At 72.8% G+C, this 57266-nt stretch carries 51 protein-coding genes and 1 riboswitch (1 of these 52 running past the window's edge); of the genes, 37 read left to right on the top strand and 14 right to left on the bottom strand.

The annotated features are described in order from the left end of the window. Positions 1-552, top strand: the 3' portion of a protein-coding gene (locus V6V16_RS08095; protein ID WP_334561036.1) for an SDR family NAD(P)-dependent oxidoreductase. Its footprint begins 276 nt before the window's first position; 552 of the gene's 828 nt are visible here — the last part of the coding sequence; the start codon falls outside the window, past its left edge; its stop codon occupies positions 550-552. Positions 553-574: 22 nt separating this feature from the next. Then, entirely contained in the window at positions 575-1666 is a 1092-nt protein-coding gene (locus tag V6V16_RS08090) for a PLP-dependent cysteine synthase family protein (RefSeq protein WP_334561035.1), read from the top strand. A 77-nt stretch (positions 1667-1743) separates the two neighbouring features. Here the strand turns inward: V6V16_RS08090 and V6V16_RS08085 are convergent, their stop codons facing one another. From V6V16_RS08085 to V6V16_RS08070, 4 genes are all read right to left on the bottom strand, one after another. Continuing rightward, positions 1744-2364 carry a putative glycolipid-binding domain-containing protein gene (locus V6V16_RS08085; protein ID WP_334561139.1) on the bottom strand — a complete coding sequence of 207 codons (621 nt, stop codon included), beginning with the start codon at positions 2362-2364 and terminating at the stop codon, positions 1744-1746. 108 nt (positions 2365-2472) lie between these two features. Next, entirely contained in the window at positions 2473-4194 is a 1722-nt protein-coding gene (locus V6V16_RS08080; RefSeq protein ID WP_442934047.1) for a DEAD/DEAH box helicase, read from the bottom strand. 198 nt (positions 4195-4392) lie between these two features. Continuing rightward, positions 4393-5829, bottom strand: coding sequence for a hypothetical protein (locus V6V16_RS08075; RefSeq protein ID WP_334561034.1), 1437 nt, complete (start codon positions 5827-5829; stop codon positions 4393-4395). Positions 5830-5983: 154 nt separating this feature from the next. Continuing rightward, complete coding sequence (locus V6V16_RS08070; protein ID WP_334561032.1) at positions 5984-7546, bottom strand: C40 family peptidase; 1563 nt, start codon at positions 7544-7546, stop codon at positions 5984-5986. A gap of 240 nt (positions 7547-7786) precedes the next feature. Here V6V16_RS08070 and mqnE point away from each other — a divergent pair, with 240 nt between their 5' ends. The 3 genes from mqnE to V6V16_RS08055 are packed head-to-tail and all read left to right on the top strand — an operon-like array spanning position 7787 to position 9721. Continuing rightward, positions 7787-8956, top strand: a complete 1170-nt coding sequence (mqnE, locus tag V6V16_RS08065) for an aminofutalosine synthase MqnE (RefSeq protein ID WP_334561030.1) — start codon at positions 7787-7789, stop codon at positions 8954-8956. Between the two features lie 23 nt (positions 8957-8979). Next, positions 8980-9402: a hypothetical protein gene (locus tag V6V16_RS08060; protein WP_334561029.1), complete on the top strand. Its 423-nt coding sequence runs from the start codon at positions 8980-8982 to the stop codon at positions 9400-9402. Between the two features lie 43 nt (positions 9403-9445). Beyond that, the gene (locus tag V6V16_RS08055; protein WP_334561028.1) at positions 9446-9721 is read left to right on the top strand and encodes a DUF4229 domain-containing protein; all 276 of its coding nucleotides are present in this window, start codon (positions 9446-9448) and stop codon (positions 9719-9721) included. Positions 9722-9814: 93 nt separating this feature from the next. Here the strand turns inward: V6V16_RS08055 and V6V16_RS08050 are convergent, their stop codons facing one another. Continuing rightward, entirely contained in the window at positions 9815-11173 is a 1359-nt protein-coding gene (locus V6V16_RS08050; RefSeq protein ID WP_334561027.1) for a C39 family peptidase, read from the bottom strand. Between the two features lie 210 nt (positions 11174-11383). Here V6V16_RS08050 and V6V16_RS08045 point away from each other — a divergent pair, with 210 nt between their 5' ends. The 4 genes from V6V16_RS08045 to V6V16_RS08030 all read left to right on the top strand — a co-directional run bounded on the left by V6V16_RS08045 (position 11384) and on the right by V6V16_RS08030 (position 16536). Further along, positions 11384-13261, top strand: a complete 1878-nt coding sequence (locus tag V6V16_RS08045) for a M14 family metallopeptidase (RefSeq protein WP_334561026.1) — start codon at positions 11384-11386, stop codon at positions 13259-13261. A gap of 164 nt (positions 13262-13425) precedes the next feature. Then, positions 13426-13510: riboswitch (cobalamin riboswitch) on the top strand. A 110-nt stretch (positions 13511-13620) separates the two neighbouring features. Further along, positions 13621-14559, top strand: a complete 939-nt coding sequence (locus tag V6V16_RS08040; protein WP_334561024.1) for an ABC transporter substrate-binding protein — start codon at positions 13621-13623, stop codon at positions 14557-14559. A 13-nt stretch (positions 14560-14572) separates the two neighbouring features. Further along, complete coding sequence (locus V6V16_RS08035; RefSeq protein WP_334561022.1) at positions 14573-15676, top strand: FecCD family ABC transporter permease; 1104 nt, start codon at positions 14573-14575, stop codon at positions 15674-15676. Then, the gene (locus tag V6V16_RS08030; RefSeq protein ID WP_334561020.1) at positions 15673-16536 is read left to right on the top strand and encodes an ABC transporter ATP-binding protein; all 864 of its coding nucleotides are present in this window, start codon (positions 15673-15675) and stop codon (positions 16534-16536) included. The genes V6V16_RS08035 and V6V16_RS08030 overlap by 4 nt, the downstream gene beginning before the upstream one ends. Positions 16537-16714: 178 nt before the next feature. Here V6V16_RS08030 and V6V16_RS08025 read toward each other — a convergent pair whose 3' ends face one another. The 4 genes from V6V16_RS08025 to V6V16_RS08010 form a co-directional block, all read right to left on the bottom strand. Beyond that, complete coding sequence (locus V6V16_RS08025) at positions 16715-17476, bottom strand: VOC family protein (protein ID WP_334561019.1); 762 nt, start codon at positions 17474-17476, stop codon at positions 16715-16717. 94 nt (positions 17477-17570) lie between these two features. Then, a complete protein-coding gene (locus V6V16_RS08020; RefSeq protein WP_334561017.1) occupies positions 17571-18308 on the bottom strand; it encodes an ABC transporter permease in 738 nt (245 codons plus the stop codon). 15 nt (positions 18309-18323) lie between these two features. Next, the gene (locus tag V6V16_RS08015) at positions 18324-19253 is read right to left on the bottom strand and encodes an ABC transporter ATP-binding protein (protein WP_334561015.1); all 930 of its coding nucleotides are present in this window, start codon (positions 19251-19253) and stop codon (positions 18324-18326) included. Positions 19254-19311: 58 nt separating this feature from the next. Continuing rightward, on the bottom strand, positions 19312-21504 hold the full coding sequence (locus V6V16_RS08010) for a HelD family protein (protein WP_334561013.1): 2193 nt from the start codon (positions 21502-21504) through the stop codon (positions 19312-19314). A 252-nt stretch (positions 21505-21756) separates the two neighbouring features. Here V6V16_RS08010 and V6V16_RS08005 point away from each other — a divergent pair, with 252 nt between their 5' ends. Further along, positions 21757-22608, top strand: coding sequence for a menaquinone biosynthetic enzyme MqnA/MqnD family protein (locus tag V6V16_RS08005; protein WP_334561011.1), 852 nt, complete (start codon positions 21757-21759; stop codon positions 22606-22608). Positions 22609-22640: 32 nt separating this feature from the next. On the opposite strand, the gene V6V16_RS08000 is transcribed toward V6V16_RS08005, so the two are convergent. Beyond that, positions 22641-23582 (bottom strand): hypothetical protein, encoded by a 942-nt coding sequence (locus tag V6V16_RS08000; protein ID WP_334561009.1) that lies wholly within the window; start codon positions 23580-23582, stop codon positions 22641-22643. Next, positions 23582-24535 (bottom strand): hypothetical protein, encoded by a 954-nt coding sequence (locus V6V16_RS07995; protein WP_334561007.1) that lies wholly within the window; start codon positions 24533-24535, stop codon positions 23582-23584. Before V6V16_RS07995 ends, V6V16_RS08000 begins: the two co-directional genes overlap by 1 nt. Positions 24536-24890: 355 nt before the next feature. Here V6V16_RS07995 and paaA point away from each other — a divergent pair, with 355 nt between their 5' ends. From paaA to paaE, 5 genes are all read left to right on the top strand, one after another. Beyond that, positions 24891-25958, top strand: coding sequence for a 1,2-phenylacetyl-CoA epoxidase subunit PaaA (paaA, locus tag V6V16_RS07990; protein WP_334561005.1), 1068 nt, complete (start codon positions 24891-24893; stop codon positions 25956-25958). Then, complete coding sequence (gene paaB / locus V6V16_RS07985) at positions 25955-26242, top strand: 1,2-phenylacetyl-CoA epoxidase subunit PaaB (RefSeq protein WP_334561003.1); 288 nt, start codon at positions 25955-25957, stop codon at positions 26240-26242. The genes paaA and paaB overlap by 4 nt, the downstream gene beginning before the upstream one ends. Further along, positions 26239-26964 carry a 1,2-phenylacetyl-CoA epoxidase subunit PaaC gene (paaC, locus tag V6V16_RS07980; RefSeq protein ID WP_334561001.1) on the top strand — a complete coding sequence of 242 codons (726 nt, stop codon included), beginning with the start codon at positions 26239-26241 and terminating at the stop codon, positions 26962-26964. Before paaB ends, paaC begins: the two co-directional genes overlap by 4 nt. Before the next feature lie 66 nt (positions 26965-27030). Beyond that, positions 27031-27504 (top strand): 1,2-phenylacetyl-CoA epoxidase subunit PaaD, encoded by a 474-nt coding sequence (gene paaD / locus V6V16_RS07975; protein WP_334560999.1) that lies wholly within the window; start codon positions 27031-27033, stop codon positions 27502-27504. Then, entirely contained in the window at positions 27501-28610 is a 1110-nt protein-coding gene (paaE, locus tag V6V16_RS07970; protein WP_334560996.1) for a 1,2-phenylacetyl-CoA epoxidase subunit PaaE, read from the top strand. Before paaD ends, paaE begins: the two co-directional genes overlap by 4 nt. A 72-nt stretch (positions 28611-28682) precedes the next feature. Here the strand turns inward: paaE and V6V16_RS07965 are convergent, their stop codons facing one another. Both V6V16_RS07965 and V6V16_RS07960 read right to left on the bottom strand, forming a co-directional pair. Then, a complete protein-coding gene (locus V6V16_RS07965; protein ID WP_334560994.1) occupies positions 28683-29447 on the bottom strand; it encodes a peptidoglycan recognition protein family protein in 765 nt (254 codons plus the stop codon). Beyond that, positions 29447-29605, bottom strand: a complete 159-nt coding sequence (locus V6V16_RS07960; RefSeq protein ID WP_334560992.1) for a hypothetical protein — start codon at positions 29603-29605, stop codon at positions 29447-29449. The genes V6V16_RS07965 and V6V16_RS07960 overlap by 1 nt, the downstream gene beginning before the upstream one ends. A 129-nt stretch (positions 29606-29734) precedes the next feature. On the opposite strand from V6V16_RS07960, the gene mqnC reads away from it, so the two are divergent. From mqnC to V6V16_RS07850, 22 genes are all read left to right on the top strand, one after another. Next, positions 29735-30925: a cyclic dehypoxanthinyl futalosine synthase gene (gene mqnC / locus V6V16_RS07955; RefSeq protein ID WP_334560990.1), complete on the top strand. Its 1191-nt coding sequence runs from the start codon at positions 29735-29737 to the stop codon at positions 30923-30925. Between the two features lie 354 nt (positions 30926-31279). Continuing rightward, on the top strand, positions 31280-32449 hold the full coding sequence (locus V6V16_RS07950; protein ID WP_334560989.1) for an LPXTG cell wall anchor domain-containing protein: 1170 nt from the start codon (positions 31280-31282) through the stop codon (positions 32447-32449). A 261-nt stretch (positions 32450-32710) separates the two neighbouring features. Continuing rightward, positions 32711-33949: a cell wall anchor protein gene (locus V6V16_RS07945; RefSeq protein WP_334560987.1), complete on the top strand. Its 1239-nt coding sequence runs from the start codon at positions 32711-32713 to the stop codon at positions 33947-33949. 114 nt (positions 33950-34063) lie between these two features. Further along, positions 34064-34771: a demethylmenaquinone methyltransferase gene (locus V6V16_RS07940; protein WP_334560984.1), complete on the top strand. Its 708-nt coding sequence runs from the start codon at positions 34064-34066 to the stop codon at positions 34769-34771. A gap of 82 nt (positions 34772-34853) precedes the next feature. Then, positions 34854-35084, top strand: coding sequence for a hypothetical protein (locus V6V16_RS07935; RefSeq protein ID WP_334560982.1), 231 nt, complete (start codon positions 34854-34856; stop codon positions 35082-35084). Between the two features lie 137 nt (positions 35085-35221). Further along, on the top strand, positions 35222-36499 hold the full coding sequence (locus tag V6V16_RS07930; RefSeq protein WP_334560980.1) for a geranylgeranyl reductase family protein: 1278 nt from the start codon (positions 35222-35224) through the stop codon (positions 36497-36499). A 109-nt stretch (positions 36500-36608) separates the two neighbouring features. Beyond that, positions 36609-36974: an NADH-quinone oxidoreductase subunit A gene (locus tag V6V16_RS07925; protein ID WP_091099323.1), complete on the top strand. Its 366-nt coding sequence runs from the start codon at positions 36609-36611 to the stop codon at positions 36972-36974. A gap of 14 nt (positions 36975-36988) precedes the next feature. Further along, entirely contained in the window at positions 36989-37669 is a 681-nt protein-coding gene (locus V6V16_RS07920; RefSeq protein WP_334560977.1) for a NuoB/complex I 20 kDa subunit family protein, read from the top strand. After that, positions 37666-38403: an NADH-quinone oxidoreductase subunit C gene (locus V6V16_RS07915; RefSeq protein WP_334560976.1), complete on the top strand. Its 738-nt coding sequence runs from the start codon at positions 37666-37668 to the stop codon at positions 38401-38403. Before V6V16_RS07920 ends, V6V16_RS07915 begins: the two co-directional genes overlap by 4 nt. Before the next feature lie 52 nt (positions 38404-38455). After that, positions 38456-39781 (top strand): NADH-quinone oxidoreductase subunit D, encoded by a 1326-nt coding sequence (locus V6V16_RS07910; RefSeq protein WP_334560974.1) that lies wholly within the window; start codon positions 38456-38458, stop codon positions 39779-39781. After that, complete coding sequence (nuoE, locus tag V6V16_RS07905; protein ID WP_334560972.1) at positions 39778-40941, top strand: NADH-quinone oxidoreductase subunit NuoE; 1164 nt, start codon at positions 39778-39780, stop codon at positions 40939-40941. Before V6V16_RS07910 ends, nuoE begins: the two co-directional genes overlap by 4 nt. After that, a complete protein-coding gene (gene nuoF, locus V6V16_RS07900) occupies positions 40938-42254 on the top strand; it encodes an NADH-quinone oxidoreductase subunit NuoF (protein ID WP_334560969.1) in 1317 nt (438 codons plus the stop codon). Before nuoE ends, nuoF begins: the two co-directional genes overlap by 4 nt. After that, complete coding sequence (locus V6V16_RS07895; RefSeq protein WP_334560967.1) at positions 42254-44737, top strand: NADH-quinone oxidoreductase subunit G; 2484 nt, start codon at positions 42254-42256, stop codon at positions 44735-44737. Before nuoF ends, V6V16_RS07895 begins: the two co-directional genes overlap by 1 nt. Then, positions 44734-46089 carry an NADH-quinone oxidoreductase subunit NuoH gene (gene nuoH / locus V6V16_RS07890; protein ID WP_334560966.1) on the top strand — a complete coding sequence of 452 codons (1356 nt, stop codon included), beginning with the start codon at positions 44734-44736 and terminating at the stop codon, positions 46087-46089. Before V6V16_RS07895 ends, nuoH begins: the two co-directional genes overlap by 4 nt. Position 46090: 1 nt before the next feature. Further along, positions 46091-46732 (top strand): NADH-quinone oxidoreductase subunit NuoI, encoded by a 642-nt coding sequence (nuoI, locus tag V6V16_RS07885; RefSeq protein WP_334560964.1) that lies wholly within the window; start codon positions 46091-46093, stop codon positions 46730-46732. Further along, entirely contained in the window at positions 46729-47499 is a 771-nt protein-coding gene (locus V6V16_RS07880; protein WP_334560963.1) for an NADH-quinone oxidoreductase subunit J, read from the top strand. Before nuoI ends, V6V16_RS07880 begins: the two co-directional genes overlap by 4 nt. Before the next feature lie 55 nt (positions 47500-47554). Then, complete coding sequence (nuoK, locus tag V6V16_RS07875; protein ID WP_089002424.1) at positions 47555-47854, top strand: NADH-quinone oxidoreductase subunit NuoK; 300 nt, start codon at positions 47555-47557, stop codon at positions 47852-47854. A gap of 11 nt (positions 47855-47865) precedes the next feature. Continuing rightward, complete coding sequence (gene nuoL / locus V6V16_RS07870) at positions 47866-49824, top strand: NADH-quinone oxidoreductase subunit L (RefSeq protein WP_334560959.1); 1959 nt, start codon at positions 47866-47868, stop codon at positions 49822-49824. 64 nt (positions 49825-49888) lie between these two features. Then, positions 49889-51424, top strand: coding sequence for an NADH-quinone oxidoreductase subunit M (locus V6V16_RS07865; RefSeq protein WP_334560957.1), 1536 nt, complete (start codon positions 49889-49891; stop codon positions 51422-51424). Then, positions 51421-52974 carry an NADH-quinone oxidoreductase subunit NuoN gene (nuoN, locus tag V6V16_RS07860; RefSeq protein ID WP_334560955.1) on the top strand — a complete coding sequence of 518 codons (1554 nt, stop codon included), beginning with the start codon at positions 51421-51423 and terminating at the stop codon, positions 52972-52974. Before V6V16_RS07865 ends, nuoN begins: the two co-directional genes overlap by 4 nt. 91 nt (positions 52975-53065) lie before the next feature. Then, complete coding sequence (locus V6V16_RS07855; protein ID WP_334560953.1) at positions 53066-54151, top strand: polyprenyl synthetase family protein; 1086 nt, start codon at positions 53066-53068, stop codon at positions 54149-54151. A gap of 314 nt (positions 54152-54465) precedes the next feature. Next, positions 54466-55248 (top strand): IclR family transcriptional regulator, encoded by a 783-nt coding sequence (locus V6V16_RS07850; RefSeq protein WP_334560951.1) that lies wholly within the window; start codon positions 54466-54468, stop codon positions 55246-55248. Positions 55249-55339: 91 nt separating this feature from the next. Here the strand turns inward: V6V16_RS07850 and V6V16_RS07845 are convergent. After that, positions 55340-57266: PhoX family protein (locus V6V16_RS07845; protein WP_334560949.1), on the bottom strand; the 1927-nt coding region annotated here is incomplete at its 5' end.

Genomic DNA, 57266 nt, shown 5'->3' with positions numbered 1-57266 from the left:
GCGTGGGAGCACGACGCGGCGACGCGCCGCCGGGTGGTCGAGATCAACGCCCTCGGCGCGATGAACGGCACCCTGGCGGCCCTGGCCGTGATGCGGGCGCAGGGGCGCGGGCACGTGGTCAACGTCGTGTCGCTGGCCGGCCTCGTCGCCGCGCCCGGCGAGACGGTCTACGCGGCCAGCAAGCACGCCCTGATCGCCTTCAGCATCGGCACCCTGGCCGACCTCCGGCTGGCCGGGCACCGGGGCGTACACGTGTCGTGCCTCTGCCCGGACGGGATCTGGACGCCGATGCTGCACGACCGGCTCGACGACCCGGGCGCGGCGGCGTCCTTCACCGGGACGCTGCTCAGCCCCGAGCGGGTGGCCCGGCGGGCGGCGCGGCTGGCCCGGCGGCCCCGCCCGGTGGTCAGCGTCCCCCGCTGGCGCGGCGCACAGGTCCGCCTCCTCGACGCGCTGCCCGGGGCCGCGGTACGGCTCGCCCCGCTGATCCTCGCGGCCGGCCGGGCCGGTCAGCGCCGCCAGCGCCGCCGGGCCGGGGCAGATCCGGACTGAACCGGCTTGCTAGGTTGCGAAGGTGACTCATCTGGACCGGTGCGACGAGGCCAGCCGGCGCTGGGTGACCGAGGCGATCGCCACCGTCGAGGCCGACGCCAACCGCTCCGCCGACACCCACCTACTGCCGTTCCCGCTGCCGCGGCAGTGGGGGATCAGCCTCTACCTCAAGGACGAGTCGGTGCACCCCACCGGCTCGCTCAAGCACCGGCTGGCCCGCTCGCTCTTCCTCTACGGGCTCTGCAACGGCTGGATCGGCCCGGAGACCACGGTCGTGGAGGCGTCGTCCGGGTCGACGGCGGTCTCCGAGGCATACTTCGCGCGGATGCTGGGGTTGCCGTTCATCGCGGTGATGCCGGCCTCCACCTCGCCAAAGAAGATCGCGCAGATCGAGTTCCAGGGTGCCCGCTGCCACCTGGTCGACGACCCGGCCAAGGTGGTCGTGGAGGCCCGCTGGCTGGCGGAGGACTCGGGCGGGCACTTCATGGACCAGTTCACGTACGCCGAGCGGGCCACCGACTGGCGCGGCAACAACAACATCGCCGAGTCGATCTACGCGCAGCTCTCCCTGGAGCGGCACCCGGTGCCGGCGTGGATCGTGGTGGGCGCCGGCACCGGCGGCACCAGCGCCACCATCGGCCGCTACGCCCGGTTCCAGCGGCTGCCCACCAAGCTGTGTGTGGTCGATCCGGAGAACTCCGCCTTCTATCCCGCCTGGCAGGCGGCCGACTGGTCGGTGCGCACCGGGCGCGGCTCCCGGATCGAGGGGATCGGCCGGCCGAGCGTGGAGGCGTCGTTCGTGCCCTCCGTCGTGGACCGGATGGTCCAGGTGCCCGACGCCGCCTCGCTGGCCGCCATGCGCGCCGGCTCGGCCGTGCTCGGGCGCCGGGTGGGCGGCTCGACCGGCACCAACCTGTGGGGCGCCTTCGGGCTGATCGCGGAGCTGCTCGCCGAGGGGCGCACCGGCTCGGTGGTCACCCTGATCTGCGACGCCGGCGACCGCTACGCCGACACCTACTACGCCGACGACTGGGTGGCCGCGCAGGGGCTCGACCTGGCCCCGCACCTGGCGACGATCGAGCGCTTCCTCGCCACCGGCGCCTGGCCCTCCTGAACCACCGGGGCCCGGCCCGCCCGAGCCACCGGGGCCCGGCCCCGCCCGAGCCACCGGCGCCTGGCGCACGGGGCCGCTCAGCGCGGGCCGACGCGTTCGGCCAGGCCCGGGTAGCGGGTCACGTAGCCCTCGCCGTCGAGGTCGATCTCGGCAGTGAAGGTGTCGCTGGCGAAGCGGACCCGGCCGGGGCCGAGCGGGGTGTAGACCTGCTCGGCGGGCACCACCACCAGGCCGGGCACCAGGATCCAGGCGACGTCGATCCGGCGCGGCATGTCGGCCGGCGCGCGCGTCAGCCCGAGCCGGCGCACCGGCAGGGCGTTGAAGAGTGCCGCGCCGCCGAGGTCGACGTCCAGCGCGCCGGCCAGCCGGTCGGGGTCGTCGGTGCCGGGCAGCCCGGCGGGCGGGTGGCCGGTGATCCGCAGCGCCGCGTCCAGGTCACCCTGCTCGGAGGTGGTCACCCGCCACCCGTCGCCGAGCCGTTCCAGGCGTACGCTCCGCAGCCAGCCGCTGCCCTCCGTCTCCACCTCGACCCGGGTGGCGACCCACTGCGGATCGGTGGCGAGGTGGTAGCGGCAGGTGTAGGGGATCGGGTCGACGGCCGTCATCGTGCCCCGCGCGGTCAGCCCCCGGCTGTCGTCGAGGAGCGCGTGCTCCGCGCCGGCGGTGTCCGTCCGGGTCCAGAAGAGCGACTTCGGCATGGTCGGCATGAGCCGGACGTTACGCGACCCGGCCGACACCGGCAGCGGATGCGCGAACGCCGCCGCGGGGCGTGGGCTCCGCGGCGGCGTTCGAGGATGACGCGATGATCAGTGGGTACGCGCCGGCGGTCGCCCGCCGAAACCACGGCGCTCGTCGCGCGGCCGGTCCTCGCGTCCCCGGCCCTCGGGCCGGAAGCCGCCCCGGTCGCCGAAGCGCCGCTCGCCGCGCTCGGCGTAGCCGCGTCCCTCGGTCGGCCGGTCGCCGTAGCGCCGCTCGCCCTGGGGCCGGTCGCCGTAGCCGCGTCCTTCGACGGGCCGGTCGCCCTGGCGCCGTTCGCCCTGCGGGCGGTCGCCGTAGCTCCGGTCGCCACGGTCCGCGAAGCCCCGGTCGCCGTAGCCACGGCCCTCCGCGGGCCGGTCGCCGTGACCGCGCCCCCCGGCGGGACGGTCGCCGTAGCGCCGCTCGCCCTGCGGGCGGTCGCCGAAGCGGCGCGGGCCGCCCGGCCGGTCGCCGTGCCGGCGCGGCTCCTCAAGCTCGACGCGGACCGGAACGCCGCTCGGCTCGCGGGCTCCGATCAGCTCGGCGAGCGCCGGGTCGCCGGCCCGCACCCGGGTCTCGGCCGGAGCCACGCCGGCCTTCTCCAGCATCGCGAGCGTGGTCCGCCGCTGCTTGGGCAGCACCAGCGTGGCCACCGCACCCGACTCGCCGGCCCGTGCGGTACGCCCCGCGCGGTGCAGGTAGTCCTTCGGGTCCTTCGGCGGGTCGACGTGCAGCACCAGCGAGACGCCGTCCACGTGGATGCCCCGGGCGGCCACGTCCGTGGCGACCAGGACGTTCATCCGGCCCTCGCGGAACTCGGCCAGCGTGCGGGTACGCATCCGCTGGGTCTTGCCGCCGTGCAGCCCACCGGCCCGCACGCCGACGGCGGCGAGCTGCTCGACCAGCCGGTCGACGCCGAGCTGGGTCCGGGCGAAGACCATCGTCCGCCCGTCGCGCGCGGCGATGGAAGCCGCCACGGGGAACTTGTCGTGCGGCGGGATCAGCAGCATGTGGTGGTCCATGGTGGAGACCGAGGCGGTGGACGGCGCGGTGGAGTGCGTCACCGGGTCGGACATGAACCGCTTGACCAGCGCGTCGACGTCACCGTCCAGGGTGGCCGAGAAGAGCAGCCGCTGGCTGCCGGCGGGCGTCTTCGCCAGCAGCTCGGTGACCTCGGGCAGGAAGCCCATGTCGGCCATCTGGTCGGCCTCGTCGAGGACCGTGATCTCGACGTCGTCGAGGCGGCAGACGCCCCGGGCGATCAGGTCGCCCAGCCGGCCCGGGGTGGCCACGATGATCTCCACCCCGCGCCGCAGGGCGTCGACCTGCCGGTCGTACGGCACGCCGCCGACGGCGGTCTTCAGGAACACCCCGACCGCCTTGCCGAGCGGCACCAGCGCGTCGTTGACCTGCATGGCGAGTTCCCGGGTCGGCACCAGCACCAGAGCCCGGGGGTGCAGCGGCCGGGCCCGGTTCCGCTCGGCCAGCAGGGCCAGCACGGGCAGGCCGAAGGCCAGGGTCTTGCCGGAGCCGGTCTGGCCCCGGCCGAGGACGTCCCGGCCGGCGAGCGCGTCCGGCATGGTGGCGCGCTGGATCTCGAACGGAGTGGTGATGCCCTGGCGGGCGAGCGTGCGCACCAGCGGCTGGGGCAGTCCCAGCGCGGCGAAGTCGACGGCCTCGGCGGGCGCCGGAGTCGGGTCCTGCCGGGTCACGTCCGGCGCGGCGGTGGTCTGCGCGTCGGCGCTGTCGAGGGCGGGCGGAAACGTGCCGGGTTCAGCGAAGGTGGTCAAGAAATGCCTTTCGAGCGGGGCGCATCTTCGCGATGGCCTGCCGCAGCTGAACGCCGCCGAATCGCCCGCAAGATCGCCCAAGGGCGCGCACCACGCGCGCCGGGTCAGTGATCTGTACCAGTGTACGGCGGCCGGGCGGACCCGCCACCGGACCGCGAAGGGGTAGTGGGCGGGCTCACCCTCCCCGCCGCCCGTGACTCACTTCGACAGGACGCCGCCCACCAGCCCGCCCACCGTGTCGTTGGCCAGCAGGACGACCAGCACGCCGATCGCCACCAGCAGGCCGAGCGAGGCGGCCAGCACGATCACCACCTTGGCGGTGCTGGAGCGTTGCTCGGTGGGCGTCTCCGTCCAGCCCTGGGCGAGGATGTGCCCGGTCAGCGAGCCGGAGTTCTCCACGGCGTTGGCCGGGAAGGCGACCGTGCTGAAGCCCGGCCCCTCGGTGCCGGCACCGTAGATCGTGCCCAGGTCGGGCCCTCCGTCGTAGCGGCCCTTCGGGGCGCCCTTGGCCTGGGCGGAAGGGGTGCCGGCGGAAGTCCCGCCGTGGACGCGACCGGCGAGCCGGTGCGCCTGCCGGGGCGCGGTGGACGGCTCGGCGCCGCCCGGCCGGCGGTCCCCCGGGCTGGTCGGCGGTGGCCAACCCGGCACCGCGGGCGCGGGCACCCCCGCCGCCGCGTCCGCCGGCGGCGCGGAGGCCGGCCGGGCGGACGCCGGGGGCGCGGAGAAGGACGGTGGGGCGAAGAGCGGCGCACTGGCCGGTGGCGTGGCGAAGGGCGGCGCGCTGGCCGGTGCTGCGCTGGCCGGCGTGGACGCCGGCCGGGCGGACGCCGGGGGCACGGAGAACGACGGCGTGATCGGGGCGGGAGCCGGGGCCGGCGCGGAACCCGTGAGGGGCGGCGGCGGGAACGGCGGTGCCGGCGGCGGGCCGGGCGGGGGCGGCGGGGCGGGCACCAGCGGGCCGGGAGGCGGCGCGGGCGGTCCCGGAGTGGGCGGCACCGGCCCCGGCGGCCTGGGCCCGGGGGGCACCGGAGCGGGTGGGTTCGGGCCGGGGACCGGCGGGTTCGGCCCCGGGAGGGGCGGCGCGGGAGCGGGCTCGGGCTGCGGGACCGGCGGCGCCGGGGCGGGCTCGGGCTCAGGGACCGGCGGGGTCGGCGGCTGCACCGGCTCCGGTGGCCGGGCGGGCTCCGGGGGCTCCGGGTTGACCGGTGCCGCCCGGTAGATCCGGGCCTCGCCCGTGCGGGAGCGGATCGCCCCGGCCTCGTCGGCCGAGACCCGCATCATCCCGGGCACGGCGGCACTGGCGCGCGCCCCAGCGCCGCGCTGCCCGGGGACCTGCCCGGAGGACGGGGTGGCCGATCCGGTCGCCCGGTAGGTGGTGCCGCCGCTCGGGGCGACCGGCGGCGCCTCGCCCTCGCCGGGGGCGGCGACGGTGGCCACGGTCACCCGGCCTCGGGCCGGCGCGGCGGCGGGCTGCCGGCGTACGTCGTCGGGCGACGGCCCGGACGAACCGGCGGAGCCGGCGCCCGACGGTGATCCGTCGCCGGGGACGGTCGGGGGACGCGGCGCCTCGGCGCGGTTCAGGTCGGGCGTGGGCCCGTGGTCGACCGGCTGTGCCGGAACCTCTTGCTCGGCCATGCTCGCCCTCCGCGCACGCTCGCGCCCGGGTCCGCGACGTCGGACCGGGCGTGCCTGTCTGTCACCGTGCCACATTCCGGCCCGGCGGCACAGCCGGAGTGCGTTCCGGACGGTGCCGGCTCGACGCGGCGGGCCGAACCGGCGGGTGCCCGGTTCAGCTGCCGGCGCTCGACGAGGGACTGCCGTCGGGGGACGTGCTGCCCGCCGGCGTGGTCGGCGCCACACCGCCGGAGGTGGCGCTCGGCGACGACGAGGCGGAGCGGCTCGCCGCCGGCGCCGACGGGGTCGGCCCGGACGGGGTCGGCGACGGCGACGGCGAGGTCGACGTGCTGGGGGAGGGCGTGGGCGAGGCGGAGCCGGTCGGCGACGGCGACGGCGTCGTCGACGGGGTCGCCGACGGCGGCGGCGAGGAGGGGCTCGCGCTGCCCGTCGGCTTCGGCGAGGCCGGCGGCTTGGTCTTCGTGGGTGACGGTGAGGGAGTGGCGTTCGGCGCGGGCACCGCGTTGACCACCCGGGTGGCGGCGTAGAGCCGGGACCAGCGCACGGTGGAGATCTTCACGACGTCACCGGTGGTCGGCGCGTGGATCATCTTGCCGCCGCCGACGTACATGCCCATGTGGTGGATCGTCGTCCAGCTGGTGCCGGAGGCGAAGAAGAGCAGGTCGCCGGGGAGCAGCGCGGTGCGGGACACGGTGCGCGAGCGGGTGGCGTAGTACTGGTCCCGGGAGACCCGGGGCAGCCCGTAGTAGCCCGCCGACCGGTAGGCGGCGTAGATCAGGCCGGAGCAGTCGAACCGGTTCGGCCCCTCGGCGGCCCACAGGTACGGATCGCCGAGCTGCGCCCGGGCGTACGCCAGGGCCTTCAGCGCGGTGGGGTGGGCCGCCAGGCCGTTGGCGGTCTCGTTGCCGGTGTAGCCGGCGCCGAGCCGCTGGTCGAGGGCCTCCTGCTGGCGCTCGATCTCGACGAGCTGCGCGGCGTTGTCCCGGCGCAGCTTGGCCAGCTTCCCCTCGGCGACGCGAAGGGCCTTCTCGCCGGCGGCGTACTCCGCCCTGACTCCGGTGAGCCGGGACTCGGCCGAGAGCAGCGCCTGGCCGGCCACCTGTTCGGCGGTGCGGGCCCGGGACAACCCGCCCTCGGCGGCGGTGGTGCCGCCCTCGGCCTTCTCGCCCCGGATGAGCCGGGACAGCCGGCTCAACTCGTGCAGGTCGCTGGCGAACTGGCCGGGCGGGAGGGCGGCGGCGGCCTTGAACGCGCCCGCGGCGGCGGCGTCTGCGCCCTCCTGCGCGCGGGCCAGCGCGTCCCGGGCGAGGCCGAGGTCGCGCTCGGCGGTCGCGCGCTGGGACTCGGCCTCGGTGCGCCTCTGCTGAAGCAGCAGCAGTTGGTCGCGGAGCTGCCCGACCTGGGCCTCGGCCGCGTAGATCTGGGTGGCGAGCGGGCCGTTGGCGACGTTGCCCGCCGGCAGCCCGGGCACCCCGGTACCGGCACCCGGCAGCCCGGGAAGCGGCGCGCCGCCGGGGAGTTGGAGCTGGCCGATGACGCTCGGGCGGAGACCGGTGTCGGGGACGCTCGTGGGCAGCGCGGGATCCGCCTGGACGGGATTGGCGAGGACCGCGGCGGCGACCGCTCCGAGCAGGGCGGACCAGAGCGCCGGGCGCAGCACCGGCGAGATCACCGGACTCCGTCGTCGCTGCCGTCGCCCGCGCCCGCTGTCGACCATTCCGCTCCCCGTCCGGCGTGTGCCGCCGCACCGGTGGGCGCGGCCGTGCGGACGCTACCAGCGTGTGGCGAACGTCCCACCCTGTCTTACCGCACCCACGCAGCGATGTCGATGTGCCGGGGGTAACGGGAGGCTGAGAATTCGGTGAGTACGCGCACGGCGGGCGGACCATGCTGCGGCGGCGTCGACGGGCCGACGTAGGCTCGATTCCTACCGCAGGTGGAAGGGACGTGGCTTTCGATGGACGCCGGACTCAAGCGTGAGCTCGAAGCGAAGGTGCACGCCGGCGAGCGGCTGACCCGTGAGGACGGCATCGCCCTCTACGACAGCGACGACCTCGCGTGGTTGGGGAGGCTGGCGCACCACCGGCGTACGGAGCTCAACGGCGACCGGGTGATGTTCAACGTCAACCGGCACCTCAACCTGACCAACGTCTGCTCGGCCTCGTGCGCGTACTGCTCGTTCCAGCGTAAGCCGGGCGAGAAGGACGCCTACACGATGCGCATCGACGAGGCGGTCCGCAAGGCCAAGGAGATGGAGGACGAGCAGCTCACCGAGCTGCACATCGTCAACGGCCTGCACCCGACCCTGCCCTGGCGCTACTACCCGAAGGTGCTGCGCGAGCTGAAGGCCGCGCTGCCGAACGTCAAGCTCAAGTGCTTCACCGCCACCGAGGTGCAGTGGTTCGAGAAGATCAGCGGGCTGAGCGCCGACGAGATCCTCGACGAGCTGATGGACGCCGGCCTGGAGTCGCTGACCGGCGGCGGCGCGGAGATCTTCGACTGGGAGGTCCGCCAGCACATCGTCGACCACGCCTGCCACTGGGAGGACTGGTCGCGGATCCACGCCCTGGCGCACAGCAAGGGCATGAAGACCCCGGCGACCATGCTCTACGGCCACATCGAGGAGCCCCGGCACCGGGTCGACCACGTGCTACGGCTGCGCGAGCTCCAGGACGAGACCGGCGGCTTCGCGGTCTTCATCCCGCTGCGCTACCAGCACGACTTCGTCGACTCGGCGGACGGCAAGATCCGTAACCGGATCCAGGCCCGCACGACGATGGCCTCGCCGGCCGAGTCGCTGAAGACCTTCGCCGTCTCCCGGCTGCTCTTCGACAACGTCCCGCACGTGAAGTGCTTCTGGGTGATGCACGGGCTGTCGGTCGCCCAGCTCTCGCTCAACTTCGGCGTCGACGACCTGGACGGCTCGGTCGTCGAATACAAGATCACCCACGACGCCGACTCGTACGGCACCCCGAACACGATGCACCGGGACGACCTGCTGCACCTGATCTGGGACGCCGGCTTCCGCCCCGTCGAGCGGAACACCCGCTACGAGGTGGTCCGCGAGTACGACGCCGCCCCGTCCCTGGCCGAGCGGCGCGCCGAGCCGCAGCAGGTCTGGGCCTGAGCCGCCACGTACCCTCGTAGGCCATGACCGAGCAGCGGAGTGGGTTTCCCCGGCGTGACGCCGAGGGGCGCATCCTCACCCTGGGCGACCTGCTCGGGGTGAGCCTGGCAGGCGTGGTCATCGGCCTGCTGGCGGTGGCGGTGTTCGACGCGGGGTTCGTGCTGATCGGCGACGGCGAGTTCGGCGGGGCCAACGGCTGGCTGGCGATCATCCTGCCGGCCTGGCTCTTCTGGGACGACTTCCGTGCCTGGGAGTTCGGCGCGGCCCGGGTGGTGGCGGCGCTGGCGGCCGCCGCGGTGGGGATGGTCGCCGGGCTGGTGGTGGCCGGGCTCGCCGCTGGGCTCCCGCCGCTGCTCTCCGGTGGGCTGGCGGCCGCGGCCTTCACCCTCGGCTTCGCGGTGGTCTGGTTCCACGGCGTCCACTGGCTGGCCCGTCGGACGGGCTGAAGCTGCCGCCGGGAGTCCGGCGGCGGAGAACGGAGTGCGGAACGTGAGCGCGGCGGTCAAGTACACGCTGGGCCGGATCGGGCTGTTCGTCGCCGTGCTGGCGGCCCTCTGGCTGGTCGATCTGAACATCTTCATCAAGCTGATGGTGGCGCTGGCCTTCTCGGCGGCCCTGTCGTTCTTCCTGCTCAAGCGCTGGCGGGACGAGATGGCCGAGGAGATGGCCACCGCCGCCGAGCGCCGGCGCGCCGAGAAGGAGCGCCTCCGCGCGGCCCTCGCGGGCGACGACCAGGGCCAGGAGACGCCCGAGCCCCCGAAGTGACGGTGCGGCCCCGGCCGGGAAGCCGTCGAGGGGCCCGGTCGCCGGGCTGAGCCGGGCGACGCGGACCCCTCGAACGGTCGGGTCGGTGTCAGGTCACCAGTTGGTGGAGCCGGCGACCTTCGGCCACGGCTTCGACGTGGGCTTGATCAGGTAGACGACGCCGCCGGAGCCGCCGGACACCCCGCCGCTGGCGTTGGTCCGCTTGGTCCGCAGCCAGATCTGCTCGAACTGCTCCCGCGGGTAGACGTTGCGCACCGCCTCGTTGCTCGACGAGGCCGGGTCGTTGACGATCACGTCGCCCTCGGCGGTGAAGCCGACCACGACGAAGAGGTGCCCCGAGGTGCCGTAGCCGGCCCCGTCCAGCTCGCTGGCGAGGAAGGACTGGCTGGTGACCACCGGGATCCCGGCGGCGATGAAGCGCTCCACCTCGTCCAGCGAGTGCAGCCGGGTGACGCGGGCCTCCAGGCCGGGGAAGCTGGCCGCGTACGCGGTGTTGAACGGCCAGTTGCCGGCGCCGTCGTACTGGTAGTCGTAGACCATCCGGGCGGCGTGGTTGACCGTCGGGTCGGGGTAGGTCGGATCGACCCAGGCGGTGTCCTCCTCGGACGCCTTGCGGCCCCAGTACTCGATCACCATCGTGGTGGAGGTGGGGGAGCACCAGGCCTGGCCGCCGCCGTCGTACTCGGGGTAGTGCCCGGCGTGGATGTTCTGCGAGTAGCGGGGGACGGCGAGTTCCCTGCCCCAGGCGATGCCGCCGGCGCTCGGCTCGACGGTGAACCGGTCGGGCACGTTGGAACTCATCGCGCCGACGGTGTGCACGACCGGCGCGGCGCTCTGGCCGGGGGCCTTGTAGAGGGTGAGCCGCAGCTGGTACGCCCGCAGCAGCACCCCGGCCGAGGCGTCGTCGATGCTGAAGGTGTCGGTCCAGATGGTCGACCAGGGGTCGCCCTGCCGGTTGACGCTGGTCCGCTTGATGTCGGCGTCGCCGGAGGCCCACCGACCCATCACGTACCACTTGGTCTGGTCGCCGGTGTTGTACGTGCCCTGCATCTCCACCTGGATCCAGGTGCCCGCGGGGGTGTTCGCGTTCCACGAGGCGATCAGCTCGGTGGCGTCGAACCCGATCTGGGTGACCGGGGACGTCCAGGTCCCGTACTCCCAGCTCCTGGTCACGCCGGTGTGCGGGTCGGTGTAGTCGGTGGTGCCGAGCGGCCGGGCCAGCGTCACACCCGGGCGCAGGCCGGGGACGGCCCGCGTGCCGGCGTGGGTCCCGCGCCGCCAGTCGGGGTAGCGGGACCAGTCCTGGAAGGTGATCTGTTCGTCGTGGGCCACCGGTCGTTTGGTCGACGGGGCCGCGACGGGTGCGGCGGCGACGGCGGGTGCCGCGGTGCCGAGAAGGGTGAGCGCCGTGGCGGCCGCGAGGGCGGCCGTGCGCAGGCGTGTTCTGGCCATGGGTCCTCCGCAGGGACGGACGATCGTTGCGGGTCAGTGTCCCGCCCGGAAGGAACTTTCGCCAGAGCCCGGCAGTTGGAAAATACTTGCCGATGTGACGATCAGGATGACATGCAAGTAAGCAGCGACGCATATTGATATGACCATGCGGTGGGTGGTGGAGTGTCCTCCACCGAGCGGGATCTCTCCCGCCCCCCGAGGAGGTTGTCCATGGCCTTCCGCAACACCGCCCTCCGTCGCCGCCTGGCGGTCGCCGTAGCAGCCGCGTTCGGCCTGCTCACGGTCGCCGCCGCGCCGGCCACCGCCCGGCCGGCCCCGGAGCACGCCGACACCGCGGCGGCGTCCTACCGGGTGCTCGGCCCGCGTACGGTCGCCGACCGCACCGCCGTCGCCGGCACCGGCGCCGCCATCGACTTCGTCGAGCACGGCGTGCTGAACGTCTCGGCCACCCCGACCGAGGCGGCGGCGATCACCCGGCTCGGGTTCCGGCTGGAGGCGGTGCCCGCGCCCTCGGGTGACGGGCACAACCATGCCGAGGGGGACGTCGGCACCGCCGCCTTCCCGCCGGCCGACTCCAACTACCACGACTACGCCGAGCTGACCGCCGTGGTGAACAAGGTGGTCGCCGACCACCCCTCGATCGCCCGGAAGATCAGCATCGGGTCCTCGTACGAGGGTCGCGACCTGATGGCGGTGAAGATCTCCGACAACGTCGGCACCGACGAGAACGAGCCGGAGATCCTGTTCAACTCCCAGCAGCACGCCCGCGAGCACCTGACCGTCGAGATGGCGATCTACCTGCTCAACCTCTTCACCGACAGCTACGGCGGCGACTCCCGGGTCACCAACATCGTGAACACCCGGGAGATCTGGATCGTGCCCACGGTCAACCCGGACGGCAGCGAGTACGACATCGCCACCGGTTCCTACCGTTCCTGGCGCAAGAACCGGCAGCCGAACAGCGGCTCGACGGCCGTCGGCACCGACCTGAACCGCAACTGGTCCTACCAGTGGGGCTGCTGCGGCGGCTCGTCCGGGACGACCTCGTCGGACACCTACCGGGGCCCGTCGGCCTTCTCCGCGCCGGAGACCCAGGCGCTGCGGAACTTCGTCAACAGCCGGGTGGTCGGCGGCACGCAGCAGATCAAGGCGAACATCGACTTCCACACGTACTCGGAGCTGGTGCTCTGGCCGTTCGGCTACACGTACAACAACACCGCGCCGGGGATGACGACGGACCAGTACAACACCTTCGCCACCCTCGGCCAGCAGATGGCGAACACCAACGGCTACACCCCGCAGCAGTCCAGCGACCTCTACATCACCGACGGCGACAGCATCGACTGGATGTGGGGCCAGCACGGCATCTGGGCGTACACCTTCGAGATGTACCCCGGCTCGGCCGGCGGCGGCGGCTTCTACCCGCCCGACGAGGTTATCCCCGCCCAGACCTCGCGCAACCGGGAGGCGGTCCTGCTGCTCAGCGAGTACGCCGACTGTCCGTACCGGGCGATCGGCAAGCAGGCCCAGTACTGCGGCGGTGGCGGCGGCACCACGGTCTGGTCGGACACCTTCGAGACGGCCACCGGCTGGACGACCAACCCGTCCGGCACCGACACGGCGACCTCCGGGACGTGGGAGCGGGGCGCCGCCCAGGCGACCAACTCCAGCGGCGCGAAGCAGCTCGCCCCGTACGCCGGCGCCAACGACCTGGTCACCGGCCGGCTGGCCGGCACGGCGGCCGGTGACTACGACGTCGACGGCGGCGTGACCAGCGCCCGGTCGCCGGCGGTGACCCTGCCGTCGAGCGGCACGCTGACCCTCAGCCTCGCCTGGTACCTGGCCCACGGCTCGAACGCCTCGTCGGCCGACTACCTGCGGGTGAGCGTGGTGCACAACGGCGGCACCACGGCACTGTTCACCCAGTCCGGGGCGGCCAGCAACCGCAACGGCGCGTGGGCGGTCTCCAACGCCAACCTCACCCCGTACGCCGGCCAGTCGGTGCGGATCCTGGTCGAGGCGGCGGACGCCTCGGGCGCGAGCCTGGTCGAGGCGGCTGTGGACAACGTCACCATCACCAGTTCCTGACCCGGTGGGGCCCCGTCCCGCCCCCGGCGGGGCCCCACCACCTCCCGCACACGTCGATCCAGGGCATATCGCCGCCGTTGACGATCAACGAGCGTCGATACGCCCTGGATCGACGAGGCACGTCCGGGGCGTGCGCTACCGTTCTTACGACCACGCGCAGCGAAGCCGGTGGGAAACCGGCGCTGTCCCGCAACTGTGATGCCCCCACCACGCCCGGCCGAGCGCCGGAGGCGGTGGGGGCGAGCCAGGCCGCCTGCGTCCGTGGTCGCGACACGCGCTCTCGAGGAAGGGCGCCTCGCGGACGGGCGCCCCGCTCCCTGTCGGCGAAGCACCACGCTCCTCGACCGACAGGAGGACCCATGCTCAGACGTACCCCCCGGCTCTTCGCGGCGACCCTCGCGGTGGCCGCGCTCGCCCTCGGCGCGTGCGCCGAGAAGACCTCCGACGAGACCCCCGCCGCCGGCGCCAGCTCGGCGGGCGCCGCCTACCCGGTCACGGTGGGCAAGCTGACCCTGGAGAAGCGCCCCGAGAAGATCGTGTCGCTCTCCGCGTCGGCCACCGAGATGCTCTTCGCGATCGGCGCCGGCAAGCAGGTCACCGCCGTCGACGACCAGTCGAACTTCCCGGCCGACGTGCCGAAGAGCGACCTCTCGGGCTTCACCCCGAACGCCGAGGCGATCGCCGGCAAGAGCCCCGACCTGGTGGTGCTCTCCGACGACCGCAACAAGATCGTCGAGCAGCTCACCACGCTCAAGATCCCGGTTTACCAGACCCCGGCGGCGACGACGCTCGACGACTCCTACCGGCAGATCACGGAGCTGGGTGCCCTCACCGGCCACCCCGGCGAGGCCGCCGACGTGACCAGGCGGATGAAGGACGACATCACCAAGCTGGTCGCCGACCTGCCGAAGCGCGCCGAGAAGCTGACCTACTACCACGAGCTGGGCCCGGAGCTCTACACGGCCACCAGCAAGACCTTCATCGGCTCGATCTACGCCATGGCCGGCCTGGAGAACATCGCCGACCCGGCCGACGCCGACGGCAAGAGCGGCGGCTATCCGCAGCTCTCCCAGGAGGTGATCGTCAAGGCCGACCCGGACTTCGTCTTCCTCGCCGACACCAAGTGCTGCAAGCAGAGCGCGGAGACCGTCAAGGCGCGGGCCGGCTGGGCGGGCGTCACGGCGGTCAGGAACAACCAGGTCGTCGCGCTCGACGACGACGTCGCCTCGCGCTGGGGACCCCGCGTCGTGGACCTGCTCCGGGCCGTCGTCGACGCGGTCGCCAAGGTGCCCGCGTGAGCGCCACCCGTCGATGACCGAGGCCCCCGGGACGGCACGACCCACCCGGCGGGCCGGCACGCTCCCCGCGTCCCGGCCCGCCGGGCTACGGCCCCGTTGGCTCGTCGCCGGCGTCGCCGCCGTGCTCGTCGCCCTGGTCGCCGGGGTGTCGCTCGGGCCGGTCAGCCTGCCGCCGGGCAGCGTCGCGGCCGAGCTGCTCAACCTCATCCCCGGGGTACGCCTGGACAGCGGGCTGACCGAGCGCGAGATCGCCATCGTCACCGAGCTGCGGCTGCCCCGGGTGGTCCTGGGCCTGCTGGTCGGCGGCCTGCTCGCCCTGGCCGGGGGCTGCTACCAGGGGGTGTTCCGCAACCCGCTCGCCGACCCGTACCTGCTCGGGGTGGCGGCCGGGGCCGGGCTCGCGGTCACGGCGGTGATCACCCTGGGCGCCGGGGCGGGCGGCGCGCTGACCGGGCTGCCGTTCACCATCCCGCTGGCCGCGTTCGTGGGCTCGCTCGGCGCGGTGGCGATGACGTACCTGCTCGGTGTCTCCGGCGGGCGCGGCCGCTCGACAGCCACGCTGATCCTGGCCGGGGTGGCCGTCTCCGCGTTCCTCTCGGCCGGCCAGACCTACCTGCTGCAACGCAACTCGGACAGCATCCAGCAGGTCTACTCCTGGCTGCTCGGGCGGCTCGCCACCGCCGGCTGGCACGACGTGCGGCTGGTGCTGCCCTACTTTTTCCTCACCGCCCTGGTGGTGCTGCTGCACCGGCGGGAGCTCGACGTGCTCTCCGTGGGCGACGACGAGGCCACGAGCCTCGGGCTGCACCCGCAGCGGTCCCGCTACCTGCTGATCGCCGCCGCCTCGCTCGGTACCGCCGCCGCCGTCTCCGCCTCCGGGCTGATCGGCTTCGTCGGCATCATCGTGCCGCACGCCGTCCGGCTGCTGGCCGGGTCGAGCTACCGGGTGATCCTGCCGCTGTCGCTGCTCTTCGGCGGTGCCTTCCTGGCCCTCACCGACGTGGTCGCCCGCACCGTCGCCGCCCCGTCCGAGATCCCGATCGGGGTGGTGACCGCGCTGCTCGGCGGCCCGTTCTTCGTGCTGGTCCTGCGTACCTCCCGCCGGGTGCTCGGATGAGCCCGGGACGGGCACCGGCCGACGGCACGGGGCGGGCGCCGGGTGCGGGCGTGGGACGGGCGGCGGCGGACGGCCGGACGGCTCCGCCCGCCGTCGAGGTGCGCGACCTGCACGTGCGCCTCGGCGGGACGCCGATCCTGGCCGGCGTCGACCTGACTGTCGCCGCGGGCGAATGGGTCACCGTGATCGGCCCCAACGGCGCCGGGAAGTCGACCCTGCTGCGCGCCGTCGGCGGCCTGCTGCCCGCGCCGGACGCCGTCTCCCTCTTCGGTACGCCGAGCGAGGCGCTGCGCCGCCGCGACCGGGCCCGGGTGGTCGCCACCGTGGCCCAGTCCCCGGTCGTGCCGGCCGGCATGACGGTGCTCGACTACGTGCTGCTCGGACGCACCCCCTACATCCCGCCCCTCGGCCGGGAGTCGGCCGCCGACCTGGCCGCCGCGTACGAGGTGCTCGACGGGCTGGACCTGGCCGGGTTCCACGACCGGGAGATGGCCACCCTCTCCGGCGGCGAGCGGCAGCGGGTCTTCCTGGCCCGGGCGCTGGCCCAGGGCGCGACGCTGCTGCTGCTCGACGAGCCGACCAGCGCCCTGGACATCGGCCACCAGCAGGACGTGCTGGAGCTGGTCGACCGGCTGCGCCGCGAGCACGGCCTGACCGTGCTCGCCACGATGCACGACCTCTCCATCGCCGGCGAGTACGCCGACCGCATGGTGCTGCTCGCCGACGGCCGGGTGGTCGCCGCCGGCACCCCGCGCGAGGTGCTCACCGAGCAGCTCCTCGCCACCTGGTACCGCGCCACCGTCCGCGTCGTGGACGGCGACCACGGCCCCCTCGTGGTCCCCATCCGCCCCCGCCGCTGACCCCGCCCTCGCTCCCCGCCCCCTCCCCCTCCCTCCCTCCCCTCCCCCTGCCCTCTCCCGTGCCCGCGATCTTGCAGTTTCCGCCCGGAAGAACCGGGACGGAACGGGCGGCCGGGGGGCGCGAACTGCAAGATCGCGGGCACGGAAGGGGGGGGAGGGGGAGGGGGAGGGGCGGTGGTTAGGGGCGGGTGAGGATGTTGAAGAGGGCGCCGTGGGGGTCGCGGAGGGCGGCGTAGCGGCCCGCCGGGGCGTCCTGCGGCGGGACCAGGATGGTGCCGCCCAGCTCGGCGGCGCGGGCGGCGGCGGCGTCGGCGTCGGCCACCGCGAAGTACACGGACCAGTACGCGGGCGTGTCCGCGGGGAAGCCGTCGCCCAGCGGCGGCACCATGCCGGCCACGATCCGGTCGCCGAGCCGCCAGCCGGTGTACGTGCCGGAGCCCGCCCGCTGGTCGTCCGGGTGCCAGCCGAAGACCAGCTCGTAGAAGACCTTCGCGCCCTCCGGATCCGGGGTGACCAGCTCGGTCCAGGTCAGCGCCCCCGGGGTGTCGAAGACCTCGGCCCCGGGCATCGCCATCGGCTGCCAGACGCTGAAGGCGGCCCCGGCGGGGTCGGCGAAGACCGCCATCCGTCCCTGGTCGAAGACCTCGAACGGCGGTACGACCACCTGCCCGCCGGCCCGCTCCACGCGGCCGGTCACCAGGTCCGCGTCATCGGTCGCCAGATACGTCGACCAGATCGGCACCTGGTCGGGAATGGCCGGCGGCCCCGCGCCCGCCACCGTCCGCCCGGCGAGCAGGAAGACCGTGTAGCCGCCCGCCGCGGGCTCCGGGTCGATGCGTCCCGTCCAGCCGAACAGCTCCGGATAGAACCGCCGCGCCTCGGCGAGACCGGGGGTGGCGAGGTCGACCCAGCAGGGCGTACCCGGCGGGACGATGCTCACGTCGGCCCCTCTCGGCTGGGGGCGGCCACGCCGGCACGCCCTGCCGAGATCGTGGCACCGACCCGGCGGGCCCCGGGGCCGATCGGGCGAAACGTCAGCTGAACCGTCGACCCTCGTCGCGCCGGTACGCCCACCCGGCCAGCGCCGCCAGCAGCACGACCCAGACCCCGAGCATGACCATCGACAGCGGGTTGACCGGGTAGTCGCCGACCGCCGCCCACATCAGCTCCACCGCGCCCCGGGTCGGCAGGAACGGCGCGACGGCCTCGACGAAGCCGGGCGCCTGGTCAGGTGCGGAGAGCAGGCCGCCCCCGAAGGCGAGCGGGAAGAAGACGACCTGCGCCACCACGATCGCCGCCCTGCTCGGCATCGAGTAGCCGATGGCCAGACCCAGCAACGTGAACGGCACCGAGATCACCGTGACGGTCGCCAGGGCCAGCAGGAACGCCGGTGCGCTGGTCCGCGCCTCGGTGAGCGTCGCCCCGATCACCACCACCGGGACCAGGGAGAGGTAGGTGAGTGCCAGCCCCGCCAACACCCGGCCGGCGAAGCGTGGCGCGGGGCCGGCCGGCAGGGTCCGGGTGTACGGGTTCCAGGGCTGGTCGCGGTCCTCGGCGACCCCGACCCCGTACTGGAAGACGTTAGCGCTCAGCACCGAGAAGGTGACCATCGCGGCGGTGGCGTAGGTCGCGGCGACCGGATCCTTGCCGGCGAACGGCACCACGAAGAAGAGCATCGCGACGGCCGGGAAGAAGGCGCTGCCGACGACGGCGATCGGGATGCGGACCGTCTCCAGGAGTTGGTAGCGGGCATGGACCAGGGCGAGGCGCATGGGAGATCCGTCCCCTCAGACGGTGGCCGGCGGGCCGGCCGGGGCGGTCGTCGGACGGGCGGTTCCGGCGCCCGGCGCCGCGTCGGTCGCGGTGATGGCGAGGAACGCCTCCTCCAGCGAGGTGGGGCGCACCTCCAGGTCGGCGAACGCCACCCCGGCGGTGACCAGGGCCCGCACCAGCTCGTCGGCGTCGGTGGTGAGCAGGTGGGTACGGCCGTCGACCCGCTCGCTGCGGACCACGCCGGGCAGCGCGGGCAGCTCGTCGGCGACCAGGCTGACCCGGCGGACGCCGACGATCCCCCGGACCGCGGCGACCGAGTCGTCGGCCAGCACCCGGCCGTGCCCGATGACCACCACCCGCCGGGCCAGCGCCTCGACCTCCTCCAGGTAGTGGCTGCTCAGCAGCACGGTGCCGCCGTCGTCGTGGAACGCCCGGATCGCCTCCCACAGCGTGTGCCGCGCCGCCACGTCCAGGCCGGTGGTCGGCTCGTCGAGCAGCACCAGCCGGGGCCGGCCGACGAAGGCGAGCGCCACCGCGAGTCGGCGGCGCTGCCCGCCGGAGAGGCCGCCGGTCTGCCGCCGGGCCAGCCCGTCCAGGCCGAAGCGGTCGAGCAGCTCGCCCCGGGGGACCGGGTCGGGGTGGTGGGCGGCGACGAAGTCCACCACCTCGCCGACCCGCAGCGTGCCGGGCAGGCCCGTCTCCTGCGGGGTGACCCCGATCCGCCGCCGGCTCGCCGGGTCGCGCGGGTCGCCGCCGAACAGTTCGACCCGGCCGGCGGTGGGCCGGCGCAGCCCGACGAGCAGGTTCAGCAGGGTGCTCTTGCCGGCCCCGTTCGGGCCGAGCAGGCCGACCAGTTCGCCGGCCCGCACCTCCAGGTCGATCTGGTCGAGGGCGAGCACATCGCCGTACCGGCGACTGACCGCCTCGGCGCGGGCGAGGATCACGGGACGCTCGTCAGGGAAACCACGGATACCTGTCTACCCTCCGGGGGCAAGCCGCCGGTCACCCGAGCGGGGCGGGCAGCGGCGCGGCGTGCAGCACGGCGAGGCGGGAGACCGCCCGGGTGAGCACCACGTAGAGCCGGTTCAGGCCACGCGGCTCGGCCGCCACGATCGCCGCCGGCTCGACGACGATGACGTGGTCGTACTCCAGGCCCTTGACCAGGGTCGCGGGCACCACCGTGACGCGCGCCGCAGCGGCCGGCTCGTCGACGGTCGCGGTCGCCACGCCGGCCGCCGCCAGCGCCGCCCGCAGGCCGCCGACCGCGTCGTCGGCGGCGATCACCGCCACCGAGCCGTCGAACCCCAGCGCCGCGTGCACCTCCGCCACCGTCGCGGCGGTCAGGTCGTCGACCGTACGCAGGTCGAGCGCGCCGTCGCGGCGCAGCGACTCGGCCGGGGGCACGTCGACGGCGAGCGCCGGCAGCAGCCGGTTGGCGAAGGCGACCACGGCGGCGGGCACCCGGAATCCGACCGTCAGCGGGACCACGACCGCGTCCGGCTTGCCGAGGTGGCGCAGGGACTCCCGCCAGTCCGCGGTGGCCCACGGGGCGGTGCCCTGGGCCAGGTCGCCGAGGAGGGTGACCGATCCGTGCTCGCTGCGCCGGGCGATCACCCGGCACTGCATCGGGGAGAGGTCCTGCGCCTCGTCGACGACCACATGCCCGAAGCCGCCCGGCCGCTCGATGAGCCCGGCCGCCTCGTCGATCAGCACCGCGTCGGCCGCCGTCCACTTCGTCGCCTTCGGCGTCCGCCCGAGCTTCGTCCCGGCCCCGGCCGGGCGGCGCGCCGGGCGCGGAGCCGCCGCGCCGGCCGTCGCCGGATCGGTCGCCGCCGCCGGGGCGGGTGCCGGGTCGGGGGCGGCGACCCCGCGCAGCAGCGCCTGCTCGGCGGGGGTCAGCAGCCCGTCGGCGGCGGTGGCCAGCAGGTCGGCGTCGGTGAGCAGCCGGTGCAGCAGCCCCTCCGGGGTGAGCGCCGGCCAGACCGCGTCGAGAAAGGCGGTGACCGGCGTGGCCCTGCCCATCCGGCGCAGCCAGGCGTCGCTCGGCGACTCGGCGCGCCGCGCCTCCGCCTGCCGTTGCAGCAGCGCGACCACCCGGGCTCGGACGCGCTCCCGCCCGGTGGCGTGCGGAAGCCGCTCCCGGCGGGTCTCCTCCAGTATCCGGTGCAGCGGGTCCAGTCCGATCCGCCACCGGAACGAGCCGTCCGAAACCATGATCGGCTCGGTCGGCTCACCGAGGTGCGCGTCGACCGCCCGGCGCAGCACCTCCGCCATCCGGGCGTCGTGCTTGACCGCCGCGACGGCCGGGTCGTCGACGGCCCGCACGGGCACCCGGCCGACCAGGTCCTCCACCGTGGCCTGCTCGACCTCCACCTCGCCGAGCGCCGGCAGCACCGCCGCGATGTACGACAGGAAGGCCCGGTTCGGCCCCACGATCAGCACACCCGAGCGGCGCAGCCGTTCCCGGTGCAGGTAGAGCAGGTAGGCGGCCCGGTGCAGGCCGACCGCCGTCTTGCCGGTGCCCGGCGCGCCCTGCACGCAGATCGAGTCGCCCAGGTCGGCCCGGACCAGTTCGTCCTGCTCCGGCTGGATGGTGGCGACGATGTCGCGCATCGGCCCGACGCGCGGGCGTTCGATCTCGGCGGTCAGGATCCGGCTGGTCGTGCCGAGTTCCTCGCCCCGGTCGAGGCGCTCGTCCTCGAAGCTGGTCAGCGCCCCGCCACTGAACCCGAAGCGGCGCCGCACCGCCACGCCCTGCGGGTCGCGGGCGCTGGCCCGGTAGAACGACCGGGAGACCGGGGCCCGCCAGTCCAGCACCAGCGGCTCGCCCCGGTCGTCGGTGACGTGCCGACGGCCGACGTGGTAGCGCCGCCCGGCGTGCTCCCCGTGCCACCCCCCGGGCCCGTCGCCCGATTCGTCGGAACCGGTGGCGGCGGACGCCTCGCCGGGCCCCGGGCCGAAGTCGAGACGGCCGAAGAAGAGCGGGGTGCTCGGGTCGTCGGCGAGTTCGGCGACCCGGCGGGCCAGGGTGCGCCCCAGCGTCTCGGCCGCGTACGCGTCGCCGGCCACCTGGTCGCCGGTGGAGAAGAGGGCCTCGGCGCGTGCCCGCATCCGGGCCAGGGCCGCCCGGGAGGAGGCGAGGTGCGCGCGTTCGGCGGCAAGGTCGGCGTCGAGGTCTAGGTCGAGTGCGCTCACGCTGAATCCCGTCGGGGTCTCTACCGATCGCTCGCGTGTCCGGCGGGCGGATGGCCGGCCCCCGGCGCGGGACGTCCGATGCGGTGCTCACCTCACCCTGGCCGTCAGCGACCTGACAGCCTACGCGCGGGCCGTGCCGCGCTCCACCGAATTTTCCGCCCCGCCGCCGCGACGGCGGTGGCGCATGCGGGGTTGGCCACTCCGGCCCCGGCTCGCTGAGCCCCGGGGCGGCGGCGGGGATACGGTCGGGGCATGGTTGAGCACGTCGCACGCCCACGGGTCGGGCACATCCAGTTCCTGAACTGCCTGCCGATCTACTGGGGGCTGATGCGCTCCGGCGCCCTGATCGACGTCGACCTGCACAAGGACTCCCCGGACCGGCTGAGCGCCGCGCTTGTCGCGGGCGACCTGGACATCGGTCCGATCTCCCACGTCGAGTACCTGCGGCACGCCGACGAGCTGCTGCTCCTGCCCGACCTGGCGGTGGGCAGCGACGGCCCGGTGCTGTCGGTCAACATCGTCTCCACCCGTCCGCTGGCCGAACTCGACCACGGCAAGGTGGCGCTGGGCTCGACCTCGCGGACCGGGGTGCTGCTGGCCCAGTTGCTGCTCGGCGAGCGGTACGGGGTGAACCCGGAGTACTTCCGCTGCCCGCCAGACCTGACGCAGATGCTGCTGGAGGCGGACGCCGGGGTGCTGATCGGCGACGTGGCGCTGCGCGCCCTCCACGAGGCGCCGAAGCGTGGCCTGGAGGTCACCGACCTCGGGCAGGCGTGGCGGGAGTGGACCGGGCTGCCGATGGTCTTCGCCGTCTGGGCGGTACGCCGCGAGTTCGCCGCCGCCCACCCGGGCCTGGTCAAAGAGGTGCACGAGGCGTTCCTGCGCTCCCGGGACCTCTGCCTGGCCGAGCTGGACCAGGTGGCCGAGGCCGCCGCGCGCTGGGAGACGTTCGACGCGGCGACCCTGGCGACGTACTTCCGGGCGCTGGACTTCTCCCTCGGCGAGCGCCAGGTGGCCGGCCTGCGTGAGTTCGCCGGCCGCGCCGCCGCCATCGGCGCGGCCCCGCAGCTCCCGGCCTCCGGTCCCGACTTCTTCGCGGGCTGATCCGACCGCCCGCCGTTGCGGGCGGGACGGGTTCAGGGGGTGGAGCGCAGGAGGGCTTCGGTGATCTTCTGGCAGTTCGTCATGCCGTACTCGTAGCCCTTGCCGATCGGGTAGCGGACCATCACGCCCATCGTCCAGGTGTCGCCGATGGCGAGGCAGTTGATGTGCATCTCCTGCTCGCGCGTACGGTCGATCCAGCCGTTCTTGATGGCAATGGTCTTGCGCTCCGCGGCCGGGAAGGCCTTGCGGATGCCGAAGTCGCCGCCGCCCCGGACCAGCCGCATCTCCTTGATCAGCCAGGTGGTCCACTTCGGCCCGGCGGCGCGACCGTCGGCGATGCAGGCCCCCATCCGGGCGGTGTCCCGGGGGGAGAGCTTCGTCCGGCTCCAGCCGCCGTCGGTGGCGACGCCGCTGTCGGTCAGCTCGCAGAGCGAGAGCAGCCGCTTGATCGAGGCGGACCGGCCGACGGTGTTGTAGAACTGCTCGGCCCGGGTGTTGTCGCTGTCCCGGATGATCTTCGTGGCGTCGGCGAGCTTGGCGGCACTCGGGGTCTGGCCGGCGTCGTCGGCGCGGCGCAGGTAGTCGGCGACGATCCACGCCTTGATCAGCGACGCGGTGGTGCTGGTCTCCTCCATGTTCTCCGAGCCGATGATCTCGCCGCTGCGGCGGTCGAGGACGCTCCAGGAGTACCAGCCGTCGATGTCCAGGTCGAGGTCCCTGGCCTCGAAGGGCAGCGGCTCGGGCGTCGGGCTCGGTTTCGGCGACGGCCGCGAGCTGCGGTCGCCCGGGCTGCCCGTGGCGCGCTCGGCCGAGCCGGCGGGGGCGCCCCACGTCGCGGCGGCGGTGGACTCGAACGGCGAGCCCGGCAGCAGCCGCAGCGAGACGAGCACCAGGCCGATGAGGACCAGCGCGATGGCGATCAGCCTGCCGGGGGAGGCGTCGGCGTGCCCGTCGTCCCGGCGTCGTCGCGCCATCAGAGCTTCCCGGCGGGCCGCTGCGGCACCTTGAGGGCGGCGCCGGGCTGCGGGGTCACGAGCTGCGTCGCGACGGAGGCGCAGATCTGCGCGCCGTAGTTCAGCCCGCTCTTCAGGGGGTAGCGGAGCATCACGGCGAGGCTCCACCTGTCGGTGACGGCGAGGCAGCTGACGTGCCAGTTGCCGTCGTAGTTGAGGGGCGTCCAGCCGTTCTTCATGCTGACCGGGCCCTGGTCGACGATCGACTGGGGAAGGCCGTCGATGATTCCCCAGCGGCCGCCGCCGGAGCGGGCCTTCTGGTCCTTGGCGGCGGTGCTGCCCCTGACCTTGCTCATCTCGTCCAGCAGGAGTTTCGTCCACCTGGGGCCGGCGGCCGTGCCGTCGGCGATGCAGTCGCCGAGTCGGGCGGCGTCGCGCGGGGACATCCGGGTGAAGCTCCACCAGCCCACGTAGCCCGGCACGTTGCCCGGCTTGGTGTCGGTGAGCTTGCAGGTGCCGACCATCCGCTTGATCGTCGCGGCGCGGCCCACCGCACCGTAGAGGGCGTTCGCGGCGTCGTCGTTGCTGTCCCGGATGGCGGCGGCGATCTGCTTCCTCCGCTCGGCCGGCAGCGGCCTGTCGCCGAGCTGGCGGAGGTAGTCCGCCGCGAACCAGGCTTTGATCATCGACTCGGTGGAGCTGGTCGAGGCCAGGTTCTTCGACCCGGAGATCTCGCCGCTCTCCCGGTCCATCAGGGCCCACGAGAAGAACTCGCCCTTGAAGTCGACCGTCACCGGGCCGGCGGCCAGGGTCGGCGGCGCCGGCGGGGTGGGCGCGGGCGCCGCGACGCTCCCGCCGCCGCTTCCGCCGCTCGCGGCGTCGCCGGCCAGGCGGGCGTACGCGGCGGGGACGAGCAGACCGGCACCGAGAAGGACCGCCACGACGGCGAGCACCAGGGTCACGCGGGAACGCATGAGTGGACGAGCTCCAGGTGTCAGGGCCGGGGGACCGGCTGTTGTCCGGACGGATCGGTGGACCGCCGAGGCCGGGGGAGGGACTCCGGATGCTCGGGCGATCGTCGGCAGCCGATCGGTGTGACGGGGGAAGTCTACGTGCGGATCGGCGGGGCGCCAGAACGTGACACCTGGCAACTTGCCATGAAGGCGGGATAACGAGCCGCTATGCGGCTGTTGAGAGGATTCATCTTCGCCTGGTGACCGAAGTCATAGTTTGGCCGTCACCGAACGTCGTCGGCGCATCCCGAAACTGTCTCCGGAAAACTGTTACACCCTCTGGTGTCCCGAGAGGCGAGCTGTAACACTTGACCCCATGTATGGCAACGACTTCTCCGCCGAGGACGCACCCGGCGGCGGCCTGCTCGGCGAGGTCGAGGCGGCCGAGGCGGCGCTGCGGGAGGCCGCCGCGCGGGGCCGCCGGAGCGCCGCCCCCGGCCCGGACGAGGACCTCGCGGCGTACTTCACCGAGGTCATCGACGCCGACCAGAAGATCGAGCCGCGCGACTGGATGCCCGAGGCGTACCGCAAGACGCTGATCCGGCAGATCGCGCAGCACGCGCACTCCGAGATCATCGGCATGCAGCCGGAGGGGAACTGGATCAGCCGCGCCCCGTCGCTGAAGCGCAAGGCGATCCTGCTGGCCAAGGTCCAGGACGAGGCGGGCCACGGCCTCTACCTCTACGCCGCCGCCGAGACCCTCGGGATCAGCCGCGACGAGTTGGTCGAGCTGCTGCTCAGCGGTCGGCAGAAGTACAGCTCGATCTTCAACTATCCCACCCTGACCTGGGCCGACGTGGGCGCGATCGGCTGGCTGGTCGACGGCGCGGCCATCGTCAACCAGGTCCCGCTCTGCCGCTGCTCCTACGGGCCGTACGCGCGGGCGATGATCCGGGTCTGCAAGGAGGAGTCGTTCCACCAGCGGCAGGGCTACGAGATCCTGCACACGCTGGCGCACGGCACACCGGGCCAGAAGGCGATGGCGCAGGACGCCGTCGACCGCTGGTGGTACCCGTCGCTGGCCATGTTCGGCCCGCCGGACACCGACTCGACCCACTCGGCGCAGTCCATGGCCTGGAAGATCAAGCGGTTCTCCAACGACGAGCTGCGCCAGCGCTTCGTGGACATGTGCGTGCAGCAGGCCGAGATCCTCGGCCTGAGCCTGCCGGACCCGGGCCTGCGCTGGAACGAGTCCCGGCAGTCGTACGACTTCACCCAGCCCGACTACGACGAGCTGATGCGGGTGATCAAGGGCGACGGGCCGTGCAACCGGCAGCGGGCGGAGCACCGCCGCCGCGCCCACACCGACGGCGCCTGGGTGCGCGAGGCCGCGGCGGCGTACGCCGCCAAGCGGGCGGAGAAGAAGGAGATGGTGGCCGCGTGAGTAGGGAATCCTCGCCGCTCTGGGAGGTCTTCGTGCGGGCCCGGCGCGGGCTGTCGCACACCCACGTGGGCAGCCTGCACGCCCCCGACGCCGAGCTGGCGCTGCGCAACGCCCGGGACCTCTACACCCGCCGCCAGGAGGGCGTCTCCATCTGGGTGGTGCCGGCGGGCGCGATCACCGCGTCGAGCCCCGACGAGAAGGACGCCTTCTTCGACCCGGCGGCCGACAAGGTCTACCGCCACCCCACCTTCTACGAGGTGCCGGACGGGGTGGCGCACCTGTGAACGGCCCCTTCGACTTCGCCCTCGCCCTCGGCGACGACGCGCTCGTCGCGGCCCAGCGGCTGGCCGAGTGGACCACCCGCGCGCCGGAGATGGAGGAGGACATCGCCCTGGCGAACATCGCCCTCGACCAGCTCGGCGCGGCCCGGCTCCTGCTGTCGTACGCGGGCGAGCTGGAGGGCGCCGGCCGGGACGAGGACGCGCTGGCGTTCCTCCGCGACGACCGGGAGTTCCGCAACTGTCTGCTGGTCGAGCTGCCCAACGGCGACTTCGCGGTCACCATGGCGAAGCTGCTCTTCCTCGCCGCGTACCAGCTTCCGCTCTACACCGCGCTGACCGGATGCGCCGACGAGCGGCTGGCCGCGATCGGCGCCAAGGCCCGCAAGGAGTCGGCCTACCACCTCGACCACGCCTCGCTGTGGGTCAAGCGGCTCGGCGACGGCACCGAGGAGTCGCACCGGCGGATGCAGGCGGCCGTCGAGCAGGTCTGGCCGTACGTCCACGAGCTGTTCGCGGCCGACCCGGGCGCGCCCGTCGACCCGGCCACCCTGCGGGCCGACTTCGACGCCACCGTCTCCGCCGTGCTCGACGAGGCCACGCTGACCCGGCCGGAGCCGGGTTGGGCGCCGGCCGGGGGGCGGGACGGCGTGCACACCGAGCACCTCTCCTACCTGCTCGCCGAGATGCAGGTGCTGCACCGCGCCCATCCCGGAGCGCGCTGGTGAACAGCGCGGTCGGGAACGGAGGGCGCGCGTGGTGAGCGGCGCGGTCGCGAACGGAGGGCGGCGCCCGTGACTCCGCGGGAGGCCGCCGCGGCGGTGGTGGACCCGGAGATCCGGGTCGTCACCATCGACGAGCTCGGCATCCTGCGGGCGGTCGACGAGGACCCGACCACCGGCCGGGTGGTCGTCACCATCACCCCCACCTACACCGGCTGCCCGGCGATGGACGTGATCCGCGCCGACATCCGCCGGGCGCTGGCCGTGGCCGGGCATCCGGACGCCGAGGTGCGCACCGTCTACAGCCCGGCGTGGAGCACCGACTGGATCTCCGACACGGGCCGGGCCAAGCTCGCCGACGCGGGCATCGCCCCGCCGTCGCCCGTCCGCGCCGCCGGCGCGGTGGCGCTGACCCTCGCGGTCCGTTGCCCGCGCTGCGGCTCGCCCGAGACCGAGCAGGTCAGCCGCTTCGGTTCGACCGCGTGCAAGGCGCTCTGGCGCTGCCGTTCCTGCCGTGAACCCTTCGACCACCTGAAGGCGCTGTGACTGTCACCATCACCCGCCCGGTCCGTCGCCGGCCGGTCTTCCACCCGCTCCCCGTCGCCGCCGTCGACCGGCTCACCGACGACGCCGTGGCGGTCACCTTCGCCGTGCCGGCCGAGCTGCGGGAGACGTTCGCGTTCGCCGCGGGCCAGCACCTCACCGTCCGCCGCCCCGGGGCCGCCGGTGAGGACGTGCGGCGGTCGTACTCCATCTGCTCCACCCCGGACGACCTGGCCCGACACGGCCGACTGCGGATCGGCGTGCGGGAGATCCCCGGCGGCGCCTTCTCCGCGTACGCCTGCGGCGCGCTGCGCGGCGGCGACACGGTCGAGGTGCTGCCGCCGCTCGGGCACTTCACCACGGCCTTCGCCCCGGACCGGGTCCGCCACTACGGCGCGGTGGTCGCCGGCTCGGGCATCACGCCGGTGCTCGCGCTGGTCGCCACGGCGCTCGCCGTCGAGCCGGCCAGCACGTTCACCCTGGTGTACGGCAACCGCACGGCGAACACGGTGATGTTCGCCGAGGAGTTGGCCGACCTGAAGGACCGCTGGCCGACCCGGCTGCACCTGGTGCACGTGCTCTCCCGGGAACGGGGCGAGTCGCCGCTGCTCTCCGGCCGGATCGACGCCGACCGGCTGGGCCGGCTGCTGGAGACCGTGGTTCCCGGCGACACCGTCGACGAGTGGTTCCTCTGCGGCCCGTACGCGATGGTGGTGGACGCCCGGGAGGTGCTCACCGCGCGGGGCGTGCCGGCGTCGGCGGTGCACACGGAGCTGTTCCACGTCGCCGAGGCCCCGGCCCCGCCGCGACGCCCGGCCGACGGACCGGGGGGCGGCGCGGAGGTGACGATCCTGCTGGACGGCCGGTCGTCGAGTTTCACGATGGGGCGCGAGGAACGGGTCCTGGACGCGGCGCTCAAGGTCCGCGGCGAGCTGCCCTACGCCTGCAAGGGCGGGGTCTGCTCGACCTGCAAGGCCAAGGTGGTCGACGGCGCGGTCACGATGGCCCGCAACTACGCGCTGGAGCCGGACGAGGTGGCCGCCGGCTACGTCCTGACCTGCCAGTCCAGCCCGACCACCGACCGGCTCACGGTCGACTACGACGCCTGAGCCCGACCGTTCGGCGCGGCGGGGCCGGCGGTGCGGGGTGCTCCCTGCTCCGCCGCCCCGTGCCGCCAACGGTCAGCTCGGGGCCTTGACCTGGCCGTCGTAGGCGATGCTGCGCCACAGGTCGAACTGGCGGTCGTTGCCGACCAGGGGCTGGCCGACCAGCGCGACCGCGGCGTGCACCTCCTCGTTGTCACGGAGCTGCCGGAAGTAGCCGGGGCCGACCAGGGCGATGCCCCGGTTGGTGGACTGGATCAGCTTCATGTCGTTCTCCATGAGGTCGAGGGGCGGGTTGCCGACGAGCTGGCGCGCCACGTCGGCGCGCATCGAGTCGAGGTCGATGAAGGACGGGTCGATCTTGCCGCTGGTACTCGTCTCGCGGTGTCCACGGGCGTGGCTGGCGTCCCGGCCGAGCCGCCGCAGCACGGCGGCGGTGGCGAGCACCGAGGCGGAGTACTGGGCGCCGGTCATGGACTGGCCGACCCCGTTGTAGTCGATCTCCCAACCGATCATCAGGGTGTTGCCGTCGCCGGCCGGGATGGGGCCGCTGCCGCGGCTGACGCCGGCGTGGTTGGCCCGGCCGCCGGAGATGACGTGGAAGACGCCGTGGTAGTCGACCAGCGCCTGGCAGAGCGGGCCGGGCAGGTCGGACCGGCCGTTGATGCAGACGTTCAGCGCCGGGTGCGGGTTGCTGGCACTGGAGGTGGCGGCGGTGTGGTGCCAGAGCACGCCGATCGGGTCGAACGAGCTGCCGGCCACCCGGCCCAGCCAGTTGCCGTGCTCGACCACGGAGACGCCGGCGGCGCGGAGCACGTCGGCGAGCCAGGGGATGGTGGCCATCAGCCCGCCGCCAGGTCGGCCAGGCACTCCGGCGCCGCCGCCGCCCGCGCCGGGCGGCCCGTCACCGCGACGGCCAGGGCGGCGGCGAGCGGCGCGAGGCCGAGCAGCGTGCGGCGGGGTAGCGGGGGGCGTGCTGGGGAAGGCGGGTCCGGAGTCATCCACGCATGTTAATTGATCGATCAACTACGGGTAAGTCCCTCGATCGCCGGCCCAGCGACCGGGGCTGTGGCGTGGTCGACAGGAGTCCGGCGAGCCCGGCCGGGGTCGCGGCGACGTAGGCTCGGGGGGTGAGTGTGAGCCGGGAGATCGACGACATCCTGCAGCGTGGCGCGGACGGCGGGCGGATCACGCCCGAGGAGGCACTGCTGCTCTACACCGAGGCGCCCTTCCACGCCCTCGGCGAGGCGGCCGACGCGGTACGCCGGCGGCGCTACCCGGACAACGTCGTCACGTACCTGATCGACCGCAACATCAACTACACCAACGTCTGCGTGACGGCGTGCAAGTTCTGCGCGTTCTACCGGGCCCCGAAGCACCGGGAGGGCTGGACCCACCCGACCGAGGAGATCCTGCGCCGCTGTGGCGAGGCGGTCGAGCTGGGCGCCACCCAGGTCATGCTCCAGGGCGGGCACCACCCCGACTACGGCGTGGAGTACTACGAGGAGCTCTTCTCCTCGGTCAAGAAGGCGTACCCGCAGCTCGCCATCCACTCCATCGGCCCGAGCGAGATCCTGCACATGGCCAAGGTCTCGGGCGTCAGCCTGGACGAGGCCATCGCCCGGATCAAGGCGGCCGGGCTGGATTCGATCGCCGGCGCCGGCGCCGAGATGCTGCCCGCCCGGCCGCGCAGGGCGATCGCGCCGCTGAAGGAGTCGGGCGAGCGCTGGCTGGAGGTCATGGAGCTGGCGCACCGGCAGGGCGTCGAGTCGACCGCGACCATGATGATGGGCACCGGCGAGACCGCCGCCGAGCGGATCGAGCACCTGCGGATGATCCGCGACGTGCAGGACCGCACGAAGGGCTTCCGGGCGTTCATCCCCTGGACGTACCAGCCGGAGAACAACCACCTCAAGGGCCGCACCCAGGCCACCTCCCTGGAGTACCTGCGGCTGGTCGCGGTGGCCCGGCTCTTCTTCGAGACGGTGCCGCACCTTCAGGCGTCCTGGCTGACCACCGGCAAGGACGTCGGGCAGCTCGCCCTGCACCTGGGCGTGGACGACCTCGGGTCGATCATGCTGGAGGAGAACGTCATCTCCTCCGCCGGCGCGCGGCACCGCTCCAACCTGCACGAGCTGATCGGCATGATCCGCTCGGCCGACCGGATCCCCGCCCAGCGGGACACGCTCTACCGCCGGCTGGCCGTGCACCACACGCCGGCCGACGATCCGACCGACGAGCGGGTGGTGTCGCACTTCTCCTCGATCGCCATGCCGGGCGGCGGCGCCGGGAAGGCCCTTCCGCTGGTCGACGCCCGCTGACCGCCGCGCGCCGGCGGCCACTGCGAACCAACCGACCCCCCACCGTCGACCGACGGTGGGGGGTCGGCGTACGTCGACCGGTCGGTGAGTGCCGATCGACGGAGCGTGACATTTTCCGGCATCCGCCGTTCGGCTGATCGGGTGAGGGCCCGTGGCCCGTTGATCTCGTTTCGATTGCCGTTTGAGCTCGGGGAACAGGGGGTCGGCCGCGCTAAGACATATCAATCCGGGCAATCCTTAGGCGATTCTTAGCCGCCCTGTTCACGCCGCCGCTCGACGGGGTGGCGGGCGTGATCGAGGACCGCTAGCGTCCCCGGCCGTACCTTTCCTTCACCCCACGGGGGGACCACTCCAATGACTTTCCGCAACCGTGCACTGGCGTACGTCGGTGCCGGTGCCGCCGGGATCCTCACCGCGGGCCTCTTCGCCGCCCCGGCCCTGGCCGAGGACTCGGCCAACCTGGCCATCGAGGCGACCGGCACCACCATCGCGGTGGGCGCGCCGGGCAAGACCGCGACCGTGTCCCTGCTCAACAAGAGCAAGGTGGACGCCACCTCCGTCCTGGTCGGCCTGGACATCAGCAAGCTGGACACCAGCAAGGTCGACATCGACGAGTCCGGGTGCAACCCCCGCGAGGACGGCCTGATCCTCTGTGGGATCAAGGGCGGCGTCCTCCCCGCCGGCGCGGACATCGACTGGGGCTTCCCGCTGACGCGCAAGGCCGGCACGACCGGCGACGCCGGCCAGATCAGCGCGATCATCCTGCACGAGGGCACCGACCCCGACGAGTCCGACAACGAGGTGACCGTCAAGGTCAAGGTCGAGGGCACCGGCCCGGACCTGACCGTGGTGGCGAGCGACGTCGACAAGGCCGTCAAGGTCGAGGGCAACAAGATCAAGGTCGTCGGTGACCTGCACGCCGGCGAGACCGCGCAGCTGATCTACTCGACCTTCAACCAGGGCGACGCCGTCGCCGCCGGGTTGAAGATCAGTGTGAAGCTGCCCAAGGGCGTGACCTTCGCCGAGGTCGAGCAGGGCTGCGAGTACGACTCCGGCAAGACCTCCCTGGTCTGCACCTACCAGGACGCGGACCTGATTCCCGTCTCGCAGGACAAGGACGCCAAGGACGACCTGATCTCGGGCGGCCGGTTCTACCACCTGCTCTCGGTCGGCAAGGACGTCAGGGCCGGCAGCCTGACCGGCGGCAAGGTCACCGTCGAGGCGCTCGGCACCGAGGCGAAGATCACGCGTGCCGCGGGCCGCAACGCCCTCCCGGCCAACGCCGAGGCGGTCGCGGCCACCGAAGTGGACACGACCGACAACACCGACGGCTACGCGGTCGTCGTCGCGGCCGAGGGCGGCCAGGGCGGCGGCGACGGGGGCCTGCCGGTGACGGGCGCGCAGACCACCCTCATCGGTGGGATCGGCGGCGTGGTGCTGGTCGCGGGTGCGGTGATGTTCGTGATGGCGCGTCGGCGTCGGGTCGTCCTGGTGACCCCGGGCGACGAGAAGCCGACCGCCTGACGGTTTCCCCCATCGACCCGTGAGGGTCGTTCACATAACGCACGGCAGTGAGGGCGGGATGGGTGACCATCCCGCCCTCACTGTGTGTCGCGGCGGGGCGCACGCAGCGGACGGCTGGCGTCCGTACCGCCCGACCGTCGGTCCGACCGGGCTGGACGTACGGCTGAAACATGATCGTCGTGCTGGCGCGGCCAGACGGCCCTTCGATACCGTCCGCTCGATTCCGCGACCACCCGCTCCTTCCCTACCCCCGGGGGACCGATGACCCTGTTCCACCGTTCGGCCCTGGCCCGCGCCGGGGCCGTGGCCCTCCTCGCGGCGGGCGCCCTGACCACCGTCGCCGTTCCGGCGCACGCCGCCGAGCAGGCGGACCTGGCCCTGGCGCCGACCAGCTACCACCTGGCCAGGGGCGTGAAGGCCGCCAAGGCCAAGCCGTTCAAGTTCACCGTCACGAACTCGGGCGCCGCCGACGCCAGGAACGTCCACGTCAAGGTGGACACCCGGCGGCTCAAGCAGAACCGGGTCGGCTTCGTGGTGCCGGAGGGCTGCCAGCCCGAAGCGGGCGGCGTCTACGACTGCCTCCTCGGCGACGTCCGCGCCGGCACCAGTGCGGAATTCGGCATCCCGCTGTTCAGCACCGGCGGCAAGGGCGACGGCGGCACCCTGAAGGTGGGCCTGCGCACCGAGACCCCCCAGGCGAAGATCGGGGACGACGTCGCGGTGCCGATCACCGTGACCAAGCCCGGCTACGACCTCACCGCCTGGGTGCAGGACGTCCAGGCCAACGTCGTGGTCAACGGCGCGGTGGCCGACGAGCCGGACCTGAAGCCGGTGCGCCGGGGCGAGACGGTCCCGCTGGACTGGGCGGTCTACAACGACGGCAGCCGGCCGGCGACCGGCATCTTCTACGGCCTCGTCCTGCCGGCCGGGGTGAGCTTCGTGACGCTGCCCGAGGGCTGCGCCGAGCAGGAGCCCGTCGAGGGCAAGGCGCGGGTGTTCTGCGAGGACACCGGCGTGACCCTGCGCCGCGGGCAGTACTACACCGCCGAGGTCACGGTGAAGGTGGGCGACGGCGTCACCGAGCCGGTGCTGCGCGAGGGCGACCTCTTCGCGTACGGGCTGGACGCCGCCGAGGGTGAGCCGCTGTCGGCGCCACGGGCAGCCGACCGGACGCAGCGCAAGACCTTCGCCGAGGTCGACATGATGGACAACCACGCGATCTTCGAGGCTCTCGTCGACCTCTCGGCGCAGCCGACCCCGAACCCGACGGGCGAGCCGACCCCGACCCCCGGCCCGAGCGGCGGGCCGACGGCGACGCCGACCGCGACCCCGGGCGGTGGCGGCGGCGGTGGCGGCGGGCTGCCGGTCACCGGCGTGCAGGCCGGGCTGATCGGCGGCATCGGTGCCGCCGTGCTGCTGGCCGGCGGCGCGCTGCTGCTGGTCTCCCGGCGGCGCGACGTGGTCCTGGTCACCCCCGGCGACGAGAAGTCGACCGACTGACCGACTGTTAACGCGACAGGGGCGGGGTGGACGACCACCCCGCCCCTGTGCCGTACCCGGCCGGTCGCCGACCCACCGGCCGCCGGCGGGAGCCGGGCTGGCAGAGTGGGGGACGTGAGCATCCCGCAGGGCCGGCGCGCCAGCCTGGACAAGCAGCCGCACGAGGTCGCCGCGATGTTCGACGGCGTGGCGGCCCGCTACGACCTGACCAACACCGTCCTCTCCTTCGGGCAGGACCGGTCCTGGCGGCGGGCCACCCGGGCCGCGCTCGACCTGCGGCCGGGCGACCGGGTGCTCGACGTGGGCGCCGGCACCGGCGTCTCCACCGAGGAACTGGCGCACTCCGGGGCGTACGCGGTGGGCGCCGACCTCTCCCTCGGCATGCTGCGCGTCGGCAAGCGGGCCCGCCCCCGGGTGCCGCTGCTGGCCGGCGACGCGCTGAGGCTGCCCTTCGCCGACGCCACCTTCGACGCGGTGACCATCTCCTTCGCGCTGCGCAACGTGAGTGACACCGACGCCGCCCTGCGCGAGTTGGCCCGGGTCACCCGGCCGGGCGGCCGGCTGGTGGTGTGCGAGTTCAGCACCCCGGTCAACCCGGCGTTCCGCACGGTCTACCTGTCGTACCTGATGCGCTCGTTGCCTGTGGTGGCCCGCACGGTCTCCAGCAACCCCGACGCGTACGTCTACCTGGCCGAGTCGATCCGGGCCTGGCCCGACCAGCCCGCGCTCGCGGCGCGGGTCGGCGCGGCGGGCTGGGAGAGGGTGGCCTGGCGCAACCTGACCGGTGGCGTCGCGGCGCTGCACCGCGCGGTCCGGAGCTGACCCTTCCCGGGTGTCCGGCGACGCTCCATCGATTCGCCGGAATTCGGAGATTTAGTCCATCTTGTTCCGTAAGCTCGCCTCCATGACGGCACCAGACCAGGCGACCGGCGCGGAGGTCGCCGACGACGACGCGGCCGAACTCGTCGCCCAGCTCAGGGAGCTGGCCGGCGCGGACCCCGCCGACGTCCGTCAGGTCGTCGCCGAGGTGCTGGCCGCGCTGGACCGGGTCGCCGGCGGGGCGCTGCGCGAGCACCTGCCGGAGACGATCCGGCTCGACGCCGGCCTGGGCGCGGCCGCCTCCGCCGGGCACTGACGCCCGGCCCCCGACCTCGGCCGGCGTGTCTCCGGCAACTTAGGTACCCCTGATCCGGCGAGGTTATGGCGTCGGTCATAGACTCCCTCCGTCTGGGCTTGTGAAGCATTTCACGAGCGAGCGGGAGGAGGCGCGAGATGGCCGCGGTGGAGCACGACGCCGACGTGATCGTCGTGGGCGCCGGTCCCGGTGGGTCGGCTACCGCGTACCACCTGGCTCGGCACGGCGTTCGGGTGCTGCTGCTGGAGAAGACGGAGTTCCCCCGGGAGAAGGTCTGCGGCGACGGGCTGACCCCGCGCGCGGTGCGGCAGCTGATCCGGATGGGCGTGGACACCTCGCCCGAGGCGGGCTGGCTGCACAACCGGGGCCTGCGCGTCATCGGTGGCGGCATCCGGCTGGAGCTGGACTGGCCCGACCTCGCGAGCTTCCCCAACTACGGCCTGGTGCGCACCCGGCTCGACTTCGACGACCTGCTCGCCCAGCGCGCCGTCGCCGCCGGCGTCAAGCTGCGCACCGGCGTGAACGTCACCGGCCCGGTGCTCGGCCCGGACGACCGCGTCACCGGCGTGGTGGCGGAGGTCGGCCCCGACCGGGAGCCCGCCACCTTCCACGCGCCGCTGGTCGTCGCGGCCGACGGGGTCTCCGGTCGGTTCCCGCTCGCCCTCGGGCTGGCCAAGCGCGAGGACCGGCCGATCGGCGTCGCCGTCCGGCGCTACTACCGCTCGCCGGCCCGGCACGACGACAACTACCTGGAGTCCTGGCTGGAGCTGCGCAGCAAGGACAGCGGCGACAAGCTGCTGCCCGGGTACGGCTGGATCTTCGGGCTCGGCGACGGCCGCGTCAACGTCGGCCTCGGCGTGCTCAACTCCTCGTCGGCCTTCGGCAAGACCAACTACCGCCGGCTGCTCACCGACTGGCTGGCGAACACCCCCGCCGACTGGGGCATGACCGACGAGGCGAACGCGGAGGGGCCGATCCTCGGCGCCGCGCTCCCCATGGGCTTCAACCGGGTGCCGCACTACACCCGGGGTGTGCTGCTGGTCGGCGACTCCGGCGGCATGGTCAACCCGTTCAACGGCGAGGGCATCGCGTACGCGATGGAGTCCGGCGAGCTGGCCGCGGAGGTCGCCGTGCAGGCGCTCGCGCGCCCGGCCGGCGCGGACCGCGAGCGCGCCCTGGCGGCCTACCCGGCGGAGCTGAAGGCCCGCTTCGGCGGCTACTACCGGCTGGGCGGGATCTTCGTGAAGCTCATCGGCCGTCCCGAGATCATGCGGATGGCCACGAAGCACGGCATGCCGCACCCGATGCTGATGCGCTTCGTGCTCAAGCTGCTGGCGAACCTGACCGACCCCCGGGACGGGGACGCCATGGACCGCGTCATCAACGCGATGACCAGGGCGGCGCCAGCCGTGTGACGGCCGCCGGCCGGACGGGCCGACCCCCGGCGACGGTCGTCGCGAGGGATGTGAATAGTGTGATTTTTGTTAAGGACCAGGGGCAGGGAAGGACGAGCAGGAGAAAACGATGTCGCTCTCGCCTTACGCACCGATCATCGGGCTGTTCGCCCTCGCCGCGGGGTTCGCGCTGTTCTCCGTGGGCGCTGCCCGCTTCGCCGGTCCCCGGCGTTACAACAAGGCCAAGCTCGAGGCGTACGAGTGCGGCATCGAACCCAGCCCGCAGCCGGTGGGCGGCGGACGGTTCCCGATCAAGTTCTATCTGACGGCGATGCTCTTCATCGTCTTCGACATCGAGATCATCTTCCTCTACCCCTGGGCGGTCTCGTTCGACGCCCTGCCGATCTTCGGCTTCGTGGAGATGGTCCTGTTCATCGTCGCGGTCTTCGTCGCGTACGCCTACGTCTGGCGGCGCGGCGGGCTGGACTGGGACTGAGGGAGGAACCTCAGATGGGTATCGAGGAGAAGCTCCCCGCCGGTGTCCTGCTCACCTCCGTGGAGAAGCTGGTCAACTGGTCGCGGAAGACGTCGGTCTGGGGCGCCACCTTCGGGCTGGCCTGCTGCGCGATCGAGATGATGGCCGCCGGCGGCCCGCACTTCGACATGGGGCGCTGGGGCATGGAGGTCTTCCGGGCCTCGCCCCGGCAGGCCGACCTGATGATCGTGGCCGGCCGGGTCAGCCAGAAGATGGCCCCCGTGCTGCGCCAGATCTACGACCAGATGGCGGAGCCCCGCTGGGTGATCTCCATGGGCGTCTGCGCGAGCAGCGGCGGCATGTTCAACAACTACGCCATCGTGCAGGGCGTCGACCACATCGTGCCGGTCGACATGTACCTGCCGGGCTGCCCGCCCCGGCCCGAGATGCTCATCGACGCGGTCCTGAAGCTGCGCGAGAAGATCGGGCACGAGCCGCTCGGCCCGAACGGCCGCAAGATGCTCGAGGCGCGGCAGGCCCGCGGCGACGTCCCGGTCGTGCCCTACGGCTCGATGCCGTCGTCCTACCGCAGCGACAAGGCCCGGCGGGCCGAGTGGACCAAGGCGGTCCGCGAGGGCCGCGAGGAGCAGCTGCGGATCGAGAACTGGATGAAGGCCCAGAACCACCTGCACCAGCACGGGGGTGTCCAGAAGTGACCGCGCCGCAGGACAGGAAAGACGACGGCGGGGTGCCGGTGCCGGTCACGCCGGCCGGCGCCAGCAGCACCGCACCCGCCGAGTACCCGCCCGCCAGCCCGGCCGGCCGGGGCATGTTCGGCAACCAGGGCTCCGGGGACGTGTCCGGCTTCGGCGGCCTGGTCCGCCAGCGCCAGACCATCGAGGACGCCCCCCGGCCGTACGGGGGCTACTTCGACGAGGTCCGCGACGCGCTGGAGGAGGCGTACCCCGCCTTCGCCGACGCCGTCGAGAAGGTCGTGGTCGACCGCGGCGAGCTGACCCTGCACGTCCGCGCCGAGCGGATCGCCGAGGTCTGCCAGGTGATGCGGGACGACATGGCGCTCCGCTTCGAACTCTGCTCCTCGGTGTCCGGGGTGGACTACCTCGGCGCCGACGCCCGCCGGCTGCACGTCGTCTACCAGCTCACCTCGATGACCTACCGCCGCACGGTGCGGCTGGAGGCCGCGGTCTCCGTCGAGGAGCCGCACCTGCCGAGCGTCACGTCGGTCTACCCGACGGCGGACTGGCAGGAGCGCGAGGCGTACGACATGTTCGGCATCGTCTTCGACGGTCACCCCAACCTGACCCGGGTCCTCATGCCGGACGACTGGGAGGGCCACCCGCAGCGCAAGGACTACCCGCTCGGCGGCGTGCCGGTCCAGTACAAGGGCGCCCAGATTCCGCCGCCGGACCAGCGGAGGTCGTACCAGTGACCGGTGCGAGGAGTGAGCTTGCGAGCCCCGCAGTCCCGATCGGAGGGCTGAAATGACCACGTCGAACTACGCCACCGAGCGCGAGACCACCGAAGGCAAGGTCTTCACCGTCACCGGTGGCGACTGGGACAGCGTCGTCTCGGGGACCGACCCGATCAACGACGAGCGGATCGTCGTCAACATGGGTCCGCAGCACCCGTCGACGCACGGTGTGCTCCGGCTGATCCTGGAGCTGGAGGGCGAGACGGTCCGCGAGGCCCGCTCGGTCGTCGGCTACCTGCACACCGGGATCGAGAAGAACCTCGAGTACCGCAACTGGGTCCAGGGCAGCACCTTCGTGACCCGGATGGACTACCTCTCCCCGATCTTCAACGAGACGGGGTACGCGCTGGCGGTGGAGAAGCTGCTCGGCATCACCGAGCAGATCACCGAGCGGGCGAACACCATCCGGGTCCTGATGATGGAGCTGAACCGGATCTCCTCGCACCTGGTCTGGCTGGCCACCACCGGCATGGAGCTGGGCGCGATCAACATGATGCTCTACGGCTTCCGCGAGCGTGAGTACATCCTGGAGATCTTCGAGATCATCACCGGTCTCCGGATGAACCACGCGTACGTCCGGCCGGGCGGTGTCGCCCAGGACGTGCCGGACGAGGCGATCGTCAAGATCCGCGAGTTCCTGAAGCTGATGCCGAAGCAGCTCAAGGAGTACGAGAACCTCCTCTCCGGCCAGCCCATCTGGATCGAGCGGACGAAGAACGTCGCCGTGCTCGACGTGACGGGCTGCGTCGCGCTCGGCGTGACCGGCCCGGTGCTGCGCTCCGCGGGCCTGGCCTGGGACCTGCGCAAGACCATGCCCTACTGCGGCTACGAGACGTACGAGTTCGACGTGCCGACGCACACCGACGGCGACGTGTGGGGCCGCTACGTGGTCCGGCTCGCCGAGATCCGGGAGTCGCTCAAGCTCGTCGAGCAGGCTCTGGACCGGCTCAGGCCGGGCCCGGTGATGGTGGCCGACAAGAAGATCGCGTGGCCGGCGCAGCTCGCCATCGGCGTCGACGGCATGGGCAACTCGCTGGAGCACGTCGCGAAGATCATGGGTCAGTCCATGGAGTCGCTGATCCACCACTTCAAGCTCGTCACCGAGGGCTTCCGGGTGCCGCCGGGCCAGGTCTACGTCGCGATCGAGTCCCCCCGCGGCGAGCTGGGCGTGCACGCCGTCTCCGACGGTGGCACCCGGCCGTACCGGGTGCACTACCGGGAGCCGAGCTTCGTCAACCTCCAGGCCCTCCCGGCGATGGCCGAGGGCGGTCTGATCGCCGACGTGATCGCCGGCGGCGCCTCGCTGGACCCCGTGATGGGTGGTTGTGACCGATGAGTGTTTTCACTGACGAGACCAGGGAGCGGGCGCGGGAGATCATCGCCCGCTACCCGGCCGACCGGTCCCGGTCGGCGCTGCTGCCGCTGCTGCACCTCGTGCAGTCCGAGGAGGGCTACGTCTCCCCGGCCGGCGTGGCGTTCTGCGCCGAGGTGCTGGGCCTGAACAAGGCCCAGGTCGGGGCGGTCGCCACCTTCTACACGATGTACAAGCGCCGGCCGACCGGTGACTACCTGGTGAGCGTCTGCACCAACACGATGTGCAACGTGCTCGGCGGCCAGGAGGTCTACGACGCCCTCACCGAGCACCTCGGCGTCGGGCACGACGAGACCACGGCCGACGGGAAGATCACCCTGGAGCACGCCGAGTGCCTGGCGGCCTGCGACTACGGCCCGGTGATGACCGTCAACTACGACTTCTTCGACAACGTGAACCCGCAGGCCGCGCTCGGCGTGGTCGACGAGCTGCGCGCAGGCGGCCGGCCGATGCCGACCCGGGGCGCCCGGCTCTGCACGCTCAAGGAGATGGCGGTGCAGCTCGCCGGCTTCGCCGACGAGCGCGAGGGCGCGGTCGCCGACGGCGGGCCGGGCGAGCCGACCCTGCGCGGGCTGCGGCTGGCGCAGCAGCACGGCATCTCGGTGCCGGGCTTCGACCCGAACACCCCGATCCGCAGCAAGGCCGAGGCCGACAAGGCCGCCGCCGAGGCGAAGGCCCGTAGCGAGGCCGCGAAGCCGGCCCCCGCGCCCGCCGCCGCCGCGAGCGGCAACGGTGCCGGGCCCGCCACGGGTGCGGCCGGCAACGCGGGCACCGGCGAGCGGGCACCCGCCGCCGCGGCGGCCGGCAGCACCACCCGGGACGTCAAGGCCCCGGACGGCAAGTCGCCCGAGGTGCGGGCCGCCGAGACCCGGCAGCCCGACGCGGCGACCGCCGTGCCGGACGCGCCCGGCACCAGGGTTCCGGCGGACAACACGCCGCCGGCGCCCCGCGACGCGCGGGAGGCCGAGGCCGCCGGGGTGGCGGCCAACCCGCCGGCCGGCGACGGCAAGCCCGCCGGCGACGAGGCCGGGGCGCAGCAGCGCAACCTCAAGGAAGCCGAGGCGAGGGCGGGCGCCGCTGGCGCGGGCCCCGCCGCCGCGAGCGAGACGGGGGTCCAGAAGTGACCACTCCCCGGCCGGAGACCCTGGCCAAGCTGACGCCCGTCCTCACCAAGCGCTGGCTCTCGCCGGACGCCTGGCGGATCGGCACGTACGAGAAGCTCGACGGCTACGCGGCCCTGCGCAAGGCGGTCAAGGCCCACCCGGACGACCTGATCCAGTTGATCAAGGATTCGGGCCTGCGCGGTCGCGGCGGCGCAGGCTTCCCGACCGGCCTCAAGTGGGGGTTCATCCCGCAGGGCGACGGCAAGCCGCACTACCTCGTGGTCAACGCCGACGAGGGGGAGCCGGGCACCTGCAAGGACCTCCCGCTGATGACGCACGACCCGCACGCGCTCGTCGAGGGCGTGATCATCGCGTCGTACGCGATCCGGGCCAACCGCGCCTACATCTACATCCGCGGCGAGGCCGTGCACGCCGCGCGCCGACTGCGCAACGCGGTGCGGGAGGCGTACGCCAAGGGCTACCTCGGCAGGAACATCCTCGGCTCCAAGTTCGACCTGGATCTGGTCGTGCACTCGGGCGCCGGGGCGTACATCTGCGGCGAGGAGACCGCGCTGCTGGACTCGCTGGAGGGCTTCCGGGGCCAGCCCCGGCTGCGCCCGCCGTTCCCGGCCACCCACGGCCTGTACGCGAGCCCGACCGTGGTCAACAACGTCGGCACCATCGCCAGCGTGCCGTACATCGTCCTCGGCGGCGCGGAGTGGTGGAAGACCATGGGCACGGAGAAGTCGTCCGGCCCGATGATCTACTCGCTCTCCGGCCGGATCGCCAACCCCGGCCAGTTCGAGTGCGGCATGGGCGTCACCCTGCGCGAGCTGATCGAGCTGGCCGGTGGCATGCAGCCCGGCCACAACCTGCGGTTCTGGACGCCGGGTGGCTCGTCGACGCCGCTGCTCACCGCCGAGCACCTGGACGTGCCGCTGGACTTCGAGGGGGTGGCGGCGGCCGGCTCGATCCTGGGCACCACGGCCACCCAGATCTTCTCCGACCAGGACTGCCCGGTCTACGCGACCTACCGGTGGCTGGAGTTCTACCACCACGAGTCGTGCGGCAAGTGCACCCCGTGCCGGGAGGGCAACTACTGGATGGTCCGGGTCTACCGGCGGATCCTGGCCGGCCAGGGCACCCACGAGGACCTCGACACCCTGCTGGACACCTGCGACAACATCCTCGGCCGCTCGTTCTGCGGCCTCGGTGACGGCGCGACCAGTTCGGTGACCTCCTCGCTGAAGTACTTCAAGCAGGACTACCTCGACTACATCGAGGGACGTACCGCGCCGAAGCTGTCGGACAAGCAGCTGGTGGGAGCCCACTAATGACCGACGTAGCGAAGCAGACCGAGACCGTCACGCTCACCATCGACGGCGTCGAGGTCACCGCCCCCAAGGGGGCGCTCCTGATCCGGGTCGCCGAGCAGTTGGGCACGGAGATCCCCCGGTTCTGCGACCACCCGCTGCTGGCCCCGGCCGGTGCGTGCCGCCAGTGCCTGGTCGAGGTGGAGGGGCAGCGCAAGCCGGTCGCCTCGTGCACCCAGACCGTCGCCGACGGCATGGTGGTGCGCACGCAGCTCACCTCGCCGGTCGCCAAGAAGGCGCAGGAGGGGGTCATGGAGCTGCTGCTGCTCAACCACCCGCTCGACTGCCCGATGTGCGACAAGGGCGGCGAGTGCCCGCTGCAGAACCAGGCGATGTCGACCGGCCGCGCCGACTCGCGCTTCCACGAGCACAAGCGGGAGTACCCGAAGCCGCTGCCGATCAGCACCCAGGTGCTGCTCGACCGCGAGCGCTGCGTGCTCTGCCAGCGCTGCACCCGGTTCTCCGAGGAGATCGCCGGCGACAAGTTCATCGACCTGATGGGCCGGTCGTCCGCCGAGGAGATCAACATCTACCGGGACGAGGACTACGGCGTCGACGCGGACATGGGCTGCCCCGGGTCCGCCGACGCCGCGGCCGAGTCTGGCGACGTGCCCTTCAACTCGTACTTCTCCGGCAACACGGTGCAGATCTGCCCGGTCGGCGCGCTGACCGGCACCCAGTACCGGTTCCGGGCCCGCCCGTTCGACCTGGTCTCCACCCCCAGCGTCTGCGAGCACTGCTCGGCCGGGTGCGCCCAGCGCACCGACTGGCGACGGGGCAAGGTGCTGCGCCGGCTGGCCGGCGACGACCCGGCGGTGAACGAGGAGTGGAACTGCGACAAGGGGCGGTGGGGCTTCCAGTACACCCGCGCCTTCGACCGGCTCACCACCCCGCTGGTCCGCGACCCGCAGACCGGCGAGCTGCGTGAGGCCGCCTGGAGCGAGGCGCTGGCCGTCGCCGCCGAGGGGCTGCGCGCGGCGCGGGACGGCGGCCGGGGCACGGCGGTGCTCACCGGCGGTCGGCTGACCGTCGAGGACGCCTACGCGTACGCGAAGTTCGCCCGGGTCGCGCTGAACACCAACGACATCGACTTCCGGGCCCGCCCGGTCTCCCGCGAGGAGACCGACTTCCTGGCCAGCTCGGTCGCCGGCGTCACCGACGTCACCTACGCCGACGTGGAGAAGGCGCCGGCGGTGGTGCTGGTCGGGCTGGAGCCGGAGGAGGAGTGCCCGATCCTCTTCCTGCGGCTGCGCAAGGCGTACCTGAAGAAGAAGCTCACGGTGTACGCGATCGCGCCGTTCGCCACCCGCGGCCTGGAGAAGCTCGGGGCCAAGCTGGCCCGGGTGGTGCCGGGCGAGGAGGCCACGGTGCTCGCCGAGCACGCGACGGTCGCCGAGGCGCTCGGCGCCGAGGGCGCGATCCTGATCGTCGGCGAGCGCCTCGCCAGCGTGCCGGGTGGCCTCTCCGCGGCGGCCGACGTGGCCCGGCGTACCGGCGCGAAGCTGGCCTGGGTGCCGCGGCGCGCGGGCGACCGTGGCGCGATCGACGCGGGCTGCCTGCCCAACCTGCTCCCCGGCGGTCGCCTGGTCAACGAGCCGGCCGCCCGGGCCGAGCTGGGCGAGGCGTGGGACATCGCGGCCGGGGTGATCCCGAGCCAGGCCGGCCGGGACACCGACGGCATCCTCGCCGCCGCCGCCGGCGGTCAGCTCGGCGCGCTGGTGGTGGCCGGGGTCGACCCGGCCGACCTGGCCGACCCGCGGCTGGCCGAGGCCGCCCTCGACGAGGTGCCGTTCCTGGTCAGCCTGGAGCTGCGGATGAGCGCGGTGGCCCGCCGGGCCGACGTCGTCTTCCCCGTCGCCCCGGTGGCCGAGAAGGCCGGCAGCTTCCTGGACTGGGAGGGCCGGCTGCGCACCTTCGAGGCGGTGCTGCGCACCGCCGCGATGACCGACGGCCGGGTGCTGGACGCGCTCGCCGCGCAGCTCGACGTGCGGCTCGGCACCGGCGACGTGCTCAGCGTCCGCCGGGAGCTGGGTGCGCTGCCGCGGACCCGCACGAACCGGCCCGCCACGCCGTCGGTGGAGCCGGCCGCGGTGCGGCAGCCGGGCGCCGGCGAGGCGGTCCTCGCGACCTGGCACCAGCTGATCGACCTGGGCAGCCTCACCGACGGCGACGAGCACCTCGCCGGCACCGCCCGCCCGCCGGTGGTCCGGCTGGGCAAGGGCACCGCGGAGGCGCTCGCCGTCGCCGACGGTGACCCGGTGACGGTGGGCACCGACCGGGGAGCGCTCACCCTGCCGGCGGAGATCACCGAGATGCCGGACGGCGTCGTCTGGCTGCCGACCAACTCGCCCGGCTCGACGGTGCGGCGCAGCCTCGGTGCGACGTCCGGCGCGGTCGTGCGGATCTCCGCCCACGCGGTCGAGAACGAGAGGGGCGTCCAGTGAACGCGGCCTACCTGGCCCAGGACCCGACGCTGGCCGACTTCGGCCGGGACCCCTGGTGGCTGGTCCTCATCAAGATCGTCTTCGCCTTCGCCTTCGGCCTGCTCGCCACGCTGCTCGGCGTCTGGTTCGAGCGGCGGGTCGTGGGCCGCATGGCGGTGCGGCCCGGCCCCAACCAGGCCGGCCCGTTCGGTCTGTTGCAGACCCTCGCCGACGGTCTGAAGATGGCCTTCAAGGAGGACATCCTGCCGAGGGCGGCCGACAAGGTCGTCTTCTTCTTCGCCCCGACGATCTCGGTGATCTGCGCGGTCACCTCGCTGTCGGTGGTGCCGTTCGGCCCGATGGTGAGCATCTTCGGCCACTGGACGCCGTTGCAGGTCACCGACGTGCCGGTGGCGGTCCTGGTGTTGCTGGCCTGCTCGTCCATGGGCATCTACGGCATCGTGCTCGGCGGCTGGGCCTCCGGCTCGACCTACCCGATCCTCGGCGGCCTGCGCTCCACCGCCCAGATGATCTCGTACGAGGTCGCGATGGGACTGAGCATCGTGGCGGTCTTCATGACCGCCGGCACGATGTCCACCAGCGGGATCGTCGCCGCGCAGGGAAACGGCACCCAGCTGAGTATCGGCGGCCTCGAGATCCCGGCCCCCGGCTGGTACGCGATCCTGCTGCTGCCGAGCTTCATCATCTTCTTCATCTCCACGGTCGGCGAGACCAACCGCGCGCCGTTCGACCTGCCGGAGGCGGAGTCCGAGCTGGTCGCGGGCTACATGACCGAGTACAGCTCGCTGAAGTTCGCGCTCTACATGCTCAGCGAGTACGTCGCCATGGTCACCATGTCCGCGGTCACCACGACGCTCTTCCTGGGCGGCTGGCGGGCCCCGGCGCCGATCACCACCATCTGGGCCGGCGCCAACTCCGGCTGGTGGCCGATGCTCTGGTTCTTCGCCAAGGTCGTCATGCTGGTCTTCGTCTTCGTGTGGCTGCGGGGCACGCTGCCCCGGCTGCGCTACGACCAGTTCATGCGCCTCGGCTGGAAGGTGCTGCTCCCGATCAACCTGGTCTGGATCCTGGTCCTGGCCGGCCTGCGCTCGATCGAGGACTGGGACTCGCGCAGCAAGATGATCGCCGTCGGCATCCCGGCCGGCATCCTGCTGCTCGCCACGCTGCTGTGGCCCAGCCGGAAGCCGCAGCCGAAGGCGACGCTCCAGGAACAGGTCAACGACCGGCCGTACGGCAGCTTCCCGCTGCCCCCGATGGACCTGCAGGTACCACCGAGCCCGCGCACCAGGCGCGTGGTCGCCGAGCGGGAGCCGGCCAACATCGCCACCGGCTCGGACTCCAGGGAGGTGTGACGTGGGCGCGATCACCGGAACGTTCAAGGGCTTCGGTGTCACCTTCTCGCACATGTTCAAGAAGGTCGTCACCACCGACTACCCGTTCAAGCCGCCGGTCTCGGCGCCGCGCTACCACGGGCGGCACATCCTCAACCGGCACCCCGACGGGCTGGAGAAGTGCATCGGCTGCGAGCTGTGCGCCTGGGCCTGCCCGGCGGACGCGATCTACGTCGAGGGCGGCGACAACACCGACGAGCAGCGCTTCTCGCCGGGTGAGCGGTACGCCAGCGTCTACCAGATCAACTACGCCCGCTGCATCTTCTGCGGTCTCTGCATCGAGGCCTGCCCGACCCGTTCGCTCACCATGAGCAACGAGTACGAGCTGGCCCGGGACGACCGGCAGGATCTGATCTTCACGAAGGAGCAGCTGCTCGCGCCGCTGCTGCCGGGCATGGAGCAGCCCCCGCACCCGATGCGGCTGGGCGACAGCGAGAAGGACTACTACGTCGGTGCGCTGACCAACCCGGGCACCTCGGCGGGCGCGGAGCACTCGACCAACAACCCGGGTCGGTACCAGGTGGAGGAGCACCCCGGCGTGACCTTCCCCGGCGCCGAGCAGCACGCCCAGCGGGCCGCGGCGGCCAAGGGAGACGGAGCATGACCACGCAGACGGTGCTCGCCGCGGCGGGCGGGGTCTCCGGCGGGGAGCAGGTGACCTTCTGGATCCTGGCCCCGCTGGCGCTGATCGGCGCGATCGGGATGGTCGTGGCGCGCAACGCCGTGCACTCGGCCCTCTGGCTGGTGCTGACCATGCTCTGCCTGGGCGTCTTCTACGTGCTCCAGGCGGGGCCGTTCATCGGCATGGTGCAGATCATCGTCTACACCGGCGCGATCATGATGCTGTTCCTCTTCGTGCTGATGCTCGTCGGGCGCGACGCCTCGGACTCGCTGATCGAGACGCTGCGCGGTCAGCGGATCGCGGCGGTGGTGCTCGGGCTCGGCTTCGGCGGCCTGGTCGGCGGCGCGCTCTGGCGGGCGCTGGAGGGGACCACGGCGGTCGGCCTGGAGCAGGCCAACGCCGAGGGCAACGTCCAGGGCATCGCGCGGCTGCTCTTCACCAAGTACGTCTTCGCCTTCGAGCTGACCTCGGCGCTGCTCATCACGGCCTCGGTCGGCGCGATGGTGCTGGCCCACATCGAGCGGCGCAAGCAGGACAAGATGGACCAGCCGAAGACGATGCGGGCCCGCTTCGCCCCGGGCAACTACCCGGGCCCGAAGCCCGGCCCCGGTGTCTTCGCGACCTCGTCCTCCGTGGCCACCCCGGCCCGCCTGCCCGACGGCCGGCTGACCGACCGGAGCACCCCGGACATCCTGCCGGTGCGCGAGCTGACCGCCCAGGAGACCACCCTGAAGGGGACGGACAAGTGAGCGCGAGGAGTGAGCTTGCGAGCCTCGCAGTCGCGAACGAAAGGTTGGCGCAGCGATGACGCCCGACTACTACCTGGTGCTGGCCGCGGTGCTCTTCACCATCGGCGCGGTCGGTGTGCTGATCCGGCGCAACGCGATCGTGCTCTTCATGTGCGTCGAGCTGATGCTCAACGCGGCCAACCTGACGCTGGTCACCTTCAGCCGGATCAACGGTGACCTCAACGGCCAGATCATGGCGTTCTTCGTGATGGTGGTGGCGGCGGCCGAGGTCGTGGTCGGGCTCGCGATCATCATGGCGATCTTCCGGACCCGGCGCTCCGCGAGCGTCGACGACGCCAACCTGCTGAAGTACTGAGGGGTCCTGCGGTGGGAACGATTCTGACGAACGCCCCGGCTGAGCCGGCGGGCACCGTCGCCTACGCGACGGCGGACGGGCTGCTGGGCAGCGTCTGGCTGCTGGTGGCCATCCCGCTGGTCAGCGCGGCGATCCTGCTGCTGCTCGGCCGGCGGGCGGACCGCTGGGGGCACTGGCTCGGGGTGGCCGCCATCGGCGCCGCGTTCGTGCTCGGCCTGACCTACTTCCTCCAGCTGCGTGGGCTGGAGAACAAGTCGGTCGAGCTGAGCATGTGGGACTTCATCACGGTCGGCGACCTGCGGGTGGACTTCGGTCTGCTCTTCGACCCGCTGGCCGCCGTCTTCGTGCTGCTGATCACCGGGGTGGGCTTCCTGATCCACCTCTACGCGGTCGAGTACATGTCGCACGACGACGGGCGCCGGCGGTTCTTCGCCTACTTCAACCTGTTCGTCGCGGCCATGCTCCTGCTGGTGCTCGGCAACAACTACGTGATGCTCTACTTCGGCTGGGAGGGCGTCGGCCTGGCGTCGTACCTGCTGATCTCCTTCTGGTACGAGCGGCCCAGCGCCGCGACGGCCGGCAAGAAGGCGTTCCTGATGAACCGGGTCGGCGACGCCGGCCTGGCGATCGGCATCTTCATCATGTTCGCCACCCTCGGCACCACCCAGTACGACGAGGTCTTCAACGGCGTCGGCTCGCTGACCGCGACCACGGTGCTGGTGCTCGGCCTGCTGCTCCTGCTCGGCGCGACCGGCAAGTCCGGCCAGTTCCCGCTCCAGGCGTGGCTGCCGGACGCGATGGAGGGCCCGACCCCGGTGTCGGCGCTCATCCACGCCGCCACCATGGTCACCGCCGGCGTCTACCTGATCGCCCGGTCCAACCCGATCTTCTCGGCCAACTCCACCCTCCAGCTGGTGGTGGTGAGCGTCGGCGCGCTGACGCTGCTGATCGGCTGCGTCATCGGCGCGGCCAAGGACGACATCAAGCGGGTGCTGGCCTGGTCGACGGTGAGCCAGATCGGCTACATGTTCCTCGGCGTCGGCCTCGGCGGCGCGGCGTACGCGCTGGCGATCGTGCACCTGCTGGCGCACGGCTTCTTCAAGGCCAACATGTTCCTCGGCGCCGGCTCGGTCATGCACGGCATGAAGGACCAGGTGGACATCCGCCGCTTCGGCGGGCTGTCGAAGTACATGAAGATCACCTGGATCACCTTCATGATGGGCTGGCTGGCCATCATCGGCATGTTCCCGTTCTCCGGCTTCTTCTCCAAGGAGCCGATCATCGTGGCGGCGTTCGAGCGGGACGACTGGACGGCCTGGCTCTTCGGCATGGCCGCGCTGCTCGGCGCCGGGCTCACGGCGTTCTACATGACCCGGCTCTTCGTGCTCACCTTCCACGGGCCGAAGCGCTGGACGGAGGAGATCGAGCAGCCGCACGAGTCGCCGATCCTGATGACCATCCCGCTGATGCTGCTCGGCGCGGGTTCCGTGGGTGCCGGTTTCCTGCTCGCCACCTCCGTGCCCGACTGGCTGGAGGCCACCGCCGGGCTGGGCGGCCAGGAGGAGGGGCACCACGCGGTGCTCTCGCACACCGTGATCACGGTGCTCTCGCTGCTGGTCACCGTCCTCGGCGCGGGGCTGGCCTGGTTCCTGTTCCGCAACGGCACGGCCACCGCGCCGCAGCGGGCCGGGGTGCTGGTCACCGCCGCCCGACGCAACCTCTACACCGACGCGTTCAACGAGGCGGTCTTCGAGAAGCCGGGCATCTTCCTCACCCGGGCGCTGGTCTACCTCGACAACCGGGGCGTCGACGGGCTGGTGAACGGCCTCGCGGCGACGATCGGCGGCGGCTCGGGCCGGCTCCGGCGGCTCCAGACGGGCTTCGTCCGGTCGTACGCCACCTCGATCCTGACCGGCGCGCTGCTGGTCCTGGCGGCGTTCCTGGCCGTCGAGGCGGGGTGGCTGGCGTGATCGACCTCTTCCAGGCGGCCGTCACCGGCGGACCGCGCAGTGACGACGGAGGTAAGGCCGCATAATGTCCGACTTCCCGTTCCTCTCGGTGCTCACCGTGGCACCGCTGGTCGGTGCCCTGGTGGTGGCCTTCCTGCCGCGCAGCCGGCCGGAGCTGGCCAAGCAGGTGGCGCTCGGCTGGTCGCTGCTGGTGCTGGTGCTGTCGGTGGTCATGTGGGTGACCTTCGAGGTCGGCGGTGACCGCTTCCAGTTCCGCGAGTCCTACGCGTGGATCCCGAACTGGGGCGTCAGCTTCACCTTCGCCGCCGACGGCATCGCGCTGGTGATGCTGATGCTGATCGCGGTGCTCGTGCCGCTGGTGATCCTGGCGTCGTGGCACGACGCCGAGTCCTCGAAGCGGTCGGTGCCGGTCTACTTCGCCCTGCTGCTCGTCCTCGAGTGCACGATGATCGGCGTCTTCGCCGCCGCCGACGTCTTCCTGTTCTACGTGTTCTTCGAGGTCATGCTGGTGCCGATGTACTTCCTCATCGGCAGCTACGGCGGCCACCAGCGGCAGTACGCGGCGGTGAAGTTCTTCCTCTACTCGCTGGTCGGCGGTCTGTTCATGCTCGCCGCGGTGATCGGTCTCTGGGTGGTCGGCGGGAAGACCTTCGACTGGCAGGCGCTGTCCCAGGTGGACATCTCGACCGGCACCGAGCGCTGGCTGTTCCTCGGCTTCTTCCTCGCGTTCGCGATCAAGGCGCCGTTCTTCCCGTTCCACACCTGGCTGCCGGACGCCGGTGGCGCGGCTCCGGCCGGCGCGGCGGCGCTCCTCGTCGGCGTTCTCGACAAGGTCGGCACCTTCGGCATCCTGCGCTACTGCCTGCCGCTCTTCCCGGACGCGGCCAGGTGGTTCGCCCCGTGGGCGCTGGCGCTCGGGGTGATCGGCATCATCTACGCCGCGCTGCTGGCGGTCGGCCAGAACGACCTGAAGCGGCTGGTGTCCTACACCTCGATCGCGCACTTCGGCTTCATCGGCGTGGGCATCTTCGCCTTCACCACCCAGGCGGGCACCGGCGCGGTGCTCTACATGGTCAACCACGGGCTCGCCACCGGCCTGCTCTTCCTGGTGGTGGGGATGCTCATCGCCCGGCGCGGCTCGGCGCTGATCAGCGACTTCGGCGGGGCCGGCAAGCTCGTGCCGCTCCTGGCCGGGGTGCTCTTCTTCGCCGGTCTGGCCTCGCTCGCGCTCCCCGGCACCGCGCCGTTCGTCTCCGAGTTCCTGGTGCTGATCGGCACGTTCACGGTGAACAAGCCGGTCGCGGTGATCGCGACGCTCGGCATCATCCTGGCCGCGGCGTACGTGCTGTGGATGGTGCAGCGCACCACCCAGGGCACGCTCAACCCGGCGCTGACCGAGATCGACGGCATGCGGCGTGACCTGAACCTGCGCGAGAAGTTCGTGGTCGCCCCGCTGATCGCGCTGATCGTGCTGCTCGGCTTCTACCCGAAGCCGGTCACCGACGTGATCAACCCGGCCGTGCAGGCGACCATGCAGGACGTCGGCAGCACCGACCCCGCCCCGACCTCGGGCGGCACCGTCCAGGAGGCGGCAAAGTGAGCGAGTTGCAACTCCCCTCGATCGACTACGCGGCGCTCGCGCCAACCCTGATCATGCTGGGTGCCGCGCTGCTGGGCGTGCTGGTCGAGGCGTTCGTGCCCCGTCGGCTCCGGCACGTGGTCCAGCTGTCGCTGGCCCTGCTGGCGGTGCTCGCCGCGCTGACCATGGTGGTGCTCGCCGCCGACGAGCGGAAGATCACCATCGGCGGGGCGATCGCGGTGGACGGGCCGACGCTCTTCCTCCAGGGCGCGATCCTGGTCCTCGCGGCGATGGCGCTGCTGCTGATCGGCGAGCGTTCGGTGGAGCGGGGCGGGGCGTTCGTCGCCCAGGCCGCCGTCACGGCCGAGTCGGCCGACGACAGGCGGCAGGCCGAGGGCAAGAACGGCCTCACCGAGGTGTACCCGCTGACCACGTTCGCGATCGGCGGCATGCTGATCTTCGTGGCGGCGAACGACCTGCTGACCATGTTCATCGCGCTCGAGGTCTTCTCGCTGCCGCTGTACCTGCTCTGCGCGCTGGCCCGCCGCCGGCGTCTGCTGAGCCAGGAGGCCGCGCTGAAGTACTTCATGCTCGGCGCGTACGCCTCGGCCTTCTTCCTCTTCGGGGTGGCCCTGATCTACGGCTTCACCTCGGGCGTGCCGGGCCGGCAGGCGGGTGTCGACTTCGCCACCATCGACGCCGCCGTCACGAACTCCCCGGCCAGCCCGGTGCTGCTCTTCGCCGGTATGGCGCTGCTCGCCATCGGCCTGCTCTTCAAGGCGGCGGCCGCCCCCTTCCACGTCTGGACGCCGGACGTCTACCAGGGCGCGCCGACGCCGGTCACCGGCCTCATGGCCGCCTGCACCAAGGTCGCCGCGTTCGGCGCCCTCCTGCGGGTGTTCCACGTCGCCTTCGACGGGGCCCGGTGGGACTTCACCCCCGTCCTCGGCGCGGTGGCGGTGCTGACGATGCTGGTCGGCGCGGTGCTGGCGGTCACCCAGACCGACATCAAGCGGCTGCTGGCCTACTCCTCGATCGCCAACGCCGGCTACCTGCTGGTCGGCGTGCTGGCCCCGGGCGCCGACGGGATCTCCGGGACGATGTTCTACCTGGTCGCGTACGGCTTCTCGGTGCTCGCCGCGTTCGCCGTGGTGACGCTGGTGCGCGACGCCGACGGGGAGGCCACCCACCTGTCCCGCTGGGCCGGGCTGGGGCGCCGCTCGCCGTTCTACGCCGGGGTCTTCACGTTCATCCTGCTGGCCTTCGCCGGCATCCCGCTGACCAGCGGCTTCACGAGCAAGTTCGCGGTCTTCGGCCCGGCGCTCGACGGCGGGCACGCGTGGCTGGTGATCGCCGGCGTGCTGACCAGCATGGTGCTGGCCTTCCCGTACCTGCGGGTCGTGGTGATGATGTGGCTCTCCGAGCCGGGCGAGTCGACGCCGACCGTCGCGGTGCCCGGCGGGCTGACCTCGGCCGCGCTGATGATCGGCGTGCTCGCCACGCTGGTCCTCGGTGTCGCGCCCGCGCCGCTGCTCGACCTGGCGTCGGGCGCCGCCGAATTCGTCAGATGAACCGACGCTCGGGTCCGCGGGGGCCGGCACGCCGTGGCGTGCCGGCCCCCGCGCCGTATCCCCCGTCCGGGGCAGGTCGGAGGGGTGTGGCATGGTTGATGGCGTGGTGAATCCGGCTGGCGAGCGTTCAGGTGCCCCCGGGTCCGGCGGCCGTCGGACCAGGTTGAGCACGAGTCAGTTCGGCGCGCTCGGCCTCTATCTCGCCGACCCCCGCGTCGAGGCGTCCGTGCTGGGCCTGCTGGAGAGCGTCGAGGCCGAGCTGCGGGCCAGCGTGGCCAGTGCCGACCCGTTCGTCACGGAGGCCGCCCGGCACCTCGTCGAGGCCGGCGGCAAGCGGTTCCGCCCGCTGCTGGTGGCGCTGGGCGCGCAGTTCGGTGACCCGACCGGCGCGCAGGTCGTACCGGCCGCGGTCGTGATGGAGCTCACCCACCTGGCGACGCTCTACCACGACGACGTGATGGACGAGGCCGCCGTGCGCCGGGGCGCGCCGAGCGCCAACTCCCGGTGGACCAACTCCGTCGCCATCCTCGTCGGGGACTACCTCTTCGCCCGCGCCGCCGACATCGCCGCCGACCTGGGCACCGAGGCCGTACGCCTCCAGGCGCGCACCTTCGCGCGCCTGGTGCACGGCCAGATCGCCGAGACCGTCGGCCCCCGCCCCGGCGACGACCCGGTGGCCCACTACCTCGACGTGATCGCGGGCAAGACCGGCTCGCTGATCGCCACCTCGGCCCGCTTCGGCGGCATGTTCGGGGGTGCCGCCCCGGAGCACACCGAGGCGCTGGCCGGCTACGGCGAGACCATCGGCATGGCCTTCCAGCTCTCCGACGACCTGCTCGACATCGCCTCGGAGTCGGTGGAGTCGGGCAAGACGCCCGGCACCGACCTGCGCGAGGGCGTGCCGACCCTGCCGGTGCTCTACGCGCTCGCCTCGGACGACGCCGACGCCGCCTCGGTGCGGCTGCGGGAGATCCTGGCGACGGGCCCGCTGACCGACGACGACCTGCACGCCGAGGCCCTCGGTCTGCTCCGCGAGAGCCCGGCGCTCAAGCGGGCCCGGGAGACGGTCCGCAGCTACGCCGAGGAGGCCCGGGAGCGGCTCGTGCCGCTGCCCGAGGGGCCGGCCCGCCGCGCCCTCGAATCCCTCTGCGACTACATCGCCGACCGCACCAGCTGACGCTCCGGCCGGGCCGGCCCGGCCGGGCTCACCGGCGGCGAGCAGCAGGGCGGCGGCGAGCAGCACCCGTCCGCACCGCGCGACCGCCGACCGGAAGACCGGCGGGACGCGGGCGACGGTGACGGCGTTCGCGTGGGCGGCGTGGGGCGCGTCGGCCGTTGGTGCGGCGGATCGACGCGAGCCGCGATCGCGTCACGCATCGTGCCTGTCGTCGTACCCGCTGTGGATGCCGATCTGGCATCCTCCACCCGAACAGGCATTTCGCACCGGGCCTGTTTTTCATATGGTGTAAGTCCCCGGCGGCGGAGGTGGTTGTGCGCGACCCCTTGGCGGAACCTTCGGATCTCATCCGGAGCGTGTCCCGAGCGCTACGCGTGCTCGAGTCGGTCGGTCGTGCCCCGAAGGGACTGACCGTCAAGCAGATCGCCCGGCGCTGCGAGCTGACCGTGGCGACGACCTACCACCTGGTCCGCACCCTCGCCTACGAGGGCTACGTGATCCGGCGCGAGGACGGCACCTACATCGTGGGCCTGGAGGTGGCCGACCGCTACCGCGAACTGGTCACCGCGTTCCGGGGGCCGCCGGCGGTCGGGGAGAGCCTGCGCCGGGCCGCCCTGGACACGGGCTACAGCCACTACCTCGGCCGGTTCGTGGGTGGCCAGGTGGCGCTCACGGCCGTCGCGGAGGGCCCTCGCTCGCCGTACCTGGAGGACCTGGTGCCCGGCTTCGACGAGGGCGCACACGCGACCGCCCTCGGCAAGGCGCTGCTCGCCACGCTCACCGTCGAGCAGCGCTTCCGGTACCTGCGCGAGTACGGCATGCGCCCGTTCACCTCCGCCACCCTGACCAGCACGGAGGCGTTCGAGGTCGACCTGGCCGCCGGGGACCGGCGGGGCATGCAGCTGGAGCTGGGGCAGTTCCGCCAGGGCGTCGCCTGCGCCGCGGTGCTGGTCAGCCCGGACAAGGACATGGAGCGCCGGGTCGTGCTGGCCTGCGCGCTGCCGGCCGGCGAGATGATGACCTCCGCCCGGGTGGTCCGGGCGAAACTGTTGACGGTCGCCCGGACCATCGCCGACAGCCTGGCCGCCGAGGGCTGACCCGGCGGCGCCCCGAACGGCCGAGGGCCCTCCCCCTGGCTGGGAGAGGGCCCTCGGCGGCGGTCCGGTCCCGGGACCGCCCGAGGAGGGGTCAGCTGCCGATCGGGCCGCCGTCCAGGCGCCAGGCGACCACCACGCCCGGCTTGGCGTAGTCGCCGTCCGGCCAGTTCGAGGCCGGGTTCTCGACCGACGCCCCGCTGAGCTCACCCGGGTGCTGCACGGCCACGAAGACCGAGCGGTTGTCGCCGGTGATGAACGGGCCGCACGCCTCGGCGCCCACCGGAACGGTGAGGAACTGCTTGAGGTGACCCCGTTCCGGTCCCTCGACGGCGGTGGCGAAGAGGCCGTCGTTGCTGCCCAGGGCGTTGCCGTCGGTGGAGATCCAGAGGTTCCCGGTGGCGTCGAACGCCACGTTGTCCGGGCACGAGATCGGGGAGACCTTGGTCTTGTCGTACCCGGCGAAGAAGGTCGACGGGTCGGCCGGGTCGCCGGCGACGATCGGCAGCGACCAGGCGAAGCTCTCGCCCGCGTTGTCACCGCGGTCCTCGACGAGTTCCAGCACCTGACCGTGCTTGTTGAGGTTGCGCGGGTTGGCCTCGTCGGCGGCCGGCTTGCCGGCCTTGCCGCGGTCGGTGTTGTTGGTCAGCGCCACGTACACCTTGCCGGTGAGCAGGCTCGGCTCGACGTCCTCCGGGCGGTCCATCTTGGTCGCCCCGACCTTGTCGCCGGCCAGCCGGGTGAAGGTGAGCACGTCGGCGGCCGTCATCCCGTCGACGTACGAGCGGTTGCCGCTGACCAGCCTGATCCACCGGCCCCGGCCGTTGAACGCGCCGTCGGAGGGGAGCCGGCCGGAGCCGTCGATCTCGCCGGCGCTGGTCTCGTCGAGCTTGGCCACGTAGAGGGTGCCCGACTCCAGCAGGGTCAGGTTGTGCCGGCGGGCCACCCAGGAGCTGCCCTTCATGAACTTCTTGTCGGAGACGAACTTGTACAGGTAGTCGAACCGCTCGTCGTCGCCCATGTACGCGACCACGTGCCCGCTCCTCGCCACGATGACGTTCGCGCCCTCGTGCTTGAACCGGCCCAGCGCGGTGTGCTTGCGCGGGCGGCTCTCCGGGTCGTACGGGTCGACCTCCACGATCCAGCCGTGCCGGTTGGCCTCGTTCGGGTGCTTCGCCAGGTCGAACCGCTCGTCGGCGCGCTCCCACTTGCGGCTGCCGCTCGGGTGGCGGGCGGTGGTGGTGATGCCGTACCGGGCCAGCTTCGGCTTCGCCTCCTCGGTCACCGCGTCGCCGCCGACGAAGTACTGGTTGAAGTTCTCCTCGCCGGAGAGGACGGTGCCCCACGGGGTGACCCCGCCGGCGCAGTTGTTGAGGGTGCCGACGACCGTACGACCCTTGGGGTCGGCGGCGGTCCGCAGGTGGGCCGAGCCGGCGGCCGGCCCGGTCAGCTCGAACTTCGTGGCCAGCGCGGTGATCCGCCGGTTGTACGGCCGCCGGCCCCTGGTGACCGGCCGCCACCGCCCGGTGCCGTCCACGCGCTCCAGCTCCACCACGGACATGCCGTGCGCGGCCATCGCGATCCGCAGCTGCTCGACGGTCAGCGCGTCCTGGCTGGTGAAGCCGGGGAACATCAGGTCCTCGTTGGTGTACTCGTGGTTCACCACGAGCAGCGCCCGCTGGCCGCGCCCGTCGAGCGGGAGCACCCCGACGAAGTCGTTGTTGTAGCCGAACTGCCGGGCCTGTGCGGCGGCGCTCTGGGCGCGTACGTCGAACTCGGGGGCGCCCGGGACGACCGGGTCGCCCCAGCGGATGACGACGGAGTGGTCGTACCCGTTCGGCACGACCAGGGTGTCCAGGGTGTTCGGCGGGACCGGCTTGAAGGTCAGTGCGCCGCTGCCGACGCCACCGGAGGGGCGGCCGAAGCCCGCGGCCTCCGGGACCTCGGGAGCGCCGGGGGCCGCCGCGGCGGGCGCGGCGCCCAGCGCGCCGGCGGCCGCGCCGCCGAAGCCGAGCACCAGC

The organism is Micromonospora sp. CPCC 205561, assembly GCF_036906775.1.
Lineage (GTDB): Bacteria > Actinomycetota > Actinomycetes > Mycobacteriales > Micromonosporaceae > Micromonospora.
The sequence above is the reverse complement of the archived record's forward strand: the minus strand, read 5'-3'. Positions and strand labels throughout refer to the sequence as shown.

What these genes read in the sequence shown, in the direction of transcription:
- V6V16_RS08085 (WP_334561139.1), bottom strand. Translation starts at nt 2,364, where the DNA reads ATGCCGAAGTCGCTCTTCTGGACCCGGACGGACACCGCCGGCGCGGAG.
- V6V16_RS08075 (WP_334561034.1), bottom strand. Translation starts at nt 5,829, where the DNA reads ATGGCCGAGCAAGAGGTTCCGGCACAGCCGGTCGACCACGGGCCCACG.
- V6V16_RS08070 (WP_334561032.1), bottom strand. Translation starts at nt 7,546, where the DNA reads ATGGTCGACAGCGGGCGCGGGCGACGGCAGCGACGACGGAGTCCGGTG.
- mqnE (WP_334561030.1), top strand. Translation starts at nt 7,787, where the DNA reads ATGGACGCCGGACTCAAGCGTGAGCTCGAAGCGAAGGTGCACGCCGGC.
- V6V16_RS08060 (WP_334561029.1), top strand. Translation starts at nt 8,980, where the DNA reads ATGACCGAGCAGCGGAGTGGGTTTCCCCGGCGTGACGCCGAGGGGCGC.
- V6V16_RS08050 (WP_334561027.1), bottom strand. Translation starts at nt 11,173, where the DNA reads ATGGCCAGAACACGCCTGCGCACGGCCGCCCTCGCGGCCGCCACGGCG.
- V6V16_RS08045 (WP_334561026.1), top strand. Translation starts at nt 11,384, where the DNA reads ATGGCCTTCCGCAACACCGCCCTCCGTCGCCGCCTGGCGGTCGCCGTA.
- V6V16_RS08040 (WP_334561024.1), top strand. Translation starts at nt 13,621, where the DNA reads ATGCTCAGACGTACCCCCCGGCTCTTCGCGGCGACCCTCGCGGTGGCC.
- V6V16_RS08035 (WP_334561022.1), top strand. Translation starts at nt 14,573, where the DNA reads ATGACCGAGGCCCCCGGGACGGCACGACCCACCCGGCGGGCCGGCACG.
- V6V16_RS08030 (WP_334561020.1), top strand. Translation starts at nt 15,673, where the DNA reads ATGAGCCCGGGACGGGCACCGGCCGACGGCACGGGGCGGGCGCCGGGT.
- V6V16_RS08020 (WP_334561017.1), bottom strand. Translation starts at nt 18,308, where the DNA reads ATGCGCCTCGCCCTGGTCCATGCCCGCTACCAACTCCTGGAGACGGTC.
- V6V16_RS08005 (WP_334561011.1), top strand. Translation starts at nt 21,757, where the DNA reads ATGGTTGAGCACGTCGCACGCCCACGGGTCGGGCACATCCAGTTCCTG.
- V6V16_RS08000 (WP_334561009.1), bottom strand. Translation starts at nt 23,582, where the DNA reads ATGGCGCGACGACGCCGGGACGACGGGCACGCCGACGCCTCCCCCGGC.
- V6V16_RS07995 (WP_334561007.1), bottom strand. Translation starts at nt 24,535, where the DNA reads ATGCGTTCCCGCGTGACCCTGGTGCTCGCCGTCGTGGCGGTCCTTCTC.
- paaA (WP_334561005.1), top strand. Translation starts at nt 24,891, where the DNA reads ATGTATGGCAACGACTTCTCCGCCGAGGACGCACCCGGCGGCGGCCTG.
- V6V16_RS07965 (WP_334560994.1), bottom strand. Translation starts at nt 29,447, where the DNA reads ATGGCCACCATCCCCTGGCTCGCCGACGTGCTCCGCGCCGCCGGCGTC.
- V6V16_RS07960 (WP_334560992.1), bottom strand. Translation starts at nt 29,605, where the DNA reads ATGACTCCGGACCCGCCTTCCCCAGCACGCCCCCCGCTACCCCGCCGC.
- V6V16_RS07950 (WP_334560989.1), top strand. Translation starts at nt 31,280, where the DNA reads ATGACTTTCCGCAACCGTGCACTGGCGTACGTCGGTGCCGGTGCCGCC.
- V6V16_RS07945 (WP_334560987.1), top strand. Translation starts at nt 32,711, where the DNA reads ATGACCCTGTTCCACCGTTCGGCCCTGGCCCGCGCCGGGGCCGTGGCC.
- V6V16_RS07935 (WP_334560982.1), top strand. Translation starts at nt 34,854, where the DNA reads ATGACGGCACCAGACCAGGCGACCGGCGCGGAGGTCGCCGACGACGAC.
- V6V16_RS07930 (WP_334560980.1), top strand. Translation starts at nt 35,222, where the DNA reads ATGGCCGCGGTGGAGCACGACGCCGACGTGATCGTCGTGGGCGCCGGT.
- V6V16_RS07925 (WP_091099323.1), top strand. Translation starts at nt 36,609, where the DNA reads ATGTCGCTCTCGCCTTACGCACCGATCATCGGGCTGTTCGCCCTCGCC.
- V6V16_RS07920 (WP_334560977.1), top strand. Translation starts at nt 36,989, where the DNA reads ATGGGTATCGAGGAGAAGCTCCCCGCCGGTGTCCTGCTCACCTCCGTG.
- V6V16_RS07910 (WP_334560974.1), top strand. Translation starts at nt 38,456, where the DNA reads ATGACCACGTCGAACTACGCCACCGAGCGCGAGACCACCGAAGGCAAG.
- nuoE (WP_334560972.1), top strand. Translation starts at nt 39,778, where the DNA reads ATGAGTGTTTTCACTGACGAGACCAGGGAGCGGGCGCGGGAGATCATC.
- V6V16_RS07895 (WP_334560967.1), top strand. Translation starts at nt 42,254, where the DNA reads ATGACCGACGTAGCGAAGCAGACCGAGACCGTCACGCTCACCATCGAC.
- V6V16_RS07880 (WP_334560963.1), top strand. Translation starts at nt 46,729, where the DNA reads ATGACCACGCAGACGGTGCTCGCCGCGGCGGGCGGGGTCTCCGGCGGG.
- nuoK (WP_089002424.1), top strand. Translation starts at nt 47,555, where the DNA reads ATGACGCCCGACTACTACCTGGTGCTGGCCGCGGTGCTCTTCACCATC.
- V6V16_RS07865 (WP_334560957.1), top strand. Translation starts at nt 49,889, where the DNA reads ATGTCCGACTTCCCGTTCCTCTCGGTGCTCACCGTGGCACCGCTGGTC.
- V6V16_RS07855 (WP_334560953.1), top strand. Translation starts at nt 53,066, where the DNA reads ATGGTTGATGGCGTGGTGAATCCGGCTGGCGAGCGTTCAGGTGCCCCC.